Here is a 56183-nt window from a genome sequence, read left to right on the forward strand (position 1 = left end):
CTAACCCGAGGCTGACAAGACCACGGAGGTCGGTGTTGAGCGTTCCGCCCGGTGCCACCCCGTTGACCCGGATCTGCGGCGCCAGCTCGTACGCCAAAGCCGCGACGAGCCCGCGCACCGCGAACTTCGACGACACATACAGCACACCGCCACGCCCGGGATAGTAGGACGACGCGGACTCGGTCAGCACGATCGAGGATCCGGCTTGGGTTTGCAACGCTGGGAGGGCGGCCTGCACCGACTGCAGATGGCTGAGCACATTGGTCCGGAACATTTCCTCGAACGCGGGGGAAAGGTCGTCGGCGCCGATGTCGGCAACCCCCTTATAGAAGTCGAACACGCCGACGCAGTTGACCAGCGTGTCGAGTCCACCGAATGCAGCGACCGCAGCGGCGACTGCGCGATCGTTGGCATCGCGGGTGACGGCGTCACCTTCGAGCACCGGGACGCCGGGCAACTGCTGGCGCAACCGCTCGCACTTGTCGCTATCACGTTCCAGCACGGCGACTTTCGCGTCTTCGGCAGCAAACGCGTCGAGGACGGCCCGGCCGATCCCCGAACCCGCGCCCACGACCAGGGCTCGCTTGCCGTCAAGCCACCCGGTCATGGTTGCGGATCGGATTCGTCGGGCAGTAGCGGGGCATTGGAATTACCGACCATGGCCGCTAGCGTACGGGCGTTCTGCCAAGTCAGTGCCTCGACCTCGAGCGGATCCAAGCTGATCCACTGCCCGGTTTTGGGAGCGGTGATCATTAGCCGTGACCCGTTGCGGGTGTCGACTCGCTGGACTACTACTTCTGTGAATTCGTTTGCAACAGTGATGGGCTCACCAACAGGATTCATAAGAACACCGCCAGGTTCTGCATCCGCAACACCGACTCGTCGGCAAAGATCGTGCGGCGAGCCAACTTCCAAGCATCTTGGGGACCGTCGCACCGGCGCAGCAGATCCTCGCGGCCGCACGAAATCAACGCGCTCTCGTTGACGTCGCCACGGCTGCGGAACAGCAGTTCGGCGGATTCGACCGTGAGATGCCGGTCGTCGTCGCCGGCAAAGGTGCGCACGTTGGTGATGAAATGACGTAGCCGCGACGGTGGATCCTCGGTCCAGGCGTGTTCGGTGGCAAAACGCGCGACCCGCTGGCTCAGTGAGTACTTGTCCTCGTCGAAGTGCGCCATGCCCGGTGACGTGTCGAACCCGGCGCCGCGCGCTGTGGTAACACGGACCGGCATCACGTAGCGGATGTCTTCGGTCAGCGTGTCGAGCCATGTCTCGTACTTTTGCGCGTCCAGCAGGTAGGCCTCGTCGACCAGAAACTGATGCGCCTGAAGATGGCGAATATCGTTGAACGGTAGTGGTTTTCTCATTGCAGGTAATCTGCCCATAACTTGAGCAACTCGCGCTGGTTGTTTTCGTTGTAGCCGACCTGGGCACGTCCGGGTCCGTGGAACTTCTCGGCGGGCAGCGCCTTGATGACTGGGCGGTCGTCGGCGAGCAGGCCCATGCGGCTGTTGAGCAGCAGCCGCCGCGCCATCGAGCCGCCCGCGGTGGTGGTCAGCGACACCCAGTTCTCCACGTCGTCCTGCTCGAACATGCCGGTCGACCCGAAGCACATCAAATAGGCATGGTACGAGTCCTTTTTGAATCCGGCGGGTGCTGCGGAGTCCACCGCGAACCACGAGCACACCTCGGTTTCGTTCTCGCTGATCGGCTGCCACTGCCGGATCGAGATGAACGGCAGTACCTGATCGCTGCCGGGGAGTTTGGGCCAGTTATGCACGAAACTCAGGTTCGGAAAGCAGGTGGCGGCCGAGATCATAAAGCCGTCCTCACCGACCACCCGCTGCTGCCGGGGCGTCCAGACCTCTTTGATCCGACCGATCATGTCGTCGGGGTAGCCCACGTAACGCATGCGCTCGTCGAAGCTGCCCGGCGGCAGCTTGTATGTGGTGCCGCCCCCGCGGTGCGCCCAATAGGTGGCGCCGTCCTTTCGCTTGTGCGCCTTCGGCTCCCGGAACAGGCCGATATCGACGATGGATGCGTGGGTGTGCGGCGTGTGATACATGTCGCCGGCGAAGTTTTCCGCGCCGATCTTCCAGTTCGCCCTGATCCGCCAGCGTTGCGGCCCCCACAGCTGCAAACCGTGGGCACTCTGCTTGGTGTAGTAGTCCAGGTAAAACTTGAAGTCGCCCAGGTAATCCTGCAGTGGTTCCGCGGCGGCGTCCAAGTTGATGAAGATCAGGCCGTTATAGCTCGCCAAATTCGGTGCGGGCAACAGTGTTTGGTGCTTCACGAACCCCTCGTCGCCTCCGTAGGCTTCCCGATGAAACGGCAGGCCGGTGAGCCGGCCGTCATTGCGGTATGTCCAGCCGTGGTAGGGGCAGCGAAAGTTCGAGGCGTTGCCCATCTCCGCGCGGCACACCTGCATTCCGCGATGCAGGCACATATTGAACAATGCGCGTACCTGTCCGCTCGAATCCCGCGCGATGATGAACGAATCGTTGAGCACCCGGCGCACGACATAGTCGCCGTCCTGCGGGATTTCCGACTCGTGGGCCACGAACATCCACGCCCGGCTGAACAATCGTTCCGTCTCCAGCGCGAACAGCTCTTGGTCGTTGTAGATATGCGCCGGGATCAGGCCACGGCGCACGGACGCGAATAGGTCTCGATGCTCTGTCACGGCCGCAACTCTGTCTGGTATCCAGAAATATATTCTGTTGACAAGAATGACTCAGAGTCTGCGACGGGTCAATCGTGACGGCGCAGCGCATCGGCTATGCACAGCATGCTTAGGTCTTATTCACAGCTGTTTCCCACCGAATGCTCACCTTATGAACGCCGCGCGTGTGGCTAACGTTGGCAGTGCATCACCGTCTGTAGTGGGGAGGAGTGATGCCCATGGTGGATCGGTCACCGGATCGTCAGCCGCAGAATTTCGGATCGCGGGTGCTCAGAGCGATCGGCCGTCAACAGTGGCTGGACCGGCCCAGTTATCGGCTCGAACACGTGCTCAGCTTTGGCTTCAACGCGCTGGGCGGCGCGCGGGATCGCGTCACCAATGCGTTGAACGGCGTATGGCTCGGCCATCCGGTACATCCGCCGCTCGCGTCGTTTGCCAGCGGAGCACTCGGCACAACCGTGGCGCTGGACGCCCTGAGCATGCTGCCAGGCCAGAACTCCGGTGAAGCCCCCGGCGCGTCGCGGATTGCATCGCGCGCGCTGCGAGTTGGGATCATGGCCAGCGTAGGCGCGGCGATGACGGGTGTCACTGATTGGCAGCACACCCATCAAGAGGACCGCCGCGTGGGGCTGGTGCACGGTGCGGTCAACTCGGTCGCGACCGCGCTGTACGCGCTGTCTTGGTGGGACCGGCGCCGAGGCCACCGCCTGCGCGGGATGGCACTCAGTGCGCTCGGTTACGGCATCACCGTCGGCGGCAGCTACCTGGGTGGGGCCCTGGTGTTCGAGTCCGGCATCGGGATTGACCAGTCGGGTGAGCGGCTGCGCACAACGGAATGGACACCGGTGCTCCCCGCGACCTCATTGCAGGACGGAAAGCCCCAGCGGGTCGAGGTCGACGGGGTGGGGCTGGTCGTGTGCCAGACCAACCCGGGTGAGGTGGCGGCGTTCGGCGAGTTCTGTCCGCACCTGGCGGCGCCGATGGCCGACGGCTGGGTCGATCGCGGCCGAATCGTATGTCCTTGGCACGGATCGCGGTTTGCACTGGAGACCGGAGAGGTCTTGCGCGGCCCGTCGGCAACCCCGCTGCCGTGCTACCAGGCCCGGTTGGTCGACGGAACCATCGAAGTTGCGGGAAGTGGAGTAATCAAGTGAACGCCTACGAAGTGCTGAAGGAACACCATGTTGTGATCAAGGGCCTGGGCCGCAAGGTCAGTGAGGCTCCGGTGAATAGTGAAGAGCGCCATGCGCTTTTCGACGAGATGCTGATCGAACTGGACATCCACTTCCGCATCGAGGACGACCTGTACTACCCGGCGCTGGCGGCGGCCAGCGATCTGATCGCGGTCGCCCACGCCGAGCATCGCCAGGTCGTCGACCAGCTGTCGGTGTTGCTGCGGACCCCGCAGAGCGCGCCCGGGTATGCGGAAGAGTGGAACTCATTCAAGACCGTCCTGGAGGCGCACGCCGACGAAGAGGAACGCGACATGATTCCCGCTCCGCCTCCGGTGCAGCTCAGCGACGCCGAACTCGAGGAGCTAGGGAACAAGATGGCCGCCCGCATGGAGCAGTTGCGCGGGTCAAGCCTGTATAAGCTTCGCACCAAAGGGAAGGCGGCGCTGCTGCGCGGGATATAACCCTAGCGGCGGCCGCGTCGGCGTCGTCGCGCGAAATCAGCCCGGCATCAACCACCGCGCCCTGCAGGCTCTCGAAGGACAGCCTGAAGAAATCGAAACCCGCTGCGCTGGAATCGATTACCCGAGCACGGCTCTCACCGCGAACATCGCTCAGCCTGGCAGCGGCCAGGTCGGCGACGACGCGGCGACCATATTCTGCTCGAATCCGGACCGCTGCATGAAGGCCATGGTCGCCTCCGTCACCCGCGGCAGCTGATCGTCCGCACCCCTCGAAGCCGAAGGCCGCCCAGTCGTAGTCCGGCCGGGCGTGCACCAAGTCGAACTCGTTGCGGGGCAGCTCGTCACCGAGTCCGTTCTTCGGAGAAGCCGTGATCATCGACATAGCCACTTGGCTTGGTGCTGACGGTAGTAGCCTCACGCTGTGTGGAGGCCGCACCCCAGCGAGTCGCGTCGCAAGGTGACATCACCGCGGAGATCGCCGCTTTAGCTGTCGAAGCAGCCGAATACCAGCGCCTGGGCAGGCAAGAAACCCAGCCGCGGCTCAACTACCCGCCGTATCGCAGCAGCGTCTTGCGCCATCCGGAATTCCCGCCGCTGACCGTTGACCCCGACGAGATCGAACGCTGGGCACCGTGCTTCGGCCATCAGGACGTCGCCCCCGGCGACGCCGACCTGACGGCTGGGCATCCGGGCGAGCCGATCGGGGAGCGCATCATCGTGACCGGCCGGGTGCTCGACGAATTCGGCACGCCGGTGGCAGGTCAGCTGGTCGAGATCTGGCAAGCCAACGCCAGCGGTCGTTACCACCACGAGCTCGACCAGCATCCGGCTCCCCTCGACCCGAACTTCATCGGCGCGGGCCGGTGTCTGACCGGGCCCGACGGGTCCTACCGCTTTCTGACCATCAAGCCCGGCCCCTATCCGTGGCGCAACCATCTCAATGCCTGGCGGCCGGCCCACATCCACTTCTCGCTCTTTGGAACCGCTTTCACCCAGCGGCTGGTCACCCAGATGTACTTTCCCGGAGATCCGCTGTTCGGGTTGGATCCCATCGCCTCATCGATCGTCGATCCCGTTGCGCGCCAACGGCTTATCGCCGAGTACGACCACGATCTGACCCAGCCCGAATACGCGACCGGCTACCGTTGGGACATCGTGCTCTCCGGCAGTCGGCGGATCTGGACCGAGGGTACCGACGATGAGTGAATTGGCTTGTACCCCAGGGCAAACCGTGGGTCCCTTCTTCGGCCTCGGGCTGCCCTATCCGCACGGCAGCGAATTGGTGTGCGATGCGTTTCCCGGCGCCATCCGGTTCCACGGCACGGTTTACGACGGCGCCGGCGTCGGGGTATCTGATGCCCTGATAGAGCTCTGGCAGCCAGACAATGCCGGTCGGATTCCCCGGGCGACCGGCTCGGTGCGCCGCGACGGTTGGACGTTCACCGGATGGGGCCGAGCGGCGACCGACGCGGAGGGCCACTACGGCTTCACCACCGTGGTACCGGGTTCGGCGAGCAGACGCAAAAGCGCACGAGGAAGGGCCCAAGAGGGTGATTTTGCGTCTGCTCGCCGGGAAGCGGGGGGCGGCCTCGGGCGGGCACCATTCTTCGCCGTCACCATCTTTGCGCGGGGACTGTTGCACCGACTCTTCACTCGCGCCTACCTGCCCGACGGCGACTTGGACGCCGATCCGCTGTTGTCCACCGTCGACGGCCAGCGCCGGGATACCTTGGTATGTCGGGCCGAGAGTTGTTCGGGCCGTGCGGGATACCGCTTCGACATCCACTTGCAGGGCCCGAACGAGACCGTATTCCTTAGTTACCGAAACGATCGGCGATGACCAACCTGTTATGGCCGGGCGACGAGCGCGCCGGCGAGCACATGACCGATCAGACGCTGCTGCGGTCGATGGTTGCGGTGGAATCCGCGTGGTTGGGCGCGCTGGCCGCCGCCGGCCTGGCACCGGTCGACTGTGCCGGCGCCGACCTGTGGCACCTCATCGGTCAACATGACCGCGAGTTGCTCGCGGTCACCGCCGAGGACGGCGGCAACCCGGTCATCGGCCTGGTTGGCCTGCTGCGCCGGCGGGCCGTGCCGGCCGTCGCCCCATGGATCCACCGGGGACTCACCAGCCAGGATGTCCTCGACACCAGCCTGATGGTGGCCTTGCGCGCCGCCGTCGACCAGCTCTTGTCCCAACTCGTCGAACAGGTCTTGGCGCTATCTGCACTCGCGACGGCGCATCGGGCCACACCGATGGTGGCCCGTACCCTGACCCAGCACGCGGCGCCAACGACGTTCGGCGCCAAGGCCGCTGGCTGGCTCAACGGTGTCGTGGACGCCCACCAGCGGCTGGACGCGCTCGTGACCCCGGCGCAGTTTGGCGGTGCTGTCGGAAACTGGTCGGCTACAACGGAATTGGTGACACTGCTCGGCGATGAGACGGACCCTGCTCAGGTTTCGGAACGTGTAGTGCGAAGCGCCGCAAGCACTTTGGGTTTGAAATTCCGGCTACCGTGGCACACTAGCCGGTCACCGATCACGGCGGCCGCCGACGCCTTGGTCGGATGCACGGACTGCTGGGGTCGCATCGCCTCCGATGTCGTCACCCTGGTTCGCCCGGAGATCGCCGAACTCAGCGAGCCCGGCAGTGACCAGCGTGGCGGGTCGTCCTCGATGCCCCACAAGCGCAATCCGGTGCTGTCCTTGTTGATCCGTCGGGCCGCCATTGCGGCACCGCAATTGGCGGCGACACTGCATACCGCCGCCGCACTGGCCAACGACGAACGACCCGACGGTTCCTGGCACGCCGAATGGGACACCCTGCGCACCCTGGCCCGGCGGACGGTGGTCGCGGGTTCCCAATGCGGCGAACTGCTGGCTGGCCTGCAGGTGCATCCCGATCGAATGACGAGAAACCTCGACGCATTCCTGGAAAAGGGGAACGTCCTCAGCGAACAACGCGCGATCGCCGAACTGGCCGCGACGCGACCGTCGGCAACGTATTTCGGCGCGGCCGACCGGCTAATAGACGCGAGTTTAGAGCGGGCAAAGGCGGCGCTGGCCGGTCAGCCGTTGTAGATGCTGGCTTCCCAGATGTGCACCAGCGTGTCGATCGCCTGGTCTTCGGGGATCGCACCGTCTTCGTGGGTGAATGTTGATTCCATGACGCGCTCGTTCAACAAGGTCAGCGCGGTGGCCAGATTGTGGGACGAGACATTGTCCGGTGCGATGCCGCGGTCGCGCTCTGCCTGAATCGCCGCAGCGGTATAGACAACCCACTGCTGCATGAGCGTTGCCCACAGCTGCCGGACCTCGGAGTTGCTGGCTTTAGCTGCAGCACCGGCTACGGCAATCCCGATGTTGGCCTTGGCGATCTCGAAGAACGCTTCGATGCGCGGCCGCCAGTGCGTCGTGGGATCACCGGAGAGTTTGTCACCGAGCGCCTTGAGGGCCCCGCGCGCCCGGACGCTCACCTGATCCATCAGCGACAGCAGCACCGCGTTTTTCGACGGGAAATAGAAGTAGAAGGTGGGTCGGGAGATGCCGGCACCCTTTGCCAGCTCGTCTACCGAGAAGTCGCCGAGGGGCCGTTCCTGGAGAAGGCGGGCGGCGGTGGCCAGGATCGCCTGCTCGCGGTCGTCGCCCGACAGATGCGACGAGCGACGGCTTCGGGAGGCGTGCACGTAGTGAGTTTGCGTCACGCTACCCACCCTACGGCGGTGTCGATGGTTGTCAACATGACGTTGAGGCAGATCGACATCATGTCGACTAAGCTCGACATTAGTGTTGACTCACTCGACATCATGTTGATACATTCTCGTGACAACGACGTTCTCCCAGGTTGCCGAAGGGAAATCCGATGTCTTTCTTGACCGCGCATCCTGAGATGCTGTCCGCGGCAGCGGGCAACCTCGAGTCGATCGGCGCTGCCATGAGCGCTGCCAACGCGGCTGCCGTCGGCCCGATTTCCGGGGTCGTCCCGGCGGCGGCCGATGAGGTCTCGGCGCTGACAGCGGCGCAGTTTGTCGCCCATGCGCAGCGCTATCAGGCGCTGAGTGTCCACGCGGCCGCGATTCATGCGTTGTTTGTGGCCACATTGGCGGCCAGCGCGGGTTCCTACCTGGCCGCCGAGGCCGCGAACGCCGCGGCGGCGATCTGAGGGCCGACGATGGACTACGGACTCTTGGCGCCAGAGATCAACTCCGGGCGGATGTATGCCGGTCCGGGAGCGGGTTCGTTCTTGGAGGCCGCCGAGGCCTGGGGTGGGCTGGCCGCGGACTTGCATTCGACCGCGGTGTCTTACCAGTCGGTCATTTCCACGCTGACCAGCGGTCCGTGGCTGGGCCCCACGTCGGTGGCGCTGGTGGCGGCCGTCACTCCGTATGTGGCGTGGCTGCAAAGCAGCGCCGCGCACGCCGAGTTGGCGGCCAGCCAGGCCGCCGCGGCCGCGGCCGCACACGCGACAGCGTTTGCGATGACGGTGCCCCCGCCGCTGATCGCGGCCAACCGGGCACGGTTGACGGCCTTGGTGGCCACCAACTTTTTGGGACAAAACGCTTCGGCGATCGCAGCTACTGAGGCGCTCTACGCCGAGATGTGGGCGCAAGATGCGACCGCGATGTATGGCTACGCGGTTGCCTCGGCGACCGCGGCGGAACTGACCGACTTCGAGGAGCCGGCGGACATCGCCGACCACGCCGGGTTGGCGAGACAGGCCGCCGCGCTGGGCATCACCGCCGCACGATCCACCGAGACCGGTGTACGCGACGCGCTGTCGAACCTGACCACCGCGGTGCCCGGCGCCTTGCGGAAGCTCGCCGCGCCCGTCGCGAACTCAATCGTCGACGACCTCATTGAGCTCTATACGAAGTACCTCGCACCTTTTGCGCCGACGCTGACGTCACTAGCGAACAGCACCAGCGCGGTTACCGCCGTCACGTCGTTCATGAAGGGTCTGGCTCCAGTGGCCCAGGCGGTGCAGGGCGAGGTCGCGGCGCTGGCCAGCGGGGTGGGGTCGGCGCTGACCGGCGGGTTGGGTGCAGCCGGCTTTGGCGCCGCCGGGGCGGGTTCCGCGGCGTCAACCGTGTCCGCAAGCCTCGGGCGCTCCGTACCGCTGGGGGCATTGTCGGTGCCGGCAAGCTGGACTGCGGTGGCCCCGGTGACCAGCCCGGTCGCAGCCGCCATGGGCACCAGCGCCATCGCCGCGGCGCCGACCGAACCCGTCTTGCATGGGTTGCCCATGGCCCCGTTGGGCGGCATGGTCGGACAGTTTGGCGGGCGCACAGTTCCCCAATACGGATTCCGCCCGTTGGTGATGTCCCGGCCGCCGGCCGCGGGCTGATCAGGGCTCACTCGAACCGGGTCGCACGCCCACAGACAAGGAGACTCAATTGACTGACTACCAATTCGCTGACGTCGAGGCCCACGGCGGCACTATCCGGGCCCAAGCCGTATCGCTGGAGGCCAAGCACCAAGCCATGGTGCGTGATGCGGTTGCTGCGGCGGACTTTTGGGGCGTTGCCGGTTCTGCCGGGTACACGGCGTTCGTCACACGCCGTCAAGCCGGTTTGTAAGCGATGATGGCAACTGCGGTTAGTCGCTCACGGTATCGGCGAAATGTGCGGCGCATCAACAGGACTCGCTTGCGGGCGTCAGGATTGGTGAGCACGTTCTTGGCGAATCGCAGCGCACCGACGAGGCCTTCGTCGGCAATGAGGCGCCGCGGCTGCAGCAGTGCCATCGGCGCGGTCGCAACGTGCTCGACGACCAATCCATGGCCGGCTAAGAGTTGCGACCACTCGGCAATGGTCAGCGGACGGGCGTTGACCTTGATCGCACGGGCCAGTGACTGGCGGACATCAGCGCTGATGTCCGCTCCGACATCGTCGGGCGTCAAGGCGAGTTCGTGGATCGCATAACGGCCACGTGGCCTCAGGACCCGGGTGGCCTCGGCGACAATGGCGTGCTTGGTGGTGTCGCCCTGCATGGTCAGCATGGCCTCACCGATGACGACATCGGAGCTGGCGTCGGGCAATCCGGTCTCGGCCGCATCGGTGACGCGGACTTCGATGTGTCCATCACGGTCGCCACCGAGAACGCCGCGGACCACGTTGGCCGCGTCGGGATCGCTTTCCGCGCCGACATAAGACCGTGGGCGACGGGCGACGATCTCGGCGGCGGTCTGGCCCAAGCCGGGGGCCAGTTCGAGCACATCAGCGCCGGTCACGTCGGCGCGAGCCAGCAGGGTGCGGGTGAGCTCGACTCCGCCGGGGCGAAGCACCCGCTTGCCCAGGCGCGCCAGCAGCCAGTGCCCCGCGACATCGTCGTCGGCTCGATTCCGCCGGGGCAGGGACCGGTCACGTTCGTTTTCGGTCATGGGCTTTGCCCTTCTTAGCCCTTGCTCAATTTTTACAAACAATCTTGTATAAACTCTAGCGCATGACGCACCTGATCGCCGATGCCGGGTGCCGACGCGCTGGACCGGCCCGCCGTATGCGGGCGAATTTCGGAGGTGAGTGACACGGTGCGTACTACGGCCGGATCGCACGAAGAATCCAGGGGTCGCCGTCGTGCCGTGCTGCGCGTGCTGCGGGGCTCGCGCGCGCCGATGAGTATCGTCGCGATCGCCGACCAGCTGGGCGTGCATCCCAACACGGTCCGTTTTCACCTCGAGCACCTGGTCGCAGACGGGCACATAGAGCGGGTTGAGCCCAGGCATCGGGGGCCGGGGCGTCCGGCGCTGATGTTCCGGGCGGTTCGGCGGATGGACGACGGCGGGCCGCGACATTATCGGATGCTCGCCGAGATCCTTACGATCGACCTTGCCGCTCAACATGATTCAAGCGCCAAGGCGCTCGCCGCAGGCCGGGCGTGGGGTCAAACGCTGGAACCTCCGGCGGGTGCCGGCAGCGTTGAGGAGTCGATCGACCACCTGGTCGAGGTGCTCGACGAGCTGGGGTTCGCCCCGGAGCGACGAACGTCCCGCGGCAGGGACACGGTGGGTCTGAGACACTGCCCTTTCCTCGAACTCGCCGAAGCCCGAGCCAACGTCGTATGCCCGATCCACCTCGGACTCATGAAAGGTGCCCTGGAGACCTGGGCGGCGCCAGTGGCAGTCGAGCGGCTTGAGGCATTTGTCGAGCCGGACCTTTGTCTGGCGCATCTGCGGCCCGGGCGAGCCGCCAAGTGAGCACTGGGCCGGCGATCGAGGTCGCCGTCACCTTCGTCTGGCTGGGCATGGTGTTGGCCATCTCGTTTCTGGAAGCCCCACTGAAGTTCCGGGCGCCCAACGTGACCCTGCAGATCGGACTCGGTATCGGTCGCTTGGTCTTCCGCGCGCTCAACACCGTTGAAGTCTGCTTCGCGCTGGTCATCCTGGCGATCGCGGCGGCCGGACCAACGCCGGTACGGATCGTCGTTGCGTTTTCCGTCGCGTTGGCGGCGCTGGCCGTCCAGTTGATCGTGGTGCGTCCCAGCCTGACCCGCCGTTCCGACCAGGTGCTGGCCGGGATGGATGCGCCCCGTTCTCGCGCCCACTACGCCTACGTCGGTCTCGAGGCGGTCAAGGCAATCGCGTTGATCATCGCGGGAATACTGTTGCTAACTGGTTGATCCCAACGAAGTGGCCGATCCGACCCCGAGATTCACGCTGGAGCTGGTGCGCGCTCGCCGGGCTGGCCGAACCGCGTGCTTCCGCGAACAGACCGAGCGATCCAGCTGGGAGTTACACCTTGCCGGAATCGGGAAACAATCGTGTGCCAGTGTGGCGTGGGGACATGTTGCAAGAGTCTGACCCGCCGCACACGATGGAGTAAGGAGACGGTTTTCGTCGCGCATCCGTCGACCGTTCAGGAAGGGTCACGACATGGATGCATGGTTGATCTGGTTGATCATCGCCGTGGTGTTGCTGGTGGTCGAGATGGTCACCCTCACCGCCGCGGTCGGAATACTCGGGGTCGCCGCATTGATCACCGCGGGATTCGCCGCACTCGGATTGAACGGCCCCGTCCAACTGCTTGCGTTCACGGTTACCGCCGCCCTCGGGATAGTGCTGATCCGCCCCGTCGTTCGTCGGCACATGTTCGCGGCCCAGGGCCAGCGTTTTGGCGTTGACGCGTTGATCGGAAGGCACGCCTATGTCCTATCCGAGGTGTCAGGGCTGAGCGGCAGGGTGCGTATCAACGGTGAGGAATGGACTGCGCGCTCCTACGACGAAAACCTCGTGATACCCGCCGGAGCGACCGTCGACGTGCTGGAGATCAGCGGCACCACCGCACTCGTCTATCCCCGGGAGTAACCCATGGCAATGTCAGTATCTGTAATCGCCGGACTGGTCGTCGCACTGTTCGCCGCGTTCACCGTTTTGCGGGCCGTGCGCATCGTGCCCCAGGCCCGTGCCCGCAATGTCGAACGGCTCGGCCGCTACCAACGCACCTTGAAGCCGGGCCTCAACTTCGTCATTCCCTATATCGACCGCGTCTATCCGAAGATTGACCTACGGGAACAAGTGGTTTCGTTTCGGCCGCAACCGGTGATCACCGAGGATAATCTTGTCGTCGAGATCGATACCGTGATCTATTTCCAAGTCACCGAAGCGCGAGCAGCCGCCTACGAGATTGCCGACTACTTGCAGGCCGTCGAACAGCTCACGGTCACCACATTGCGCAACGTCGTCGGATCGATGGACCTGGAGCGCACGCTCACCTCCCGCGACACCATTAACAGCCAGCTCAGGGGTGTGCTCGATGAGGCAACCGGCAAGTGGGGACTGCGGGTCAACCGCGTCGAGATCAAGGCCATTGACCCGCCGCAGACCATCAAGGATGCAATGGAGAAACAGATGCGTGCCGAGCGCGACAAGCGCGCCGCAATCCTCGGCGCGGAAGGGCAACGCCAGTCTCGGATCCTCACCGCCGAAGGCGACAAGCAGGCCGCCGTTCTGCGCGCCGAGGGCAACCGGACCGCGCGGATCGTCCAGGCCGAGGGCGAGGCCCGCGCGATCGACGAGGTATTTCAGTCGGTGCACCGCAACGACCCGGACCCGAAACTCCTTGCCTACCAATATCTCCAAATGCTGCCGCAACTGGCTCAGGGGGCCGGAAGCACATTCTGGGTGATCCCGAGCGAGGTCACATCGGCGCTGCATGAAGTGTCTCGCGCATTCACGCAGGCGTTGCCCAAGTCATCGGCTACCCGCGAAGACACCTCCGAAGACTTGGCGGCGCGTGCCGCCGCCGACACGGCTCAGGCGGCACAGGCCGCCACCGAAGCACGCGAAGACGCCGCCGATGCCCACCGTTACCGGACAGCGTCACCATCGCGTCCGTAAAGAGCAGGCTGCGAAAGATGGGCAAACCTTCACCCGGGCGACCCGCGACGATACCGAGACGTGCCCGTGTCCTGCTGATCGCCGGAGTCGCACTCGTCGTGGTGGTGCTCATCGGGCCGAGGCTGCTGGATGCCTACATCAACTGGTTGTGGTTCGGCGAGGTCGGGTTCCGCAGAGTCTGGGTGACGGTGCTGTCCACCCGAGTGGCGATCTTCGTTGCGGTGGCGCTCATCGTGGGCGGTCCTCTTTTTGTGGCCATGCTGCTTGCCTATCGCTTCCGGCCGGTTTTCCTGCCCGGAGATCAGCAGAAAGACCCGATCGTGCCGTTTCGGAACGAGGTGATGCGCCGGCCGCGGCCGTTCGGGTTTGGCATTGCCCTCGCTGTCGGCGTGCCGTGCGGTCTTATTGCTCAGTTGGACTGGGCAAAACTTCTGCTGTTCCTTCACGGCGGGCGCTTCGGGATCGAAGATCCCGAATTCGGCCATGACATTGCGTTCTTCGTCTTTGATGTGCCCTTCTACCGGAGCATTCTGAATTGGCTATTTGTGGCCGTGGGTCTGGCCGTCGTGGCGAACTTGGTCACGCATTACGTGTTCGGCGGTGTACGCCTGCGGACGCGCAAGGGCATGCTGACATGGCCTGCGCGTGTTCAGCTTTCGGTGCTGGCCGGCAGCTTCATCCTGCTCAAGGCGGTTGCATACTGGTTCGACCGCTATCAGCTGCTGTCAGGTAACCGTAAGGAACCCACGTTCCGCGGCGCCGGTTATACCGACATTCACGCCGAGCTGCCGGCCAAGCTCGTCCTGCTGGCGATCGCGGTGCTGTGTGCGTTGACCTTCTTCGCAGTGATCTTCTTGCGAGACTTGCGTGTTCCCGCGATTGCCACCGCACTGCTGCTGCTGTCCTCAATATTCGTCGGCGGCGCATGGCCACTGCTGATGGAGCAGTTCTCGGTGCGGCCGAATGCCGCCGATGTCGAGCGCCCGTATATCCAGCGCAATATCGATGCGACCCGTCAGGCGTTCCGGATCGGCGGCGACTGGGTCGAATATCGGGACTATCCGGGCATCGGCACGAAAGCTCCTTCCGACGTTCCGGTGGACCGCACAACTATCGCCAATGTGCGGCTGCTGGATCCAACTGTCCTCTCGCGAACCTTCACCCAACAGCAGCAGCTCAAGAACTTCTACAGCTTCCCTGCGCAACTGGACATCGATCGGTATCGCATCAACGGCGAGCTGCAGGACTATATAGTCGGCGTGCGGGAGCTGTCCCCGGACAGCCTCACCGGGAATCAACGGGACTGGATCAACCGGCACACCGTTTACACCCACGGCAACGGTTTCGTTGCCGCTCCGGCCAACCGGGTGAATGCCGCGGTGCGCGAGGCCGCCCAAGCCTCGGAAAGCAACAGTGGTTACCCCCTTTACACAGTCAGCGATATCGCGTCACGGAGCGCCGGTAGACAAATCATCCCGGTCGATCAGCCGCGCATATATTTCGGCGAAGTGATCGCACAATCCGATCCCGACTACGCCATCGTCGGCGGTGCACCAGGGTCCGAGCCCCGCGAGTACGACACCGACATCTCGAAGTACAGCTACACCGGCGCCGGCGGGATACCGATCGGAAACTGGTTCAACCGCATGGTCTTTGCTACCAAGTTCACCGAGCGCAACATCCTCTTCTCGCGCGCGATCGGCTCGCAGTCGAAGGTGATCATCCACCGCGACCCCAAGGAACGCGTGCAGCGGGTGGCCCCGTGGCTCACCACCGACACCAATGCCTATCCGGCCGTGGTCAACGGACGCATCCTCTGGATCGTCGACGCCTACACCGCCCTAGACACCTATCCGTACGCGCAGCGCGCCTCACTCGAGGGCCCGGTAACCACCGCCACTGGCGCGCTCACGCCCGGCAAGCAGGTGTCGTACGCGCGCAACTCCGTCAAGGCCACCGTCGATGCCTACGACGGCACCGTGACGCTGTACGAGTTCGATCGAAACGACCCCGTCCTGCAGGCATGGATGCGCGCCTTTCCGGGCAGCGTGAAACCGGAACAAGCGATACCTGCCGAACTGCGGGTCCATTTCCGGTATCCAGAGAATCTGTTCCGCGTTCAGCGCGAGCTGCTCGCCAAGTATCACGTGAACGAGCCGCGAGAGTTCTTCACTACCAATGCATTCTGGTCGGTGCCGAGCGACCCGACCAGTGACACCAACCCAAACCAGCCGCCGTTCTACGTCCTCGTCGGCGACCAGCAGACGGCGAAGCCGTCCTTCCGGCTGGCCACTGCAATGGTGGGCTACAACCGAGAATTCCTGTCCGCCTACGTCTCGGCGCATTCGGATCCGGAAGCCTACGGCAAACTCACTGTGCTGCAACTGCCCACAGACACGTTGACCCAGGGGCCGCAACAGATACAGAACTCGATGATTTCCGACACCAGGGTGGCGTCCGAACGGACGCTGCTGGAGCGATCCAACCGGATCCATTACGGCAACCTGCTGACGCTGCCAATCGCCGACGGGGGTGTGCTTTATGTGGAACCGCTGTACACAGAACGGATTTCGACTAACCCGAACAGCGCGACATTCCCGCAACTTTCGCGGGTACTGGTAGGTGTGCGCGAGCCTCGGGCCGAGGGCGGGCTCCGGATCGGCTACGCCCCAACCCTGGCCGAAGCGCTCGACCAGGTTTTCGGCCCCGGCACGGGCCGCGTCGCCACCGCGCCCGGCGGCGACGCCGCTAGGGAACCGCCTCCCCAAGCCGCGCTACCCGCTCCGACGCCGGTGCCCCCGGCCGCTCCACTACCGGTGCCTGGCCCCGCTCCAACGGACGATGAATTGAGGCAAGCCATAGAGGATGTGCGCGCGGCGCTCGAGCGCTTGCAGCGCGCGCTGGACGCAAATCAAACTGGTGGCCGATAGGCCGCAGCACTTAATGGCTGCGCATGCTGCGGAGGGTACATAGGCCGGGCGGTGGCCTCGATCATGTCAGCATGACCAGCAGGGCGCTGGTGGAGCGTGTCACGTTGTTGTCGACGACCTCGGTGTCAGCCGAAGCGACCTCCCGACCTATCATTGCGCCGACGGCCGGCCCGCCCTTAATGCTGTATCCGATTGGCGACGGTGTGGTTGCGGAGCGGAGATACTTCTGCTAACAGGCTGAATTCCTGGCCTGACAATTGTACGATCAGGGTCCAATCCCCAGCGTAAGTTTGGCATGATGCGGATCACCATATTCACCCTAGGCTCGCGGGGTGATGTGCAGCCATATATCGGACTCGGGCTGGGACTGAAAGCTGCCGGTCACACCGTGAGGGTCGCGACCAATGGCGACTATGCCGAATTCGTCAGTGGATATGGCCTAGATTTTGCGCCCATTAAGGGCGATGCTTATGGGCTGATGCAGACTGATGTGGGCCGTGAGGCAATGGAGCGCGGCAACTTCCTGGGCTTCATGCACAAGGCAATGCAAGCCATGAAGCCGGTCGCGGATCAGATGGCAATTGACGCACTCGCGGCATGCCAGGACGCGCACGCGATCATAGCCACCACCACCACGACTTACCCCGCGGCGACATTGGCCGAGCTACTGGGCATTCCATATATCCTGTCGTATCCGCAGCCGATGCTTCCGACGCGCGATTACCAGAGCATGGTCGTGTCGTCGGCGCCCTCCTGGGTGGGACCGCTCAAAGGTACCTATAACCTTTTTTCGCACCGGATTATGCTGCAAATTCTGTGGCAGATCATGCGCAATCCAATAAATCAATTCCGTCGTGCGGCGGGATTGTCAAGGTTGCCACTTTTCGCATCGTTTCGAGATGTCTGGAATGGTGAAGTTGCGGTGCTGTACTGTTTTAGCCCACGCGTGGTGTCCCCAGCGTCTGATCATGGCGAGAACATCAAAGTGTGCGGCTATTGGTTCGCGGATCACGCCGCTGATTGGCAACCTTCGCCGGAACTGATGGCCTTTCTGGAAGCTGGCCCGGCTCCCATCTATATCGGCTTCGGCAGCATGACGGACCGCGATCCCGACGCGCTGACCAATATCGTGGTGGACGCGCTAGCGAAAAGCGGACAACGGGGGGTCTTGGTGAGCGGCTGGTGCGGCATCGGCCAGCAGAAATTGCCCGGGACGGTGTTCGTGACCGACGTGGCGCCGCACGATTGGCTGTTTCCGAAGATGGCGGCGGTTGTGCATCACGGTGGCGCTGGGACAACGGCAGCCAGTCTGCGCGCAGGCGTTCCTACGATCATCGTTCCGTTCCTTGCCGATCAGCCGTTCTGGGGAGATCGCGTGTCCAGGCTCGGAGTCGGCCCGGCGCCGATGCCGCGCAAGACGCTGACCGCCGATGCGCTTGCCAACGCGATCCGCACCACTGTTGCCGACAATGAGATGAGGTCACGAGCGGCAGCGCTTGGCGATTGCATCCGCGCCGAGGATGGTGTTGCGGTTGCCGTCGACATGATCGAGCGGTTCGTCGGAAGATAAGCATTACGGTTGCTGCTACTCAAGGACTCGCCAATGGAATCTATCTCGCTGACCAGCCTCGCCTCTGACAAGTTGGCGGAGGCGAAACAGTCGCACAGCGGTCGGGCCGCGCATACCATCCACGGTGGCCACACCCACGAACTCCGGCAGACGGTGCTGGCTTTGCTTGGCGGACACGACCTGTCCGAACACGACAGCCCGGGTGAGGCGACGCTGCAGGTATTGGAAGGTCACGTGCGGCTCACCGCTGGCGATGACACCTGGGACGGCAAGACCGGCGACTACGTCGCGATTCCGCCACAACGGCACTCCCTGCTTGCGATCGAGGATTCGGTGATCATGCTGACCGTGCTGAAATCGCTGCCGGACGCTCGTTAAAGGGTGCTGTCCACGAAGTGGTCGCGAGCCTTCGGCCTGCGGCTACCCATCGTCAACGCACCGATGGGTGGGGTCGCCGGCGGGCGGTTGGCCGCTGCGGTCACCGCCGCCGGTGGTCTGGGCATGGTCGGCATGGGCAGCAGCGCCACCCGGGCGTCGCTCGCGGAGCAGCTGCAGTACGTCAGCGGCAAGTTCGGAATCGGCCTTATCGACTGGGTGATGCGCACGGAGCCAGGGCTCTTCGAGGACGCGCTGGCGGCCCGGCCCGTGCTGGTTTCGGTTAGTTTCGGCACCGACTGGGAATGGGTCGCCAAGGCGCACGAATCCGGAATCGCCACCGTCACACAGGTTTACGACAGTCAGTTAGCCCGTCAGGCAGCTGACGCAGGTGTCGACATTCTGGTCGCGCGCGGGGCCGAAGGTGGCGGTCATGGGGAAGTGAGGCTGGGGACGCTGCCGTTGCTCGACGCCGTGTTGGATACCGTCTCCGTGCCGGTGCTGGCCGCCGGCGGCGTTGCTTCGCCGCGAAGTCTGGCCGCCGTGCTTGCCGCCGGCGCCAGTGGGGCCTGGGTGGGCACTCGCCTGGCGGCGTGTCCGGAGGCGCTGACCGGCGAGGCCAGCCGTCGGGCGTTGATCGCCGCGGCCGAAACCGACACCCGGATCACTCGGGTGTTCGACGTCGCAAACGCCTTGCCATGGCCGGCCCGGTTCCCGTCGCGGGTGTTGGGCAATGAGTTCGTCGCGCGCTGGACGGGCAACGAAGACGCGCTGGCCGCCGATCCGTCGGCCCGTGAGGAGCTGACCGCCTCGGTCGCTGCCGACGACCCGCGGGTCGCGCCAGTCGACGCGGGTCAGGGCGTCGGCATGATCCGTGACGACGCGTCGGTGGGCGAGGTCATCGAGCGTTTGTGCGCGGGCGCGGAGAGTTTGCTGTCCCGCTGGGCGGGCGGCTGAGCACGACGCAACATCGACCCGGTTCGGGCCGTAGCCGGACATCGGGGCCATGCGGTGCCAGCGTGTCGGCGATGCCGGTGATTAGCGCATGGTTCATGTTGCAGGCCAGTTCGGTCTGCGCCTGGGCCAGTGCGTGGAACGGGCAGTTAGCTAGCTCAATTTCGCCGTCGGCTGCGCGGGGTTCGTAGCCGTATTTGCGCAGCACGCTCAGCGCCGCCCGCAGCGCCGCCGCCGCGTCTAAGGGAGGTCGGTCGCCGGCGGTGGCTCCGATCGCGCGCCCGAATTCGCGGGCGACCCGACTGAGCACCTCGAGGATGGGTTCACCGGTGGCGGCCGATCGCGCAATGGCCGCGGCCATCAGCCGCCCGGCCAGCTCGTACTCCCGCTGCGGCAGGCTTACCGCGATGTCGCGAGTCGCCCTCCGATACAGCTTGGCCGTTCGCCCCGCGCCGGGTCCGGTTCGGCTGGTCAGGCGTGCGTACTCAATGTCCAGCAGGCCCTGCGCCGTGAGCCGGTCCAAGTGAAATTTGGCCTGGTGGTGGGGGATGCCGACGGCGGCGGCCGCCTGGTCACGGCTCACCGGCGCCGGCTGCGAGCACACGAATTGGTAGAGCTGGTGACGCACCGGGTCCGCAAGCGCTCCGATCCCCGCGGCGTCGCGCTGCGGCGGGTTCGTGCCATCCAATTCCGGTGCCTCATTTCCACCGAATTTCTAACAGACAAAAGGCTTGACGCTACAGTCTACTGGATCTAACGTGCAAATTACTCTCTGTTAGAAACTGGAGGACGTCATGACCACCAGACAGGCCACCACCCCAGCCCTCGCAGGCCAGTTGAAGGATCCGGCCTACTCGGCGTTCTGGCTGCTTCGCGCCGTATTCACGATCGCGCCGATCGCGTTCGGGCTGGACAAATTCTTCAACCTGCTGACCCACCCCCAGCACTGGAGTGGGTATTTGGCCAGCTGGATCGACCAGCTGCTTCCCGGCACCGCCGATCAGGCCATGTACCTGGTCGGGGCGATCGAGATCGTTGCCGGCATCCTGGTCGCGGTCGTGCCCCGCTTCGGCGCGTGGGTGGTCGCGGCCTGGCTGGCCGGGATCATCCTCAACCTGGTCACCGGACCCGGCTTCTACGACGTCGCGTTGCGTGATTTCGGTTTGCTGGCCGGTGCTGTTGCGCTGGCACGACTGGCGCAGAGTGTACACAACGGAGCCATCGGGCCGCGTCAAACCCCGCGCAGGTAGCGCTTGGCGATCATGCGCTGGGTCGCCGCGACAAACGGCCCACCGGCCTTGCTCCACCAGGTCGCTGGCCGGGAGAACGCCGACACCTCCGCGTAGACCGCGGAGGTGGTCGGGTCGCGGCGCACGGCGAACCGTTCCTCGCCGGACTCCGGATGGCCCGGCAGCGTGCCATAGGCGAACCCGCGCACATCGGGTTCGTCGATGACGTACACGACGCGGCACGGCGCGCGCAGGAAACCCATCAGCCTGACCACCACCACCGCGGAGACCACGGCGACATCGGAGCTCGCGTGCACTCCCAGGCCAGCTCCGCGCTGCATGCCCCAGTGCATGACGGCGTCGGCGGCGTCTTCGAAACGCTGCGCGCCGGTACCGATCTCGGCCGAGACGCTCAGGTGGTCGTATCCCGGAGGTAGCTGGCTGGCCGCAGTCGCGCCCACCTCCGAATACGTCAGCGGCAGGTCGGCGAGCGCGTCTAGGTCCACCCGATCAGCTTGCCACGGACCCGACGAGTCGGAGTTCCTACCGGCTGCTGGACCGCGGGCCGCACCGGACGGTCCGGTGCAGAACATCGCCGCTGCGGAAATCACGCTTTCCGACAAGGAGTTCGAGGTACTGGCGGCTGCTGCCGGCGCTGCGTAAGCCACCGCAAAATACGGTGTTCTGGTGGCAGGCAACCAGACGCGACACCCCGGCGGTGGATTCAATCCGCCGGAACCGACGACCAAGGGCGGCCCCGACTACGCCAGGTTCATCGACGGGGTGCGCAAGCTGCAAGACCACGCGCGTGCTGTCGACGCCCCCGACGCGGTGATCACCGAGGCGGCCGACTTACTCGACAAGGTCTCCGCGCTGCTGGCCCCGTTCGATGCCGACGAATGGCAGTCGCCGTCGGGACGCCGGATGGACCTGCCCGTTCGCGGCAACATCCTGACTGTGCCCATGTCGACACGAAAAACCGACGACGGACGGATCCAGGGCTGGGCGCGCTTCGCCCGATTTCATCTCGGACGCAATGGCGCGGTGCATGGCGGCGCGTTGGGATTGCTGTTTGACACCGTGCTTGGATTGACGTCCGCGGTGCTCACCGGCGGCTCCTACCAGCGCACCGCCTATCTCAAGATCAATTACCGCCATATCGTGCCGATCGAAAGGAAGCTGCAGATTGATGCGGGAGTGGACCGTGTCGACGGGCGCAAGATCTTCGTTTCGGGCCGGCTGACCGACGGCGATACGTTGCTGACCGAGGCCGACGCGTTGTTTGTGCGGCTCAAACCCGGGCAGCCCTGACAGATAATTGCGTTGACATATTATTGCATAGGTGTAGATTAAACGCCGGAGTGATCTCGCCGGCGAAGTGACGGTCACCGTGCACGGCAACAGCCGCCAAAAAAGGGCCGCCGCCCTTCCGGCGGGTCGTCAAAACCTCCCGCCGACATAACACCATCGCCCCTGGGCTTGTTGCAGCCGCGGTTGGATAAAAGATTGCGAGTGCTCACTATCTATGTTAGGTCCTCGCAACGAATGACCTGGAGGGGCGTGACCAACGACGCTCGCGGTCAGCAAGTGAAGTGGAGCGAGACAATGATCGAGAGTCCGTCTGTGGCAATCGTTATCCCTGCATTCAATGAGGAACGCGTCATTGCGAAATGTCTGGATTCCTGCATCGACCAAACATCGTTGGCGGATGAGATCATTGTCGTCAATAACAGGTCGACTGACGGCACCGCATCGATCGTGCGTCGGTATCAAACGGAGAATCCGCATATCAATATCCGTCTGCTCAACCAAGACGAGCACCAGGGCATCGCTCCAACGCGCAACTGCGGTTTCGATAATGTCCGTAGCGACGTGATCGGAAGGATCGACGCCGACTCCATCGTCGCCCATGACTGGGTGGCGACGATTCGTCGTTGCTTTGCCGACCCCGCCATCGACGCGGCGACGGGCCCAGTCCTGTACTACGACATGCCGATGCGCGGGCTGTTCTTCCGGATCGACCACATGACTCGCACCAGACTGCATCGCAACGCGACCGACCAGCGCTTCCTGCTTGGGTCAAACATGGCAATCCGCACCTCCGCGTGGCAGGCGGTTCGTCATCTCACGCGGCTGGACTTGGAAGATCTCTTGCATGAAGACATCGACCTTGCCGTGACCCTGTTCAAGAACAATTTCGAGGTTGCTTACGAGCCCGCACTGGTTGCCGGTATGTCCGGCCGGCGGGTGGAATCCGCACCGCGTGATTTCTATCGGTACTCCACGCGTTATCTCAGGACCACAAAAGCGCACGGCGTCAACAGTGGTACGGCGCTGATAACGATATTCATCCTGTTGCTGGGATACTTCCCGGTCCGCACCCTGCGGTTCTTTTATGACGTTGAAAACAATCGATTCACATTGTCAAAGCTGCGCGGCAAACTCGCCGAGATGGGCCGCAGGGTGGGCGGTGCAGTGCGACGCGATGTGCAGCGGGCGACGGGCCGTGTCCCGGTTGGGGAGCCGCGATTGCTCATACCGCATGAGGCGCCGCACGCAGTGCGCTACGCGGAGGTCCCAGACGAGGTTCGTGGCCACGCGGCGTGACGGACGGCAGTAGTCCGGCGGTTTGGGTTCGTCGAGGTGCGCCCGGATAGCATGGCAGCGATTAGTGAGTGACTAATTAGTCCCCCAGAATCCGGCAGACCGCCCAAGCCCTGGAGACCAACGCGATGAGCGCCCCCGCAGACCCCGCCCGAGGAACCCACGGCGGCGACCCGCGGCACCCGGCTGCGCCGGGTTTGCGATCGCCGGAGGCCCATGGCGGCGACCCGCGGCACCCGGCTGCGCCGGGTTTGCGATCGCCGGAGGCCCATGGCGGCGACCCGCGGCACCCGGCTGCGCCGGGTTTGCGATCGCCGGAGGCCCATGGCGGCGACCCGCGGCACCCGGCTGCGCCGGGTTTGCGATCGCCGGAGGCCCATGGCGGCGACCCGCGGCACCCGGCTGCGCCGGGTTTGCGATCGCCGCAGGCCCAGATCCGGGTGTCTGCCGGCACTACCGCGGCGGCCGCCGTCGGCGCGGCGGGGTTGCCGCGGCGCGGCTCACCGGACGCGATCGTGGTGGTTCGCGACGCCGACGGCAAGCTGCGTGACTTGAGTTGGGTGCCCGACGTCGACGCGGAGGTCACCCCGGTGGCGGCCAATACCGACGACGGTCGCAGCGTCATCCGCCATTCGACAGCGCACGTGTTGGCCCAAGCCGTCCAAGACCTGTTCCCGGAGGCCAAGCTGGGGATCGGGCCACCCATCACCGACGGCTTCTACTACGACTTCGACGTTGCGGAACCGTTTACCCCTGAGGACCTCGGAGCCCTGGAAAAGCGGATGCGTCAGATCGTCAAGGACGGACAGCTGTTCGACCGGCGGGTCTACGAGTCCAAGGAGCAGGCGCGAGAGGAGCTGGCCAACGAGCCCTACAAGCTGCAACTCGTCGATGACAAGTCCGGCGATCCCGACGTCATGGAGGTCGGTGGCGACGAGCTGACCGCGTATGACAACCTCAATCCCCGCACCCGAGAACGGGTCTGGGGCGACTTGTGCCGCGGCCCGCACATCCCCACGACCAAGCACATTCCGGCGTTCAAGCTGATCCGCAGCTCGGCGGCCTATTGGCGTGGCGACCAGAAAAACGCCAGCCTGCAACGCATCTACGGCACCGCGTGGGAGTCGCAGCAGGCGCTCGACGAGCACCTGGAGCTTATCGAAGAAGCGCAGCGCCGCGATCACCGCAAGCTCGGGGTGGAGCTGGACCTGTTCAGCTTTCCCGACGAAATCGGTTCCGGCCTAGCGGTTTTCCACCCCAAGGGTGGGGTGGTGCGTCGGGAACTGGAGGACTATTCGCGGCGCAAGCACACCGAGGCCGGCTATCAGTTCGTCAATAGCCCGCACATCACCAAGGCCCAGTTGTTCCACACCTCGGGCCACCTGGACTGGTATGCCGACGCCATGTTCCCGCCGATGCACATTGACGCAGAGTTCAACGCCGACGGATCGGTGCGCAAACCCGGCCAGGATTATTACCTCAAGCCGATGAACTGCCCGATGCACTGTTTGATCTTCCGGGCGCGCGGCCGGTCCTACCGTGAACTTCCACTGCGGCTCTTCGAGTTTGGCACCGTGTACCGGTACGAGAGGTCCGGCGTTGTGCATGGGTTGACCCGCGTGCGCGGACTGACCATGGATGACGCGCACATCTTTTGCACGCGCGAGCAGATGCGCGACGAGCTGCGGTCGCTGCTGCGGTTCGTGCTCGATCTGCTCGGCGACTACGGCCTCACCGATTTCTATCTCGAGTTGTCCACGAAGGACCCGGAGAAGTTCGTCGGCTCGGACGAGGTGTGGGCGGAGGCCACCAACGTGCTGGCCGAGGTGGGTGCCGAGTCCGGCCTGGATCTGGTGCCCGACCCCGGTGGCGCCGCGTTCTACGGGCCGAAGATCTCGGTGCAGGTCAAAGATGCGCTGGGCCGGACCTGGCAGATGTCGACCATCCAGCTCGACTTCAACTTCCCGGAACGTTTCGACCTGGAGTACACCGCCGCCGATGGGACCCGGCGGCGCCCGGTGATGATCCACCGCGCTCTGTTCGGATCGATCGAGCGGTTTTTCGGCATCCTCACCGAGCACTACGCGGGGGCGTTCCCGGCGTGGCTGGCGCCGGTCCAGGTGGTCGGCATCCCGGTCGCCGATGAGCACGTCGCCTACCTGGAAGAGGTTGCGGCACAACTGAAGTTGCATGGCGTGCGGGTCGAGGTGGACGTCAGTGACGATCGGATGGCCAAGAAGATCGTCCACCACACCAACCAAAAGGTGCCGTTCATGTTGCTTGCCGGTGACCGCGATGTGCAGGCCGGCGCGGTGAGCTTCCGGTTCGGTGACCGCACGCAACTTAACGGTGTGGCCCGCGACAGTGCGGTGGCGGCCATCGTGGGTTGGATCAACGACCGTGAAAACGCTGCTCCCACAGCCGCACTTGTGAAAGTGGCCGGACGTGAGTGACGAAAATAGCGCCAAGCGCACTGACGACACGATCCACGATCGAGGCGTCGGCCAGCGGGATGAGTTGCAGCGGTTATGGACGCCCTACCGCATGACCTATCTCGCCGAAGCGCCGCTGAAGCGTGACAACGCCAACTCCGAACAGCCGTTCACCGATATTCCGCGGCTCTCCGACGAAGAAGGGCTGGTGGTCGCCCGCGGCGAACTCGTCTACGCCGTGCTGAACCTCTATCCGTACAACCCCGGGCACCTGATGGTGGTGCCCTATCGGCGGGTATCGGAGCTGGAGGACCTGACCGAGGCCGAGAGCACCGAGCTAATGGCGTTCACCCAGAAGGCGATTCGCGTCATCAAGAACGTGTCGCGCCCGCACGGCTTCAATGTCGGTCTGAACCTGGGGACGTCGGCGGGCGGGTCATTGGCCGAGCACCTGCACGTGCACGTGGTGCCGCGATGGGGCGGCGACGCGAATTTCATCACCATCATCGGCGGCGCCAAGGTGATTCCGCAGCTGCTGCGTGACACCCGCCGCCTGCTTGCCACGGAGTGGGCTCGGCAACCATGACGCAACCATGTGGCACTCATGAGTAAACTGCCCTTCCTTTCCCGGGCGGCGTTCGCGCGAGTCACCAATCCGCTCGCCCGGGCGTTGCTGCGCGTCGGCCTCACACCCGATGGGGTCACCATTTTGGGCACCACCGCGTCGGTGGCTGGGGCGCTGGTGCTTTTCCCGATGGGCAAGCTGTTCGCCGGTGCGTGTGTGGTCTGGTTCTTTGTCCTGTTCGACATGCTGGACGGGGCGATGGCCAGGCAGCGCGGTGGCGGCACCCGCTTCGGCGCGGTGCTGGACGCCGCGTGTGACCGCATCAGCGACGGCGCGGTGTTCTGCGGCCTGCTGTGGTGGATCGTGTTTCACATGCGCGACCACCTGCTGGCGGTGGCAACATTGATTTGCTTGGTCACCTCGCAGGTCATCTCATACATCAAGGCCCGGGCGGAAGCCAGCGGGCTGCGCGGCGATGGCGGCTTCATCGAACGGCCGGAACGGCTGATCATCGTGCTCACCGGGGCCGGCGTGTCGGACTTTCCGTTTGTTGCCTGGCCGCCGGCGCTGCCGGTAGGTATGTGGGTGCTGGCCGTGGCCAGCGTGATCACCTGCGGTCAGCGGTTATACACGGTGCGCACCTCGCCCGGGGCCACCGATCGCTTGACGTTGCCCCGAAAGAGCGAGCCGTGATGCCTACCACGGCGAGCCTGAAATTTCCCGGGGGTCCTCGCCGCCTTTTGACTAGCACCGCGACGGACTGGGCCTATGCCGCCGGCTGGATGGCTGTGCGGGCGATGCCAGAGTTCGCCGCCCGCAACGCGTTCGACACTGGTGCGCGCTTCGCGGCCCGCCGCGGCGGTCCGGAGCAGCTGCGCAAGAATCTGGCCCGCGTCGTCGGTGTGCGGCCTGCCGATGTGCCGGCGTCATTGATGCGCGCCTCGTTGGAGTCCTATGGACGATACTGGCGCGAGGCATTCCGGCTGCCGACAATGGACCACCGCGCGATCGCCGGCCAGCTTGACCATGTGATCCAGGGGCTGCATCACCTGGATGCCGGGCTGGCCGCGGCCCGCGGCGTGGTGCTCGCGTTGCCGCACAGCGGCAACTGGGACATGGCCGGGGTATGGCTGGTGCAACGGCATGGCACTCTTAGCACCGTCGCGGAGCGACTCAAGCCCGAATCGCTCTACCGGCGCTTTATCGCCTACCGCGAGAGCCTCGGCTTCGAAATACTGCCGTTGACCGGTGGCGCGCAACCCCCATTCGAGGTGCTATGTCAGCGATTGCGGGCAAATCGGGTGGTGTGTCTGATGGCCGAGCGAGACCTCACCCGCACCGGTGTTGAGGTCGATTTCTTCGGTGAACCCACCCGAATGCCGGCCGGGCCCGCGAAGCTCGCGGTCGAGACCGGCGCGGCCCTGCTGCCGGTGCACTGCTGGTTTGAGGACCCGGGCTGGGGGTTCTCGGTGCACCCGGCGCTGGATTGCGGCAGCGGTGACGTCAACGCCATCGTTCAGGCGCTGGCCAACCAGTTTGCGGTCAACATCGCCGCCCACCCCGCGGACTGGCACATGCTGCAGCCGCAGTGGCTGGCCGATCTGTCCGACGCCAAGCGGGCACGGCTGACGTCCCAATGAGGAAAGTTTGATGCGGATAGGGATGATCTGCCCTTACTCGTTCGACGTGCCGGGCGGGGTGCAGTCGCACGTGTTGCAGCTGGCCGAGGTGCTGCGTGCCCGCGGACACCAGGTCAGCGTGCTGGCACCGGTGTCGCCGCATACGTCGCTGCCGGACTACGTCGTTTCCGGCGGCAAGGCGGTCCCCATTCCCTACAACGGGTCGGTAGCCCGGCTGCGGTTCGGCCCCGCCACCCACCGCAAGGTCAAAAAGTGGCTTGCCGAAGGCGATTTCGACGTGCTGCACCTGCACGAGCCCAACGCGCCGAGCCTGTCCATGCTGGCCTTGAACATCGCCGAGGGCCCGATCGTGGCGACGTTTCACACCTCGACCACCAAGTCGCTGACGCTGACGGTTTTCCAGGGCATCCTGCGGCCGATGCACGAGAAGATCGTCGGGCGGATCGCGGTGTCGGATCTGGCCCGGCGCTGGCAGATGGAGGCACTGGGGTCCGATGCGGTGGAGATCCCCAATGGGGTGGACGTCGATTCGTTTGCTTCGGCGCCACCGCTGGACGGGTATCCGCGGCCGGGCAAGACGGTGCTGTTCCTGGGTCGTTACGACGAGCCGCGCAAGGGGATGGCGGTACTGCTCGACGCGCTGCCCAGGGTGGTGCAGCGGTTTCCGGATGTGCAGTTGCTGATCGTCGGCCGCGGCGATGAGGACCAATTGCGCGGCCAGGCAAGCGGATTGGACGAGCACCTGCGCTTTCTCGGGCAGGTGGATGACGCCGGGAAGGCATCCGCGATGCGCAGCGCCGACGTCTATTGCGCACCCAATACCGGCGGTGAGAGCTTTGGCATCGTGTTGGTCGAAGCGATGGCCGCCGGCACCCCGGTGGTGGCCAGTGACCTGGACGCCTTCCGGCGGGTGCTGCGCGACGGTGAGGTCGGTTGCCTGGTGCCGGTTGCGGACGGTGCCGCGCTGGGCGACGCGCTCGTCTCGGTGTTGGCTGACGCCATGCTGCGGCAGCGCTATGTGGCTGCTGGCGCCGAGGCGGTCACCCGGTACGACTGGTCGGTGGTCGCCACCCAGATCATGCGGGTGTACGAGACGGTCGCCGGGTCCGGCACCAAGGTTCAGGTGGCCAGCTAGTGACCTGGCTGCTTGTCGTTATTGCGGTGCTGGTCGTGCTGCTGGTGGCGGTGGGTGCCTGGGGGTATCAAACGGCCAACCGGCTGAACCGGTTGAACGTGCGCTATGACCTGTCCTGGCAGGCGCTGGACGGCGCGCTGGCGCGGCGCGCTGTGGTGACCCGCGCGGTCGCGGTCGACGCCTACGGCGGCACCTCGAAAGCCTGCCCCGAGGGCCGCCGGTTGGCGGCACTGGCCGACGCCGCCGAACGTGCGCCCCGGCATTCGCGTGAGGCATGCGAAAACGAGCTCTCCGCCGCGCTGGCGATGGTTGATCCGGCGTCGCTGCCGGCGGCCCTGATCGCCGAACTGGCCGACGCCGAAGCCCGGGTGCTGCTGGCCCGTCGATTCCACAACGACGCCGTCCGCGACACCCTCGCGCTCGCCGAACGACCCCTGGTGCGGAAGCTTCGGCTCGGTGGAACCGCAGCACTGCCAACATATTTCGAGATCGCCGAGCGACCGCACGCGTTGGCGCACAGCGGTCACGGTGTGGTGAACCACCGCACTTCGGCCCGGGTGGTGCTCCTCGACGACACCGGCGCGGTGCTGTTGCTGTGTGGTTCGGATCCCGCGGTTACCGACGGCACCGCCCCGAAATGGTGGTTCACCGTCGGGGGCGAGGTGCGCCAAGGCGAGCGGTTGGCCGAGGCCGCCGCGCGTGAGCTGGCCGAGGAAACCGGTCTGCGGGTCGCGCCGACGGCCATGGTCGGACCCGTCTGGCGACGTGACGAGGCCTTCGAGTTCAACGGCTCGGTGATCGATAGCGAGGAGTTCTACCTGGTGTACCGGACGCGTCGGTTCGAGCCGTCCGTCGCGGGGCGCACCGAATTGGAGCGGCGCTACATCCACGGCGCCCGCTGGTGCGACGCGAACGACATCGCGGAGCTGGTCGCGGCCGGGGAACTGGTCTATCCACTACAACTTGGCGAGTTGCTGCCCGTCGCCAACGAAATGGCGGACAACTGGGTGGCCGCTGCGGACGCCGGTGTCCCTCAGTCGATCCGGTAACCCAGCTCGGCCAGTGCGTTGTGGATACCTTCCACTGCGCCCTGCTGCAGATCGGCCATGACCGTGGCCGGATCGACGTTCGGGAACAGCCCGAACGGCGTCGGCACATCCTGGTAGGCGGTGCGGTCGTAGCCCAGCTCGACGAGCACCCGCAAATCCGGTTCGATCAGCTCGGCGAGTGGGCTTCCCAGAATGGGCACCGCGCGCAGCGGAATCAGCAGCGGCAGTTCGTCGCTGGGAATGAGGATGTAGGTAGTCAGACTGTCCGGAGACACCGGCTGGACGACGCCCGACGCGATCTGGGCGGGCGTCAAAGTGTTGTAGTAGGGGTGCAGGAACAAGAAGCCCGCGATGGCGTTGGCGTCGGCAATAAGATTGATCGGGAACTGCGGGAAGTCGGCGGCGCCGTCGTATTGGATCGCGTAATCCGTTGTGGGGTAGAGGTTGGCGGGAGTCGCGCCGTAGAACGTGAAACCCAAAGACGGGATGGAGAAACCAGGGAGGCGCGCCAGCAGGCCGCCGTTGGGTCGATCGGGATTAGCTGCCAGCACCAAGGACAGTTCATCCGGGCCCGGTCGTAGGCCGGCCGGCAGGGTCTGCAGAAAACGCATTTCGAGGGTGGCTATCGTGGCGCTTTGCGATACGCCGAAGACGACGGTGTGGTTTCCCGCAGCGTCTTGCGCCATGATCGCGGCGTGCAGGTTCTGGACGCCCTGGGCCACGGATGCGTCGAGGGTCAGGCTGGCCGGCCCGGTGAATGGAAAAAACTTCAAGGGCGTTACCACGAACTGCGCGATGTACGAGGGATGAGTGGGTGTGAGGAGCGGCTCAACGGTCGCCGCGAAGTTGGGCCCAGGGAGCGGGCTGAGTCCGGTGCCGCCCATGAGTAACGCGGTTTTCGCCGGAACGCCGGCACCCACCTGGCCTAGGTTGATGAGCGCGACGCCGACGTTGCCGTCACCGGGGCGCGCAAAGCCGATCAAGTTGTTGCCGGTGTTCGCGATGCCGATATTCCAATTGCCGCGGTTCCCGAGGCCGATGTTGCCGTCGCCGACGTTGCCGACGCCGATGTTGCCGTTGCCGACATTGCCTACGCCAATGTTTCCGCTGCCGATGTTTGCGGTACCAAGATTGGTTGCCCCCAGCCCCGTCGCGGCGTAGGCGCTATCCGTCTGCGACTGGAGGTTCTGCAGCAGCTGCTGCCATGGGGCCAGCCGCCCGACCACCGCCGACGCATCGGCAAAATAGGCCGACATCGCGGCCACGTCCTGGGCCCATATCTGCTCGTATTCGGCCTCGGCGGCCGCGATTGCCGGGGCATTCTGGCCCAGCAGGTTGGCTGCCACCAGCGACACCAGCTGCGTCCGGTTGGCCCCGATGATCGCAGGATGCACGGTGGCCGCCAGTGCCGCCTCGAACGCGCTCGCAATTAGCCGGGCCTGTCCGGCCACTTGCTCTGCCTGATCCGCCGCCGTGCTCAACCACCCCACGTACGGGCCGGCCGCGCCCGTCATCGCTACTGATGCGGGACCTCGCCACGCCTCGCCAGCCAGCCCCGCGGTCGCCGACGTAAACGTGCCCGCCGCGGCATGCAACTCCTCGGCCACAGCATCCCAGGCCGCCGCGGCCGCCAGCATCGGGCCCGGACCCACACCGGCGAACATGCGCGCCGAATTCAGCTCCGGTGGCAAAACGGCGAAACTCATCGCTACGTTCTTCCCGATTGGCCGTTGTTATCGACCGCAACGGATTCCGGGGAAAACTCTAGGACAGGTCGCGCAGGATCTCCGCGGTTCTACCAAACTTGGCATCCATCAGGGCTGTAACCTCTCGAGCCGGCCATTCGCGACGCGGATCCGGTTGTGCAGGCGGTTCTCGCGACCCTGCCAGAATTCGACGATCTCAGGGGCGATGCGGTAGCCGCCCCACCGCGGCGGCACCGGAATCTGGTCCTGGCCGGCGAAGCGACGCGTCACCTCGGCGAGCTGATCCTCGAGCTCGGCGCGGGATCCGACGGGACGCGACTGTTGTGATGCCCACGCAGCCAGCTGAGCCCCGCGCGGTCGCTTGGACCAATAGTCCAGCGTCTCATCGGCGCTGACCCTGGTGACCGCGCCGCGCACGTGGGCTTGCCGGCCCAACTCGTACCAGGGAAAGGTTGCCGACGCGTATGGCGTCGCTTCGAGCTGCGCACCTTTTTCCGAGTCGTGGCTCGTGAAAAATGCCACGCCCGACTCGTCGATCAATGCGCAGAGCACCGAACGGCTCACCGGTTTTCCGTCCGAAACCGTCGCCAGCACCATTGCATTGGGTTCGATCACACCCGCGCGTTGCGCATCGCTCATCCACCGGCGCAGCAACGCCAGCCAGCCTCCGTCGAGCCAATGAAAGTCCAGATCGTCGCAACCGTCTTTTTCCGGACCATATTCGCCGCGCATCCGAGCCAGCTGGTCATCGTTGCGATCGATGACCTTGGCGTCATCGTCCATTCCGGCCTCCGATACTCCGCGAGGTAGTCGCTACATTAGCCGCGCGGTGTTGGCCGTATCGTGGTGGAGATCGAAGGAGGCAACCATGGATGCTGCAGGTAGCCCAGCAACCGGTACGGCGCGGGTCAAGCGTGGCATGGCCGAGATGCTCAAGGGCGGCGTCATCATGGACGTCGTCACACCGGAGCAGGCCCGCATCGCCGAGGGAGCCGGCGCGGTCGCGGTCATGGCACTGGAGCGGGTGCCCGCCGACATCCGCGCCCAGGGCGGGGTTTCGCGGATGAGCGACCCCGACATGATCGAAGGCATCATCTCCGCGGTCACCATCCCGGTGATGGCCAAAGCACGCATCGGGCATTTCGTCGAGGCACAGATCCTGCAGAGCCTGGGCGTGGACTACATCGACGAGTCCGAGGTGCTGACGCCCGCCGACTACACCCACCACATCGACAAGTGGAAGTTCACCGTGCCATTCGTGTGCGGGGCGACCAATCTCGGGGAGGCGCTGCGGCGCATCAGCGAGGGCGCGGCGATGATCCGATCCAAGGGCGAGGCAGGCACCGGTGACGTCTCCAACGCGACCACGCACATGCGAGCCATCGGCGGCGAGATCCGCCGGCTAACGTCGCTGTCAGAGGACGAATTATTTGTTGCCGCAAAGGAATTGCAGGCCCCCTACGAACTCGTCGTGGAGGTTGCCCGGGCGGGCAAGCTGCCGGTCACGCTGTTCACCGCCGGCGGAATTGCCACGCCCGCCGACGCCGCGATGATGATGCAGCTCGGCGCCGAGGGGGTCTTCGTCGGGTCGGGCATCTTCAAGTCCGGCGATCCCGCGCAGCGCGCCGCGGCGATCGTCAAGGCCACCACGTTCTATGACGACGCCGACGTCCTGGCGAAGGTGTCGCGTGGGCTGGGCGAGGCGATGGTGGGCATCAACGTGGAGGAGATCGCGCAGTCGCATCGCTTGGCCGAACGCGGCTGGTAAGAATCATTCGTGGCGATCGAAGAGATCCTTGATCTCGAGCAACTCGAGGTCAACATCTACCGCGGGAGCGTCTTCAGCCCGGAATCGGGTTTCCTGCAGCGGACTTTCGGCGGTCATGTGGCCGGTCAGTCGCTGGTGTCGGCGGTGCGCACCGTCGATCCGCAATACCATGTTCATTCGCTGCACGGCTACTTTCTTCGACCCGGGGATGCGTTGGCGCGCACGGTTTTTCTCGTTGAGCGGACCCGCGATGGCGGATCGTTTGCCACCAGGCGGGTCAACGCCATCCAGCACGGGGAGATCATCTTCAGCATGGGGGCGTCTTTTCAGACCGAGCAGGACGGCATCAGCCACCAGGACCCGATGCCGGCAGCTCCGCCCCCGGACGGGTTGCCGGGGTTGAACTCGATCAAGGTCTTCGACGACGCGGGATTCAAGCAGTTCGAGGAGTGGGACGTCTGCATTGTGCCGCGGGAGCGCCTGCAGCTGTTGCCCGGCAAGGCCTCCCAGCAGCAGGTGTGGTTTCGTCACCGCGATCCGTTGCCGGACGACCCGGTGCTGCACATCTGTGCGCTGGCCTACATGAGCGACCTCACGCTGCTGGGCTCGGCGCAGGTGACTCACCTCAATGTGCGTGAGCATCTGCAGGTGGCCTCGTTGGACCACGCGATGTGGTTCATGCGGCCGTTCCGGGCCGATGAATGGCTGCTCTACGACCAGTCCTCGCCGTCGGCCGGCGGTGGTCGCGCGTTGACCCAGGGCAAGATCTTCACACCGTCCGGTGAGATGGTCGCGGCGGTCATGCAGGAGGGGCTGACCCGCTATAGGCGCGGATTCCGGCCGTGACCCGGCCGAAGATCGGGGTGCTGGCGCTGCAGGGCGACACCCGTGAGCACCTGGCGGCGCTTCGCGAATGCGGCGCCGACTCGATGACGGTGCGGCGCCGCGACGAGCTCGACGCGGTCGACGGGCTGGTGCTTCCGGGTGGGGAATCGACCACCATGAGCCACCTGCTGCTCGACTTGGAATTGTTGGAGCCGCTACGGGCGCGACTGGCCGCGGGGCTGCCCGCGTACGGCTCGTGCGCGGGCATGATCCTGCTGGCCAGCGAGATCCTGGACGCCGGCGCTGGCGGGCGCGAGGCGCTGCCACTGAACGCGATCGATATGACGGTGCGGCGCAACGCTTTTGGGCGTCAGGTCGACTCGTTCGAGGGCGATCTCGCGTTCGCGGGGTTTAACCACCCGGTGCGTGGAGTGTTCATCCGGGCCCCGTGGGTCGAGCGAGCCGGTGACGGTGTGCAGGTGTTGGCACGAGCGGCGGACCACATCGTCGCGGTGCGGCAGGGTCGCGTGCTGGCGACGGCGTTTCATCCCGAGATGACCGGCGATCGCCGCATCCACCAGTTGTTCGTGGACATCGTCAACGGCCTGGCGTGACGCTCGGCGCAGATCAGCGTCCACGTAGACTCGCTAGGCGAACTTGTCGAATGAAAGAGGTAAAGCACACCGATGAGCGGCCATTCCAAGTGGGCCACCACCAAGCACAAGAAGGCCGTCATCGACGCCCGCCGCGGCAAGATGTTCGCCCGGCTGATCAAGAACATCGAGGTCGCGGCGCGCGTCGGTGGCGGTGACCCGGCAGGCAACCCGACGCTGTATGACGCGATCCAGAAGGCCAAAAAGAGCTCGGTGCCCAACGAGAACATCGAACGCGCACGCAAGCGCGGTGCCGGCGAGGAGGCCGGCGGCGCGGACTGGCAAACCATCACCTACGAGGGTTATGCGCCCAACGGTGTGGCGGTACTGATCGAATGCCTCACCGACAACCGCAACCGGGCCGCCAGCGAGGTCCGCGTGGCGATGACGCGCAACGGCGGCGCCATGGCCGATCCGGGTTCGGTGGCCTACCTGTTCTCCCGCAAGGGCGTGGTCACCCTGGAAAAGAACGGCCTGACCGAGGACGACGTGTTGACGGCGGTGCTCGACGCCGGCGCCGAGGACGTCAACGATCTCGGTGACAGTTTCGAAATCATCTCGGAGCCGGGCGATCTGGTCGCGGTGCGGACCGCATTGCAAGACGCTGGCATTGACTACGAGTCGGCCGAGGCCAGCTTCCAGCCGTCGGTCAGCGTGCCCGTCGACCTCGACGGCGCCCGCAAGGTGTTCAAGCTCGTCGAAGCGCTGGAGGACAGCGACGACGTACAAAACGTCTGGACCAACGTCGACGTGTCCGACGAGGTGCTGGCGGCTCTCGACGAGGAGTAGCGACGCCTCATCTGGGGTTGTCGTACTCAACAGTTATTTCATATCCCACCCCCACCGGGGGCTCGGGCGGTGAGGGCGGAGCTGCAGGACCCGGCGCATGAGGTCCGTAGCGATTCAACAAGATTCAACAGTTATTCAATGTCGCGCCGTTAGCTTTGTGCCGTACTTCGTTGAAGGGCGTTTCTGTGGTGGCTGAGCGCTTCGAGCGGGTTCCATTACCGAATGCCGCCCAGCGGATATGGCTGGCGGCGTTGATTGCGGGTGTGCATCCCCCACGCCGAATTGTGCTGTGCCAACCGTTGGATTCGCAAGCGCAGCAATCAATTTGGTTGAAATTCGTGGCTGGTTGAGGTGTGCGATGTCGTTTGTCAGTGTGGCACCGGAGTTGCTCTCGGCCGCAGCCGGAGATGTCGCGAACCTCGGTTGGTCGGTGGGTGCGGCCAACGCGGCCGCCGTGGTGTCGACGACGCAGCTGGTGGCCGCGGCGCAGGACGAGGTTTCCGCGGCGGTGATGCCGGATTGTTCGGCACCGGCGGCGCCGGCGGTGCCGGCGGCGCGGGTGCGGCGGGCGGCACCGGGGGCTCCGGCGGGTGGTTGTTCGGCAATGGCGGTGCCGGTGGTGTCGGCGCCGCCGGCCTGGCAGGTGCGGCCGGTACGACGCCGGGTGCCACCGGCGACGCGGGCGTTCTTGGGGGCAACGGCAAGATCGGTGGTTCCGGGTCAGCCGGCGCGACGGGAGGGGATGGCGGTATGGGCGGCGCCGGCGGTCGCGGCGGGTTCCTGGTCGGCAACGGCGGAACCGGCGGAGCCGGCGGCGTCGGTGGTACGGGTGGAAGTGGCGCTGCGGGTGGTGACGGCGGCGTGGGCGGTGCGGGCGTCGAGAATGCCGGCGGCACCGGCGGGACCGGCGGCATTGGCGGGATAGGTGGCAAGGGCGGCAGCGGGGCTCGGGCGGCGTCGGCGGGAACGGCGGACTCCGCGGCGAGGGTGGTCTATTCGGGCAGGTGGGCGCGGCGGGCGATGGCGGCGCCGGTGGCGTCGGGGATGTCCCCGGATCTGGTGGCACCGGGGGTACCGGTGGCTTCGGCGGAACTGGGGGCAACAAGGCCGGCACGGCCGGCACACCAGGGGACGGCCCGGCGGCGATGGCGGCGAAGGTGGCACCGGCGGCGACGGCGGCGTGGGCACCTAGCCACCCATGTCGGTCATACTGCCCACCCTCAGCTAGCGATTCCGGGCAGTCTGCCCGAAGTTTGCTGAGAGGACGATCGCCGCACCGGGACGGCGTTACGACCCGCTGGTCGCACCTAGTGGATTCGCCGTGCGGTTTGTGGTTGGGGAATTAGTCCGCGGTGGCGGTCACAGATTTGGGCGCGATCGGTTCGGCGGTTGGTGTGGCGAACTTTGCTGCCGCGGCTTGTGCGCACCCTTAATTGCTAGGGTGCCGGTGCCGACGGGTCGGGCTCGAGTTCACCGCGTTGAATCCGTGCGGCGAGTTCGTCGCGCAACGCGGCGACGGCAGTAAAGCCGCGAGCGTACACCGTCCGGAAATGCTGCTTCTCCCGGTCAATCTGAACCGGCCAACGCATCACGCCGACTGCCCGGGCCAGCAGCGTGAATGGCATGACGACTAGCTGCACGACGAGATCTACCACGGACAGCACGACGACGATGATGGCCGCCAATACGATCAGCACGACCTTGCCCGCCTGTGCGATAAGCCAGACCGTTGCGCTCAGGACCACGAAAATCGCATGCACCGCGGCATTTCCGGATGACTCCGAATCGCCGGACTCCGCCGTCGCCGGCTTCGCGTCACCACCGGACGTGTCGTCCTCCTCGCCTGACGTGCTGTACCAGATCGCGGTCAGTGACAGCGCCCGTCGCCACGGAAACTAGCGCCGCCGTACAGTAAAAGCTTTGCCGTCGGGATCAATTACTCGGGTCGAACCCGCCATCAGCACCGCCTTCGATCGCTTTGGCAAACCATGCGAAATGTACTACGGGCATCGTTCGGCTGGTCGAGTCGCGAAATCGGGATAGCTCATGCGAGTGTCGCGCGGCGGGTACTGGCCTGGGCGACGATTTCACACACGTCGGGCGATTTGCTTCCTCGTCTGAGCAATACCCGGGCGGCATCCTCGCGCGGGTCCGGGAGGGCGGAACGCCCCTGCTCCGGGTCGGGCCGCCGGCGTGCGCGAGCTGGTATGGGGGCGCCCACCGGTCAGAGCAGGCGGACCCGTATCTCGGGCTTGGTGCGGGTGGCTGCGTGGGCGAGCCGCGCATCGAAGGTGACGAGCGGGGCGTCGTGCATGGCCGCGACGGCGACGTATGCGGCGTCATACACAGAGATGTTGTGGCGCATCGCCCAAACCGTCTGAAGCAGCACCACGTCCGTTCCGACGTATTCGATCTGCATCGCGATGAGCGCCTGGAACGCTGACTCGGCGTCGTCGACGGTCAAGCGATTACCGCGGGCGGCTTTGCGCAACGTGCGCAGCACCTCCAGGGGCATGTGCGCGGGAGCGATCCAATCGTCGTCGGCGATCATCGCGGCACGCGCGGAGTCGCCCTGTCCTGCCCGGCTGGCCAACGCCATGACCATGACGTTCGCGTCGAGGACGATCAATCGTCGTCCTCGCGCCCGCGTCGAATCTCGCGAACCACCTCCTCGGCGCTGAGGTCGAGGCTGCGACGCCCGGCAAGGCTCTCGAGTAGCTGCTTGTTGCGTTCGGCGCGGAACTCTCGCTGCAGAAGTGCGCGTAGATAGACCTGGGTGGTCTGGCCGCGTGCCGCGGCACGCGCGGCGACGGCGTCGCGCACTTCTTCGGGGACGTCCTTGATCTGAATCGCAACTGCCATGCCTCGACCCTACATGCGCATGGCATGCGCATGTAGGGCTAGTCGTACCCGTGGCGCATGTCGTCGACGATGCGCGGATTGTCTAGCGTCGAGGGCTCTACCGGGCGCGGCCGGACGTCGTCGGAAAACACCGTGGCGGCGTCGAGCACCCGCTGGTCCAGGAACCGCAACGGCGGCGCATCGCGCGGCACCGTGGGTACCGGCGCGGCGTCACCGCGGCGCGCCAAGACGAAACCCCAGTCGCCAAAAGTGGGTACGTGCACGTGATACGGCGTGACCGAGTAACCTGCGGCCCTGATCGTCGAGACGGTCCGCCAATACGCTGCTCGCGTCGAAAACGGGCTGCCCGCTTGCACCACCATCAGCCCATCGGGCGCCAGCGCACGACCGACCAGCGCGTAGAACTCGGTGGAATACAACCGGCCCAACACCGGCGTGTCGGGGTCGGGCAGGTCGACGATCACCGCGTCGAAGCGGCTACCGCCGGCACCTCGCAGCCAGCTCATCGCATCGTCGTTCACCAGGTGCACGCGCGGGTTATCCAGCGAACCGCGGTTGGCATCGCGCATCGTGGTGCGCGCCACTTCGACGACGGCCGGGTCCAGTTCCACCTGCACGATCTGCTGAATTCCATTTAGGCGCAACAGCTCTCGGGCTGCTAAGCCGTCACCGCCACCTAGTATCAGCACCGAACGCGCGCCCTTGCCCACAGCGGGGTAGACCAAGCTTTCGGTGTAGCGGTATTCGTCGCGGGTGGAAAACTGCAAACCCCCGTCCAAGTAGAGCCGCATGTCGTCGCCCCGGCGGGTGACCACGATTTCCTGATAGGCCGAGTGCCGGTACGCGACGATCGGGTCCGCGTAAAGCCGCTGTCGGCTGGTGGTCTCGATGTCGTGCGCACGCACCAGCAGCGTGACCAGCAGCGCCAGCGCCGCACCCAGCGCACACAGCGCCGCCACCAGCTGGCGCGGGGAAACGATGCGTCGCAACAAGAAGATCGACACGATCGCCGCGGCCACCAGGTTGACGATGCCGGTGGTGGCCGCGCCGCGAATCATCCCGAGCTGCGGCAACAACAGGAAAGGCCAAACCAGCCCGCCCACCAGCGCCCCCAGGTAGTCAGCGGCATTGAGGTTGGCCAGCGTGCGGCCGGTATCGGCGGCCCCGGAGACCCGGCCGCGTTGCAACAGCGTCATCAGCAGCGGCACCTCGGCTCCAACCAGGCAGCCGATCAGCGCGGTGCTCCCCGCCAGCACCAACGTCGACCCGTCGATAAACGCAAACGCCACGTACAGTGCCGCCGCCGACAAGCCGCCGACGATTCCCAAAACCGCCTCGACGGCAATGAACGTGACGGCCGCCCGCGCCAGCAGCGGCTTGACCAGCAGCGCACCCAAACCCAGCGCCGCGATATAGCCCGCGACGATCAACGAGGTGGCGACGATGCCGCCGCCGTTCAGGCTCGTCGACAGCGTCAGCAGCGCAAGCTCGTAGACAATTCCGCAGGCCGCACAGGCGGCGACGGCGGCCAGCAGCAGCGCGCGCCATCGCCCCGAAGAGGTCTGAGCCAGCGCTACCTCAACGGCAGTCATGACAGCGCGGCCGCCGTCACCCCTCCCACGGCCAACAGCATGGCGGCCGTCGCGAACGCGGCCGGATGCAGCTCCGGTTGTTCGACATGTTCGTGGAAGTTGCCCGGCACCACGATCCGCAGAATGAACAGCGCCAGCCCCTGCAGGACGATGCCGATCGTCCCGTAGATCGCCACCCCGAGCAGACCTTCACCGAGCTGGCTGGAGCTGGCATAGATCGCGGCGATGATCACGGTGGCCAGCGCCGCATACATGGCCGCGGCCAGGACAACGGCGTTGGGACGGCGTTCCAGGAACACCAACTGGCGCAGATTTCCCGGCGTAAGCAGGTCGACCATCACGAAGCCGGCGATCAGCACCGCGATTCCCACCAGGAAGTACAGAACCGTGGCGACGGCCCCATGCAGGAGCGGGGTGAAGTTCACGGTGCCGAAATCAATGGCGGCCTGGTACATGGCTGTCTCCTTATGCATGGTCATCTACTTGCTCCCGCCCGGCCCACCGGGGCTGCCGCCCGAGCCGCCGGACGGAGAACCCGGGGTGAACCCGGGGCCGAGGAAAATGAATCCGCCGTGGCTGTATCGGGCGCCCAGATCTTCGACGCGGATGCTGCACGGATGGTTGCCATCAGGTCCGACGATCACGATGTTTCGGCTGTAGCGCAGGTATTGGTTGCCGCCGCTGGACGCGCGCGCCTCGGGCGCCTGATAGCTGGTGAGCGTGGCGGCCACCTGTCCGGGAGATCCGGTGCACGCGTAGCGGGTGCCGTTCGCATCACGGGAGTACTCGTGATAGTGGGAGGCGATATACGAGCCGATGTCCTTGTGCAGCAACACCAATCCGGAAATCAACGACACCATCGCGGCGATGGCCAACCCACCGGCAACCCAGAACAGGCGATTGCGGCTCATGGACGCCACCGGCTCGCGGTGTGGACCACCGTCCCGCCCGACCCGCACGGGTGCAGCGGGTACAGGTGCCAGGTCTGCCAGCGCCAGCCGCTGCCGTCGGGCTCGGCAACCAGTGCGGTCAACGCCGCGTCATCGCCGGGAAACACACCACCGAGCCATCCGATTTCGCGTGTGCAGCGCTCCCGAAGGTGGTGCGCCAGCCGTCGGAACCCCTCCTCATCGCGGGTGTAGGTACGGGATTGGAGGCAATAGCCGGGTGCTTCGGTGTGGTCGGGCAGGCCGCTCTGATGGTTGCGAGCCGCGCACGAGACCTGCTCGGAGAATTGACCGGTCCGGTGCTCGGCCGTGACCAGGTGCGATGCGCCCAAGACCCCCAGCTGCAGACTGCCTCCGCCGGGATGGTCCAGCCGATAGGTCGCCAGTGCCGGCGGCGCGGGCTCGTTGAGCGCCAGTGCTAGTCGTGCCCCCGATACGTCAGCCGGAGCCACGGCGAGCTGATGGAGCGGCACCGGCGGTCCTACGCGGGGGGCGCGGGGTAGACGGTGAGCTCGCCGGTCAGCACGGTCTTGCCCGTTGATATCTCCCAGGGCATCTCCGGCGCCCAACGCTCGAAGGACAGCAGGGCCGTGTTGTCCGCATTCGTGTAGTCGACATAGTCCATCTCGCCGCCCGCCGGCAGACCGGTCGTGCCCTCGGTGGTGTATCCGGCACGGCCACGCTCCGACTCACGAAACGTCACACCGTCGACCACGTGCTCGCCGCCCGGCTGTAACGCCAGGTCCGTGCGTTTCACCCACATCGCAAGTTCAAGGCGCCCGTCGTCCTCTTCGACGCTGAACCAGACCGGCTGCTCGCCGCCTTCCAGCAGGTGCTCCCACCACACGAACGGCCCCTGGCGGAACGTGACCGATCCGCGGACCACATAGTCGGTGCCGCCGTAGCTGACGATCGCGCCGGGACCGAGCGAACGCGGCCCGAACTGCGGCATCGCGTTGAACGACAACGGGTCTTGACGCCCCGTACTGGGCTGCGGTCGCTTGGGCCGGCGCAGCGCCATGACGAGAACGACGATGGACGCCACGAACAACACGAATGCGACGACGACCAGCAGTGTCCCCACACATACCTCCGGATCGCGGCGAACGTGCGGTCTAACGTAACAGCTTTCGACGCGCCCGCATCGTGTTACTGCGCGGGGCGCACCAGACCGGGACGGCAGCCTCGATTCCTCAGGTCACCAGCTCAAACTCCAGTCGCAACCGCTCATAGGTGGTGACCGCTCGCACGTCGCGGGTTAACAGCGTTGCCCCGGCAGCCTTGGCCGTCAATCCGACCAGCGCGTCGTAGGTTGCGCCACCGGTAACACCGTGCTCGGCGAGGAGGTCGATGAGATCACGATGTGAGCGCGCGTCGAGCGTCAAGTACTCGCTGGAAGTGACATCCGCGAGGTAGCCATGAACAGCGACAGGTTCAACGCGATGCGGCGGTGGGAGACGCGTCAAAACTGAATAGGTCTCCAGCGCCGTGTGAGCAATCAGATGAACGCCACGGTTGAGCGCGCGCACCGCGGACTCGTGCCCGTCGTGCCATGTTGCGAATCCGGCAATGAGGACGCTGGTGTCCGGCGCGATCACCGCCGTACGCGATCGAGCGTTTCGCGAACGATTTCGTCGGTCAACGGGGGCAGAGGACGTTCCGGCCGTGCGACGAGGACCGACCCCTCCCGAACGAGTTCGACACCGGTCGGGGCTGGTTCAATCTCGATGCGCCCATCGCGCTCGGTGATTTCCACCTGCTCGTTCCCGCGCAAACCAACGCGGTCGCGAATCCGCTTGGGAATCACGAGGCGCCCGGCCGCATCGATGGTTGTGCGCATGGCACGAATTTTACCATTTCTATCTACGCTGGTAGCGGGGCGGGAGGTGCCGTGATCGCGTGTCCGTTTGTCTAACCGGGCGTGTCCTCCCGGCCGCTGTCGGACCCACCCGCTAGGCTATCGAACAACTGTTCGGGTAAGGAGCTGCCGTGCGGGTGATGGGTGTCGATCCCGGGTTGACGCGGTGTGGGCTGTCGCTGGTCGAGAGCGGGCGCGGTCGGCAGATCACCGCGCTGGACGTCGACGTGGTGCGCACGCCGTCGGATGCGCCGGTGTCGAAGCGACTGCTGGCGATCAGCGATGCCGTCGACCACTGGCTGGACACCCATCACCCGGACGCGCTGGCCATCGAGCGGGTGTTCTCGCAGCTGAACGTGACGACGGTGATGGGCACCGCGCAAGCCGGCGGCGTGGTCGCGCTGGCAGCGGCAAAGCGCGGCATCGACGTGCACTTCCACACCCCCAGCGAGGTCAAGGCGGCGGTCACCGGCAACGGTGCCGCCGACAAGGCCCAGGTCACCACGATGGTTACCAAAATTCTTGCGCTGCAAGCCAAACCGACACCGCCCGACGCGGCCGACGCGCTGGCACTGGCGATCTGTCACTGTTGGCGCGCGCCGATGATCGCCCGAATGGCTGAGGCCGAAGCGCAGGCCGCACAGCAGCGTCAGGCATACCTTGCCAAGCTGAAGGCCGCGCGATGATCGCCTCGGTCCGCGGGGAGGTGCTCGAGGTGGCGCTCGATCATGTGGTGATCGAGGCCGCCGGTGTCGGCTACCGGGTGAATGCGACGCCCTCGACGCTGGCGACACTGCGGCAGGGGACCGAGGCCCGGCTGATCACCGCGATGATCGTGCGTGAAGATTCGATGACGCTGTATGGGTTCTGTGACAGCGAAACTCGCGATCTGTTCCTGACGCTGTTGTCGGTCTCGGGTGTGGGACCTCGGCTGGCGATGGCGACGTTGGCCGTGCATGATGCCGCTGCGCTGCGGCAGGCGCTGGCCGACGGCGACGTCACCGCGTTGACCCGGGTGCCCGGCATCGGCAAACGCGGCGCCGAACGCATGGTGCTGGAACTGCGGGACAAGGTGGGGGCGGCGGCCGCGACCGCCGGGGCACCCGCGGTGAACGGCAGCGCGGTGCGCAGCCCGGTGGTCGAGGCTCTCGTCGGCCTCGGCTTTGCGGCCAAACAGGCCGAGGAGGCCACCGACAAGGTGCTGGCCACTGACCACGAGGCGACGACATCCAGTGCGCTGCGTGCTGCCCTGTCGCTGCTAGGGAAGTCGAAATGAGCGAATTCGACGATCCGGATGAGCGCGACGTCTCGCCCGCACTGACCGTCGGCGAGGGCGATATCGACGTCAGCCTGCGGCCCCGCTCGTTGCGGGAGTTCATCGGCCAGCCTCGGGTCCGTGAACAGCTGCAACTGGTCATCGAGGGGGCCAAAAACCGCGGCAGCACACCGGATCACATCCTGCTGTCCGGCCCGCCGGGCCTGGGCAAAACGTCGCTGGCGATGATCATCGCCGCCGAGCTGGGGTCGTCGCTGCGGGTGACGTCCGGGCCCGCGTTGGAACGCGCCGGTGACCTGGCCGCGATGCTGTCCAACCTGGTCGAACACGATGTGCTGTTCATCGACGAGATTCACCGCATCGCCCGACCTGCCGAGGAGATGCTCTACCTGGCGATGGAGGACTTCCGGGTCGACGTGGTCGTCGGCAAGGGTCCGGGGGCGACATCGATTCCGCTCGAGGTCGCACCCTTCACCCTGGTTGGCGCGACCACCCGATCCGGCGCGCTGACCGGTCCGCTGCGCGACCGGTTCGGCTTCACCGCGCACATGGATTTCTATGAACCCGCAGAGCTGGAGCGGGTGCTGGCGCGTTCGGCCGGAATTCTGGGCATCGAGTTGGGCGCCGAGGCCGGCGCGGAGATCGCGCGCCGCTCGCGGGGAACGCCGCGGATCGCCAACCGGTTGTTGCGCCGGGTCCGTGACTTCGCCGAGGTGCGCGCCGACGGTGTCATCACCCGCGACGTCGCCAAGTCCGCGCTGGAGGTCTACGACGTCGATGAGCTGGGCCTGGACCGGCTGGACCGGGCGGTGTTGTCGGCGCTGACCCGCAGCTTCGGCGGCGGTCCCGTCGGGGTCTCGACGCTGGCGGTGGCGGTCGGGGAGGAGGCCGCCACGGTAGAGGAAGTGTGCGAACCGTTTCTGGTGCGCGCCGGCATGGTCGCGCGTACCCCGCGCGGCCGGGTGGCCACCGCGCTGGCCTGGACTCACCTGGGTATGACTCCGCCGGTAGGGGCGAGTCAACTGGGGTTGTTCGAGTAACGCGTTGGCGGACCCGCTACGACGATCCATTCGTGCCGTTAGCGCCAGCTAATATGCCGCCGCTGCCACCGGTGCCGCCAGTCCCACCGTTGACGCCGTTACCGCCGTTGCCGCCGAAGCCGACGAACGACGGGGCGAAGGCGCCGTTGGCAATGGCCCCGGCATTGCCGCCGTTGCCGCCGTTGGCAGCCCCGCCGCCGTTGCCGGCGTTGCCGCCGTTCCCGCCGACGCCGATGCTGAGCAGGCCGCCACCATCACCGCCGGCACCGCCGTTGCCGCCAAGTCCAACGACTGTGGCGCCGCCGTCACCGCCGTCGCCGCCGGCGCCCATGCCGATCAGCGCGGCGCCCTGGCCGCCCTGGCCGCCCAGACCGCCGATGCCGCCCACGCTGGCGGCGAACCCGCCGAGGCCGCCGACGCCGCCGGCGCCCAGGCCGACGAGCGCGGCGCCCTGACCGCCCTGGCCGCCCGCGCCCCCGGTGCCGTTGGAAGCGCCACCCATGCCGCCGAAACCGCCGACGCCCGCGCCGATGAGCACAGCGCCGATGCCGCCCTGGCCGCCCTTGCCGGCGACGGCCTCGGCGAAGCCGCCCAGGCCGCCGGAACCGCCCTGGGCGTAGCCGATCACGGCGCTGCTGTCACCGCCGGCGCCGCCGGCGCCGGCGGTGGCGCCGATTGCGGTACCGGCGCCACCGTTGCCACCGTTACCGCCCAGGCTGAACAGTCGACCTCCTGCGGTGCCGCCGGCGCCCCCATCACCGCCGTTGTTGTTGCTAGTTCCGCCGACGCCGCCGTCCCCGCCCAGGCCAAGGAACAGACCGCGCCCGGCGCCGCCGGCGCCGCCGACGCCGCCGATGTCTTCGCTCGATCCACCGGCGCCGCCGGCGCCACCCAGGCCGAAGAGCGAACCGCTGGCGCCGCCGCTGCCGCCGGCCCCACCGTTTCCAAAAGGAGCGAAACCGCCGGGCCCGCCGTTGCCGCCCCAGCCGATCAATGGGGCGTCGCCGCCGACCCCACCCGCACCGCCCGTTCCGGCAGGAACGTCCGTTGGACCCCCGGCACCGCCGGTGCCGCCGTTGCCGACCAGCCAACCGCCGGTGCCACCGGCCCCGCCAGCGGCACCGGCCCCACCGGCGCCGCCGTTGCCGCCATTGCCGATCAGGCCCGCGGAACCACCCGCACCACCGGCCACCCCGGCGGTCGTTTGGGAGAAGCCGTTGCCGCCGTTGCCGAACAGCAGCCCACCGGCACCGCCGTTGGGACTGGCCGCCGTGCCATTCGCGCCGTTGCCGATCAGCGGACGCCCGAACAATGCCTGGGTGGGAGCATTGATCACGCCCAACAGGTTCTGCTCCACCGCTTGTGCCGCTGCGGCGTTGGCCGCCTCGGCGCTCGAGTAGGCCCCACCGGCCGCGTTCAACGTGTGCACGAAGCTCTGATGAAATGCCGCGGCCTGAGCGTTCAGCGACTGATAGTGCTTGGCGTAATCACCGAACACCCTCGCGATAGCCTGCGACACCTCGTCCGCGCCGGCCGCCAGCACCCCGGTGGTGGAGGCCGTTGCCGCCGCGTTTGCCGCACTCAGCGATGTACCGATATTCGCGACATTCTGCGCCGCGCTCGCCAGCATCTCCGGAGCCGCGGTAACAAACGACATCGAACCCTCCCAGTGCCCTATGTGTCACACGCCATACGCCCTGTCGAGCAAGATCCTTCCAAGCGGGGTTGGTCGGCATCTCCCGTCCGATGCGCTTCATATGGCACTCATAGGTGAGCTTGGCGCCGTGGGGTTCTGGCCCCGCAACATGCCTTTCGTCGTCGGCGCGAAGGGGCTGCAGTCGCTTCGTCCGAGGTGGCGTACCTGTGCTGGCCACATCTTCAGCCGACCCCGACCCCACCAGTAGGGGCGAGTCAACCGGGGCTGTTCGAGTAACGCGTTGGCGGACCCGCTACGGCGATCCGTTCGTTCCGTCGGTGCCCCAAATTGCCCCGCCTTTGCCACCGATGCCACCGGCCCCACCGTTGACGCCGTTGCCACCGTTACCGCCGAAGCCGACAAGCGATGGGACCAACAGCCCTGCGGAGTTGCCGCCGTCGCCGCCGTCGGCAGCCATGATGCCGCTGCCGGCGTTGCCGCCGTTACCGCCGAAGCCGATGCTGAGGATGCCGCCGCCTTCGCCGCCCGCACCGCCGTTGCCACCAAATCCGGTAATAGCGGCGCCGCCGTCACCGCCGGCACCACCTGTGCCTATGCCCACGCCCGCGAAGCCTGCGCCACCCGGTGCGCCCGCGGCGGCGGTGCCGCTACCGCCGGCGACACCGCCAGCGCCGGCTGCACCGCCGGCGGCCAGGCCTATGGCCGCGATGCCAATGCCACCCGCCCCGCCAATGCCCCCGCCGAAGGCGCCGCCGCCGTGGCCGCCGGAACCGCCGACGGCCGCACCAATGACCGCAGTGCTAAAACCGGCTCCGCCGCCGATGCCGCCGAAACCGCCGGTTGCCGAGGCGTCGCCGCCGTTGCCGCCGGAACCGCTTTGGGCATAGCCGATCGTGGGGGCCTTGCTGTCACCGCCGGCGCCGCCGTCACCGCCGAAGGATCCGAGTCCGGTAGCGGCACCACCGTCGCCGCCGTTACCTCCCAGGCTAAGCAGCAGACCCAGTCCGGTGCCGCCGGCGCCCCCGTCGCCGCCGCTGCTGCCCGATCCGCCGCCGCCGCCGTGACCGCCCGCGCCGGAGAGTACGCCGCCGCCGCCACCGTTGCCGCCGGCCCCGCCAGTTCCATTCGGCGTATTACCGCCCTGACCGCCGTTGCCGCCCGAGCCGAAGAATTGGGCGTTGCCGCCGGTCCCGCCGGCACCACCCGTTTCGCCAACAGCGTTTGTCGCACCTCCGGGGCCACCGGCGCCGCCGTTGCCGGCTAGGAACCCCCCAAAGCCGCCGGCACCGCCGGCAGCACCAGCCCCACCGGCCCCGCCGTTGCCTCCGTTGCCGATCAGGCCTGCAGAACCACCGGCACCACCAGGGACTCCAGCAGTCGTTTGCGAAAAGCCGTTACCGCCGTTACCGTACAAAATCCCACCGGCTCCGCCATTGGGATTGTTCGCTGTCCCATTCGCGCCATTACCAATCAGCGGACGCCCCAACAACGCTTGGGTGGGCGCATTAATCGCACCCAAGACGTCGCGTTCCAACGCCTGCAACGGTGAAACATTGGCCGCCTCCGCGGCGGCATACGCCCCGCCGGCAGCATTCAACGTTTGCACAAGACTCTGATGAAACTCTGCGGCCTTAGCGCTTAGCGACTGATACTGGTTGCCGTAAGCACTGAACAGCGACGTAATAGCCTGCGAGACCTCATCAGCACCGGCCGCCAGCACCCCGGTTGTGGACGCTGCTGCCGCCCCGTTTGCCGCACCCAGCGATGTACCGATGGTCGCCATATTCTGCGCAGCCGTCGCCAGCATGTCTGGAGCTGCGATCACGAATGACATCAAACCCCTCCAAACACGTCATGTGACCCACGTCACGTGCCCTACACCAAATCACGAAGGTGCGATTGTCGCTGTCAGAAGCCGATCATGGCCTATGACCACCCATCATCCAAGGGCGTGGCAGCACCTCGAAAGTGTGCTGCCCCTCGGGGTTTTCGGACGATCTCGAGCGGGATTGGGCAAGTACGGCTACCTGGGCCACATCAATCACGCAGGCATGCCGTCCGCCTTCCAAACACGTTCTAAGCGGCCGCCTACGAGACGCTCATGCAGCTATGGCGATCCGTTCGTCCCGTTAGCGCCAGCAACTGTGCCGCCGCTGCCGCCTGTGCCGCCGGTCCCACCGTTGATGCCGTTACCGCCGTTGCCGCCGTAGCCGACAAGCGCCGGGGTGAAAGAAGTGGGGCCGGGTATCCCGGCGCTGCCGCCGTTGCCTCCGTTGGCGGGCCCGACGCCGCTGCCGGCATTGCCGCCGTTCCCGCCGAATCCGATGGTGAGGAAGCCGCCACCGTCGCCGCCGGCGCCGCCATTGCCGCCAGTTCCAGCGGCGCCGCTCCCACCGCCGGCACCGCCGTCACCACCGACGCCGACGCCGACGAACGCAATGCCCGGGCCGCCTTGGTCGCCCGCGCCGCCGGTGACGGTGCCGAAGCCGCCGCTGCCGCCGAGACCGCCGACGCCCTTGCCTATGATCGCACTACCGCCGCCGCCGAAGCCGCCCAGGCCGCCGGCGCCGGCGGAGGAGCCACCCGCGAGCCCGGCGCCGCCAACACCCACGCCTACGAGCACACTGCCCGTCCCGCCAACGCTGGCCGGGCCACCGGTGGCGGTGCCGTGGCCACCCATGCCGCTGGTACCGCCCTGGGCGTAGCCGATCGAGGCGCTCGCGTTACCGCCGCTGCCCGCGAAGCCGCCGATGCTGGCGGCGCCGGAGGCGGCACCACCGTCGCCGCCGTTACCGCCCAGGCCAAAGAATTGAGCGCCGCCGGTGCCGCCGTCACCCCCCGGGCCGCCGAAGCCTGAGGCGTCGGTGCTGGAACCGCCGGCGCCGCCGTTACCGCCCAGGCCAAAGAGGAGACCGCTTGCGGTGCCGCCGTTACCCCCGACACCGCCTTCCGTACCCGTGCCGCCGGCCCCACCGTCGCCGCCGACGGCCCCGAGTCCGCTGCCGTTGCCGCCGGCGCCGCCGAAACCGCCGGTCCCGTTAGCTCCAACGGCATCACCGCCGGCACCGCCATTGCCGCCCCGGCCGAACAATGGGGCGTTGCCGCCGGCTCCGCCGGCACCACCCATCCCGAAGGCAGTGTTCGTCGAACCCCCAGGGCCGCCGGCGCCACCGTTGCCCATCAGCCAGCCGCCGGTGCCGCCGGTCCCGCCGGCAGCACCGGCCCCACCGGCACCACCATTGCCGCCGTTGCCGATCAGGCCGGCAGAGCCACCCGCACCACCGGCCACCCCGGCGGTCGTTTGGGAGAAGCCGTTTCCGCCGTTGCCGTACAAAATCCCGCCCGCGCCGCCGTTGGGATTTGTTGCCGTCCCGTTCGCGCCATTACCAATCCACGGTCGCCCGAACAGTGTCTGGGCGGGCGCATTGATCGCGCCCAACAGGTCCTGTTGCAACGCTTGCAACGGCGAGACATTCGCCGCCTCCGCGGCGGCATACGCCCCGCCGGCAGCATTCAACGTTTGCACAAGACTCTGATGAAACTCTGCGGCCTTAGCGCTTAGCGACTGATACTGGTTGCCGTAAGCGCTGAACAGCGACGTAATAGCCTGCGAGACCTCATCAGCACCGGCCGCCAGCACCCCGGTTGTGGACGCTGCTGCCGCCCCGTTTGCCGCACTCAGCGATGTACCGATGCTCGCCATATTCTGCGCAGCCGTCGCCAGCATCTTTGGAGCTGCGATCACAAACGACATCAAACCCCTCCAATCACGTCACGGATACACGTCAGACACCCCAGCTCAATCACCAATGAGCAGTTGTTGAGTACCTGGGACCGAGATAATTTCAGGCGGTCTCCTTCCTGATCCCGTCAGCGACGCGCTCCTCAGCCGCTTGAGACGCTCTCGTTTTCGAACTTGGCGCCGGCACACGCGCGGGCGACCAGGTGTGGTGCTATAACCGCGGGCGCCAGGGTGATTGGGTGGCTCCGATCAGCGTGCAGGCCCGGTGTGCAGGAGCCCGGCCCTTGGTGATCTTGCGGCGAATGCACACGGTAAGAGGCTCGATTCGATCGGGTTGGTCGTTCTCGGGTGGACTCATGTTAGGCCGGTAAGCCGGACGCGGTTAGCAATTCGTCGAGGTCGGTTGAGGTTGTTTGCCGTGCACATGCGTTGGGCTGTGACATCGTGGCCCGGCAGCCGGGTGGTTTGGTCGACGGCGCACCCAGCACGAGTGTCCATGCGGCATCTAGCCTCGGGCGGGGCTGCCGCTGTGGCAGGGCGCGCAGAGTGGTGTCGGAGTGCCGCGGCGGGACCAGCCAACCTCGGCTGGTCGACTCGTTACGCCCGGTTACGGTGATCCGGTCGACCCGTTGGTCCCAAGAATCAAGCCGCCGAGGCCGCCGGTGCCACCATCGCCGCCGTTGATGCCGTTACCGCCATTACCGCCGAAGCCGAATAACGCCGCCTGCGAGGAGCCGTTGGCAGTTACCGCGACGTTGCCGCCATTGCCGCCGTTGGCGGGCCCGGCGCCGTTGCCGGCATTGCTGCCATTGCCGCCCACGCCGATGCCGAGCAGGCTGCCGCCGTCGCCGCCGTCACCGCCGTTGCCGCCAGTTCCAGCGAATGTGTCGCCGCCAGCACCGCCAACGCCGCCGGCGCCCACGCCGAAGATTGCAGCGCCCTGGCCGCCGTGGCCGCCGGCGCCACCGGTGCCGGTGGCGAAGCCGCCGATTCCGCCGGCACCGCCAGCGCCGGCGCCAACAATGGCAGCGGCCTGGCCACCCTGGCCGCCCGCGCCACCGGCGGCGTCGCCTGCACCGCCGATTCCGCCGAAACCGCCGACGGCCATGCCTACCACCGCGGCGCCCACACCGCCCTGGCCACCCACGCCACCGCTGGCGCTGGCGAAGCCACCCATGCCGCCGGCGCCGCCCTGGGAGTAGCCGAATATGACGCCGCTGTCACCGCCGGCGCCACCAGCGCCGCCGATACCGGTGACATCGGTAGCAGCGCCACCGGCGCCACCGGCACCACCCAATGCAAACAGACCCCGTCCGGCCACGCCGCCTGCGCCGCCGTCACCACCGGCCATTGCGCCCGTGCCGCCGACGCCGCCGGCACCGCCCAAGCCAGCGACGAGACCGGCTCCGGTGCCGCCGGTGCCCCCGTCACCGCCGGTCAAGCCAGCCCCGCCGGCCCCGCCGGTGGCGCCGAAGCCCCCGAGTACGCCGCCGGCGCCCCCGGCGCCCCCGATACCGCCGGTTCCAAGGGCAGCACTGCCGCCAGCCCCGCCGTTGCCGCCCCAGCCGAACAAGAGAGCGTTGCCGCCATCCTGCGCTGCGGTCGCCAGCATCTCCGGAACTGCGATAGCGAACGACATCAAACCCCCTCAAACGACCGTGATAAGCCCCACATTTTCGTTGCCACTGCTAATGATCGGTTGTCAATATCCGGATCAGGTTGGCGCGCAGCTTCTCGTGACAGGTCGTCGGATCGCAAACCGGGACATCCGTACCGGTTACATGTGACCCCGTCCGGGTACCCAGGACGGGTGTCTATCGAGGAGATGTCATGAAACATGCGGAAAATGACCGCACCATAGGACTTCACATGCCGCGGTCCCGCGGCATGGTGTCTGGATTAATACTGGTCATCCTGGGTGCCTGGGGTGCGTTGATCCCGTTTGTCGGGCCCCACTTTGATTTCGCCTATACGCCCAACCAGGTATGGACGTGGACCACCCCCCGGGGTTGGCTCGAGGTGCTCCCAGGCGCCGCCACCGCGGCGGGCGGTCTGTTACTGATCGCTTCCCGGAATCGCGTCACCGCCATATTCGGCGGATGGTTGGCGGTCCTCGCCGGTGCTTGGTTCGTCATCGGCGAGGAGGTCGCTCCGCTGTTACGGATCGGATCCGTCGGCGATCCGATCGCAGCAACCGAGCGCAAGCGGGCGTTGCTGGAGGTTTCGTATTTCTCCGGTCTCGGTGCGTTGATCATCTTCGTGGGTGGAATCGCCTTGGCGCGCGTGGCGGTTCGGTTGGCGCGCGATGTCGGACCCTTCACATCTGCAGGAAGCGTGGAGCAGGCGCCGGCATCCGCGCCTTACCTGGACGAGCCATACCCGGACATGGCATCGCCTGAAGCCTCCGATGTTTCTTCGGGGGCGGTCACCCAACCGCGGGTGGAACAGGTCGCATCGCCAGAGCCTGAGCCGCGATTCCGCAGGAGGTTCCGCCGTGAGCGCGAAGGCGCTGCGGCGGGCACACCGAATGCGGCCTATCTACGCTGGCCACACCCGCAGCAGTAGCCACGCGCGATCGCAGCAGCCCGAGCAGTCGCAGGTCGCTGACGTACTTGGCGATGATCGACGCCGAGATGTGTGGAATGTCTTTGTCCGGGCCAATTTTCGCGTCCTGGACCGCCGCGCGGAACCGATCTGTCGGCGCCATCGAACCGCGCACCGGCTTTTCCGGCTTCTGGTAGTTGTGCAGCAGCGTGCGCGTCGAGTGTCAAGTCAAAACGGAATAGGTCTCAAGCGCCAGGCGGCGTCGATCAGCCAGTCGACAAATTCGTCCAACTCGACGCCGTACGGTCCGGGTGGCTACCGCGCTGGCCTGGACTCGTCTGGGCATGACTCCGTCGGCAGGGGTCAGCGGGCTGGGCCAACCGGGGCTGTTCGCGAATAGGGTAGAGGGCGGTGGCGCCCCCTACCCTACGAGGCGCCCACCCAGCTATGAGGATCCGTTCGTCCCATTAGTCCCAAAAAGTATGCCGCCGGTGCCGCCGGTGCCGCCAGCTCCGCCGTTGACGCCGTTGCCGCCGTTACCGCCGAAGCCAATGAACGCTGGGGCGAAGGAGCCATTGGCAATTACCCCGGCATTGCCGCCGTTGCCGCCGTCGGCAGCCTCGGTGCCGCTGCCTGCGTTGCCGCCGTTACCGCCGAATCCGATGCTGAATAGGCCGCCGCCGTCGCCGCCGTCGCCGCCATTACCGCCAGTTCGGCTGGCAGCGCCGCCACCGTCGCCGCCGGCGCCGCCGTCGCCTCGGCCGATGAGCGCGGCGCCCTGGCCGCCGTGGCCGCCATCGCCGCCGATGGCGTTGGAGGTGCTGCCGGTGGTGAAGCCGCCGGCGCCGCCGGCGCCGCCGGTGCCCAGCCCGATGATCGCGGCGCCCTCGCCGCCATTGCCGCCCACGCCACCGACGAAACTGGTGAGGCCGCCAGCGCCGCCGGCGCCGCCGCCGCCCACACCTATGATCGCGGCGCCCGCGCCGCCGTTGCCGCCTGCGCCGCTGATGCCGGCGGAGCTGCCGCCGACGCCACCGGCGCCACCGGCACCGCCCTGGCCGTAGCCCATCGTGACGCCGGCGGAACCGCCGGCACCGCCCGCGCCGCCCGCGCCGCCCGGCCCCACGTTGTTGTCGTTGCCGCCGGTGCCGCCGGCACCGCCCTGGGCGTAGCCGATCGTGGCACCGCCGGCACCGCCGGCGCCACCGACACCGCCGGTGAACCCGGCTGACGAAGTGGCACCGCCGTCGCCGCCGTTGCCGCCGAGGCCAAAGAGTTGACCGCTGCCGACGCCGCCGGCGCCGCCGTGGCCGCCGTTGGCGCTGCTCGTTCCGCCGTCGCCACCGGCACCGCCCAGGCCAACGAGCAGACCGCGCCCGGTGCCGCCAGCGCCCCCGTCGCCGCTGGCACTGGAGCCCGCTCCACCGGCGCCGCCGGCGCCGCCGATGCCCACGAGTCCGGCGCCGTCGCCGCCGATACCGCCGGCGCCGCCAATTCCAAGGGGAGCGTGACCGCCTGCCCCGCCGTGGCCACCCCAGCCGAACAATGGGGCGTTGCCGCCGGCCCCACCAGCACCAGCTGTCTCGCCAAGGGCGATGGTCGCACCTCCGGCGCCACCGGCGCCGCCGTTGCCTAACAGCCAGCCGCCGGTGCCGCCGGCACCAGCGGCGGCGCGAGCCCCGCCGGCACCACCATTGCCGCCGTTGCCGATCAGGCCCGCAGAGCCACCCGAGCCACCAGCCACCCCGGTCGTCGTTTGGGAGAAGCCGTTTCCGCCGTTGCCGTACAAAATCCCGCCCGCGCCGCCGTTGAGATTTTCCGCCGTCCCATTCGCGCCGTTACCAATCAACGGTCGCCCGAACAACGCCTGAGCGGGCGCATTGATTGCGCCCAACAGGTTCTGTTCCAACGCCTGCAACGGCGAGGCATTCGCCGCTTCCGCAGCCGCATACACGCGACCGGCAGAATTCAACGTCTGCACAAACCGGTCTTGAAACGCCGCCGCCTGAGCGCTGAGCGCCTGATACTGCTGCGCGTGCGTGCCGAAGAACGCCGCAATCGCCGCCGACACCTCGTCACCCGCCGCGGGCACCAAGCCCGTCGTGGCCACCGCCGCCGCCGCATTGGCTGCCTGCAGCATCGACCCTAGCCCGGCCACATTCTGCGCGGCCGTCGCCACCATTTCCGGAGCCGCGATCACAAAAGACATCAAACCCCTCCAATCACGTCATGAGGCACGCGTCATGTGCCCTAGATCGACCACAAATGAGCAGTTGTTCGGTACCTGGGGATCGAGATCTTTCTGGCGACCTCCTCGTGGATGATCGGGCGGCCCTTGGTGATCTTGATGCGATTGCGCACGGTGTGAAGGTCGGCTCGATCGGGATCAGTTGGTCTCGGGTGGTCTCGTGTTAGTGCGAGGAAGCCATAGCGGACTGGCAATTCGTCGAGATCGTTTGCCGTGGCGCACGAGTACAAGCCCGCGCCGCGCAGGGGCTTGCGCGACAAGGGCGGTCAGGGCCGATCAGAGCAGCTCGAGCAGTCGCAGGTCGCTGACGTACTTGGCGATGATCGACGCCGAGATGTGTGGAATGTCTTTGTCCGGGCCAATTTTCGCGTCCTGGACCGCCGCGCGGAACCGGTCTGTCGGCGCCATCGAACCGCGCACCGGCTTTTCCGGCTTCTGGTAGTTGTGCAGCAGCGGCAGCAGCGACGCATGGCGCTGCCGTTCGGGGAGGGCGCGCAGTGTCGTCTCGAACCGCTGCAGCCATTCGCCGTAGTCGGCGATCCG

Annotated in this window: 58 protein-coding genes and 5 pseudogenes (2 of these 63 only partly in view); 36 read left to right on the forward strand and 27 right to left on the reverse strand. The window is 66.4% G+C overall.

Going from position 1 to position 56183, the window contains the following annotated elements; all coding sequences use genetic code 11:
- The 4 genes in view from hcaB to AADZ78_RS09985 are tightly spaced (each overlapping or abutting the next) and all read right to left on the reverse strand, a layout consistent with a single transcriptional unit that may run on beyond the window.
- Positions 1-607 carry the 5' portion of a 3-(cis-5,6-dihydroxycyclohexa-1,3-dien-1-yl)propanoate dehydrogenase gene (hcaB, locus tag AADZ78_RS09970; RefSeq protein ID WP_085248813.1) on the reverse strand. It extends 194 nt beyond the left edge of the window, so the window shows 607 of its 801 coding nt (coding positions 1-607); it begins with the start codon at positions 605-607; its stop codon lies beyond the left edge, outside the window.
- Positions 604-843, reverse strand: a complete 240-nt coding sequence (locus AADZ78_RS09975; protein WP_085248814.1) for a dihydrodiol dehydrogenase — start codon at positions 841-843, stop codon at positions 604-606. The genes hcaB and AADZ78_RS09975 overlap by 4 nt, the downstream gene beginning before the upstream one ends.
- Positions 840-1367: a 3-phenylpropionate/cinnamic acid dioxygenase subunit beta gene (locus AADZ78_RS09980; protein ID WP_085248815.1), complete on the reverse strand. Its 528-nt coding sequence runs from the start codon at positions 1365-1367 to the stop codon at positions 840-842. Before AADZ78_RS09980 ends, AADZ78_RS09975 begins: the two co-directional genes overlap by 4 nt.
- On the reverse strand, positions 1364-2683 hold the full coding sequence (locus tag AADZ78_RS09985) for a Rieske 2Fe-2S domain-containing protein (RefSeq protein WP_085248816.1): 1320 nt from the start codon (positions 2681-2683) through the stop codon (positions 1364-1366). Before AADZ78_RS09985 ends, AADZ78_RS09980 begins: the two co-directional genes overlap by 4 nt.
- A 218-nt stretch (positions 2684-2901) precedes the next feature.
- On the opposite strand from AADZ78_RS09985, the gene AADZ78_RS09990 reads away from it, so the two are divergent.
- The 5 genes from AADZ78_RS09990 (at position 2902) to AADZ78_RS10010 (ending at position 7400) form a co-directional block, all read left to right on the forward strand.
- The gene (locus AADZ78_RS09990; RefSeq protein ID WP_085248900.1) at positions 2902-3837 is read left to right on the forward strand and encodes a Rieske 2Fe-2S domain-containing protein; all 936 of its coding nucleotides are present in this window, start codon (positions 2902-2904) and stop codon (positions 3835-3837) included.
- Positions 3834-4319 carry a hemerythrin domain-containing protein gene (locus AADZ78_RS09995; protein WP_085248817.1) on the forward strand — a complete coding sequence of 162 codons (486 nt, stop codon included), beginning with the start codon at positions 3834-3836 and terminating at the stop codon, positions 4317-4319. The genes AADZ78_RS09990 and AADZ78_RS09995 overlap by 4 nt, the downstream gene beginning before the upstream one ends.
- A 423-nt stretch (positions 4320-4742) precedes the next feature.
- Positions 4743-5525, forward strand: coding sequence for a protocatechuate 3,4-dioxygenase subunit beta (gene pcaH, locus AADZ78_RS10000; protein WP_085248818.1), 783 nt, complete (start codon positions 4743-4745; stop codon positions 5523-5525).
- Positions 5518-6159: a protocatechuate 3,4-dioxygenase subunit alpha gene (locus tag AADZ78_RS10005; protein WP_085248819.1), complete on the forward strand. Its 642-nt coding sequence runs from the start codon at positions 5518-5520 to the stop codon at positions 6157-6159. Before pcaH ends, AADZ78_RS10005 begins: the two co-directional genes overlap by 8 nt.
- Entirely contained in the window at positions 6156-7400 is a 1245-nt protein-coding gene (locus tag AADZ78_RS10010; protein ID WP_085248820.1) for a lyase family protein, read from the forward strand. Before AADZ78_RS10005 ends, AADZ78_RS10010 begins: the two co-directional genes overlap by 4 nt.
- Here the strand turns inward: AADZ78_RS10010 and AADZ78_RS10015 are convergent.
- Complete coding sequence (locus AADZ78_RS10015) at positions 7388-8032, reverse strand: TetR/AcrR family transcriptional regulator (RefSeq protein WP_085248821.1); 645 nt, start codon at positions 8030-8032, stop codon at positions 7388-7390. The two genes, AADZ78_RS10010 and AADZ78_RS10015, sit on opposite strands and share 13 nt — an antisense overlap.
- A 149-nt stretch (positions 8033-8181) precedes the next feature.
- Between AADZ78_RS10015 and AADZ78_RS10020 the strand changes: the two genes are divergently transcribed.
- Genes AADZ78_RS10020 through AADZ78_RS10030 form a run of 3 tightly spaced genes read left to right on the forward strand, consistent with a single transcriptional unit; the run spans position 8182 to position 9895 of the window.
- Positions 8182-8481, forward strand: a complete 300-nt coding sequence (locus AADZ78_RS10020) for a PE family protein (RefSeq protein WP_085248822.1) — start codon at positions 8182-8184, stop codon at positions 8479-8481.
- A 9-nt stretch (positions 8482-8490) separates the two neighbouring features.
- Entirely contained in the window at positions 8491-9663 is a 1173-nt protein-coding gene (locus AADZ78_RS10025; protein WP_085248823.1) for a PPE family protein, read from the forward strand.
- Between the two features lie 49 nt (positions 9664-9712).
- On the forward strand, positions 9713-9895 hold the full coding sequence (locus AADZ78_RS10030) for a type VII secretion protein EsxN (protein ID WP_085248824.1): 183 nt from the start codon (positions 9713-9715) through the stop codon (positions 9893-9895).
- Here the strand turns inward: AADZ78_RS10030 and AADZ78_RS10035 are convergent.
- Entirely contained in the window at positions 9880-10698 is an 819-nt protein-coding gene (locus AADZ78_RS10035) for a class I SAM-dependent methyltransferase (RefSeq protein ID WP_085248825.1), read from the reverse strand. The two genes, AADZ78_RS10030 and AADZ78_RS10035, sit on opposite strands and share 16 nt — an antisense overlap.
- Positions 10699-10833: 135 nt before the next feature.
- Here AADZ78_RS10035 and AADZ78_RS10040 point away from each other — a divergent pair, with 135 nt between their 5' ends.
- The 8 genes from AADZ78_RS10040 (at position 10834) to AADZ78_RS10075 (ending at position 19482) form a co-directional block, all read left to right on the forward strand.
- Positions 10834-11511: a helix-turn-helix transcriptional regulator gene (locus AADZ78_RS10040; RefSeq protein ID WP_372510508.1), complete on the forward strand. Its 678-nt coding sequence runs from the start codon at positions 10834-10836 to the stop codon at positions 11509-11511.
- The gene (locus AADZ78_RS10045; RefSeq protein WP_085248827.1) at positions 11508-11933 is read left to right on the forward strand and encodes a hypothetical protein; all 426 of its coding nucleotides are present in this window, start codon (positions 11508-11510) and stop codon (positions 11931-11933) included. Before AADZ78_RS10040 ends, AADZ78_RS10045 begins: the two co-directional genes overlap by 4 nt.
- Before the next feature lie 253 nt (positions 11934-12186).
- Entirely contained in the window at positions 12187-12618 is a 432-nt protein-coding gene (locus tag AADZ78_RS10050) for an NfeD family protein (protein WP_085248828.1), read from the forward strand.
- Between the two features lie 9 nt (positions 12619-12627).
- A complete protein-coding gene (locus AADZ78_RS10055; protein ID WP_211286214.1) occupies positions 12628-13650 on the forward strand; it encodes an SPFH domain-containing protein in 1023 nt (340 codons plus the stop codon).
- A gap of 17 nt (positions 13651-13667) precedes the next feature.
- Complete coding sequence (locus tag AADZ78_RS10060) at positions 13668-16580, forward strand: UPF0182 family protein (protein WP_085248830.1); 2913 nt, start codon at positions 13668-13670, stop codon at positions 16578-16580.
- Between the two features lie 298 nt (positions 16581-16878).
- Entirely contained in the window at positions 16879-18150 is a 1272-nt protein-coding gene (locus AADZ78_RS10065) for a glycosyltransferase (RefSeq protein WP_169726207.1), read from the forward strand.
- A gap of 33 nt (positions 18151-18183) precedes the next feature.
- The gene (locus AADZ78_RS10070; RefSeq protein ID WP_085248832.1) at positions 18184-18528 is read left to right on the forward strand and encodes a cupin domain-containing protein; all 345 of its coding nucleotides are present in this window, start codon (positions 18184-18186) and stop codon (positions 18526-18528) included.
- A 3-nt stretch (positions 18529-18531) separates the two neighbouring features.
- The gene (locus tag AADZ78_RS10075; protein WP_085248833.1) at positions 18532-19482 is read left to right on the forward strand and encodes an NAD(P)H-dependent flavin oxidoreductase; all 951 of its coding nucleotides are present in this window, start codon (positions 18532-18534) and stop codon (positions 19480-19482) included.
- On the opposite strand, the gene AADZ78_RS10080 is transcribed toward AADZ78_RS10075, so the two are convergent.
- Positions 19424-20167: a helix-turn-helix transcriptional regulator gene (locus AADZ78_RS10080; RefSeq protein WP_085248834.1), complete on the reverse strand. Its 744-nt coding sequence runs from the start codon at positions 20165-20167 to the stop codon at positions 19424-19426. The genes AADZ78_RS10075 and AADZ78_RS10080 overlap by 59 nt on opposite strands.
- Before the next feature lie 106 nt (positions 20168-20273).
- On the opposite strand from AADZ78_RS10080, the gene AADZ78_RS10085 reads away from it, so the two are divergent.
- Positions 20274-20729, forward strand: coding sequence for a DoxX family membrane protein (locus AADZ78_RS10085; protein WP_085248835.1), 456 nt, complete (start codon positions 20274-20276; stop codon positions 20727-20729).
- On the opposite strand, the gene AADZ78_RS10090 is transcribed toward AADZ78_RS10085, so the two are convergent.
- Positions 20711-21214, reverse strand: a complete 504-nt coding sequence (locus AADZ78_RS10090; RefSeq protein WP_085248836.1) for a DUF1990 family protein — start codon at positions 21212-21214, stop codon at positions 20711-20713. The two genes, AADZ78_RS10085 and AADZ78_RS10090, sit on opposite strands and share 19 nt — an antisense overlap.
- A gap of 178 nt (positions 21215-21392) precedes the next feature.
- Between AADZ78_RS10090 and AADZ78_RS10095 the strand changes: the two genes are divergently transcribed.
- The 8 genes from AADZ78_RS10095 (at position 21393) to AADZ78_RS10130 (ending at position 30133) form a co-directional block, all read left to right on the forward strand.
- A complete protein-coding gene (locus AADZ78_RS10095; RefSeq protein ID WP_085248837.1) occupies positions 21393-22019 on the forward strand; it encodes a PaaI family thioesterase in 627 nt (208 codons plus the stop codon).
- Positions 22020-22331: 312 nt separating this feature from the next.
- A complete protein-coding gene (locus tag AADZ78_RS10100) occupies positions 22332-23315 on the forward strand; it encodes a glycosyltransferase (protein WP_204803363.1) in 984 nt (327 codons plus the stop codon).
- 125 nt (positions 23316-23440) lie between these two features.
- Complete coding sequence (gene thrS / locus AADZ78_RS10105; protein ID WP_239655205.1) at positions 23441-25765, forward strand: threonine--tRNA ligase; 2325 nt, start codon at positions 23441-23443, stop codon at positions 25763-25765.
- Positions 25758-26330 carry an HIT family protein gene (locus AADZ78_RS10110; RefSeq protein WP_085248839.1) on the forward strand — a complete coding sequence of 191 codons (573 nt, stop codon included), beginning with the start codon at positions 25758-25760 and terminating at the stop codon, positions 26328-26330. Before thrS ends, AADZ78_RS10110 begins: the two co-directional genes overlap by 8 nt.
- An 18-nt stretch (positions 26331-26348) precedes the next feature.
- The gene (gene pgsA / locus AADZ78_RS10115; RefSeq protein ID WP_085248840.1) at positions 26349-27002 is read left to right on the forward strand and encodes a phosphatidylinositol phosphate synthase; all 654 of its coding nucleotides are present in this window, start codon (positions 26349-26351) and stop codon (positions 27000-27002) included.
- Complete coding sequence (locus AADZ78_RS10120; RefSeq protein WP_085248841.1) at positions 27002-27949, forward strand: phosphatidylinositol mannoside acyltransferase; 948 nt, start codon at positions 27002-27004, stop codon at positions 27947-27949. Before pgsA ends, AADZ78_RS10120 begins: the two co-directional genes overlap by 1 nt.
- Before the next feature lie 10 nt (positions 27950-27959).
- On the forward strand, positions 27960-29084 hold the full coding sequence (locus AADZ78_RS10125; protein WP_085248842.1) for a glycosyltransferase family 4 protein: 1125 nt from the start codon (positions 27960-27962) through the stop codon (positions 29082-29084).
- A complete protein-coding gene (locus AADZ78_RS10130) occupies positions 29084-30133 on the forward strand; it encodes an NUDIX hydrolase (protein WP_085248843.1) in 1050 nt (349 codons plus the stop codon). Before AADZ78_RS10125 ends, AADZ78_RS10130 begins: the two co-directional genes overlap by 1 nt.
- Here the strand turns inward: AADZ78_RS10130 and AADZ78_RS10135 are convergent.
- Both AADZ78_RS10135 and pdxH read right to left on the reverse strand, forming a co-directional pair.
- Entirely contained in the window at positions 30118-31839 is a 1722-nt protein-coding gene (locus AADZ78_RS10135) for a PE-PPE domain-containing protein (protein ID WP_085248844.1), read from the reverse strand. The two genes, AADZ78_RS10130 and AADZ78_RS10135, sit on opposite strands and share 16 nt — an antisense overlap.
- Before the next feature lie 108 nt (positions 31840-31947).
- On the reverse strand, positions 31948-32622 hold the full coding sequence (pdxH, locus tag AADZ78_RS10140; RefSeq protein ID WP_085248845.1) for a pyridoxamine 5'-phosphate oxidase: 675 nt from the start codon (positions 32620-32622) through the stop codon (positions 31948-31950).
- Positions 32623-32707: 85 nt separating this feature from the next.
- On the opposite strand from pdxH, the gene pdxS reads away from it, so the two are divergent.
- From pdxS to AADZ78_RS28995, 6 genes and pseudogenes are all read left to right on the forward strand, one after another.
- Positions 32708-33607, forward strand: coding sequence for a pyridoxal 5'-phosphate synthase lyase subunit PdxS (gene pdxS, locus AADZ78_RS10145; RefSeq protein WP_085248846.1), 900 nt, complete (start codon positions 32708-32710; stop codon positions 33605-33607).
- 9 nt (positions 33608-33616) lie between these two features.
- Positions 33617-34453 (forward strand): acyl-CoA thioesterase II, encoded by an 837-nt coding sequence (tesB, locus tag AADZ78_RS10150; protein WP_085248847.1) that lies wholly within the window; start codon positions 33617-33619, stop codon positions 34451-34453.
- Positions 34450-35046 (forward strand): pyridoxal 5'-phosphate synthase glutaminase subunit PdxT, encoded by a 597-nt coding sequence (pdxT, locus tag AADZ78_RS10155; protein WP_085248848.1) that lies wholly within the window; start codon positions 34450-34452, stop codon positions 35044-35046. The genes tesB and pdxT overlap by 4 nt, the downstream gene beginning before the upstream one ends.
- 72 nt (positions 35047-35118) lie before the next feature.
- Positions 35119-35874 (forward strand): YebC/PmpR family DNA-binding transcriptional regulator, encoded by a 756-nt coding sequence (locus tag AADZ78_RS10160; protein WP_085248849.1) that lies wholly within the window; start codon positions 35119-35121, stop codon positions 35872-35874.
- 358 nt (positions 35875-36232) lie between these two features.
- Positions 36233-36331: pseudogene (locus AADZ78_RS28990) on the forward strand (PE domain-containing protein); the annotation flags it as partial.
- A gap of 38 nt (positions 36332-36369) precedes the next feature.
- Positions 36370-37066 (forward strand): annotated as a pseudogene (locus AADZ78_RS28995) (PE family protein); the annotation flags it as partial.
- 244 nt (positions 37067-37310) lie between these two features.
- Here AADZ78_RS28995 and AADZ78_RS10175 read toward each other — a convergent pair.
- The 10 genes from AADZ78_RS10175 to AADZ78_RS10220 form a co-directional block, all read right to left on the reverse strand.
- On the reverse strand, positions 37311-37634 hold the full coding sequence (locus tag AADZ78_RS10175; RefSeq protein ID WP_085248850.1) for a hypothetical protein: 324 nt from the start codon (positions 37632-37634) through the stop codon (positions 37311-37313).
- Positions 37635-38098: 464 nt separating this feature from the next.
- Positions 38099-38503, reverse strand: a complete 405-nt coding sequence (locus AADZ78_RS10180; RefSeq protein WP_085248851.1) for a type II toxin-antitoxin system VapC family toxin — start codon at positions 38501-38503, stop codon at positions 38099-38101.
- Entirely contained in the window at positions 38500-38736 is a 237-nt protein-coding gene (locus tag AADZ78_RS10185) for a FitA-like ribbon-helix-helix domain-containing protein (RefSeq protein ID WP_085248852.1), read from the reverse strand. Before AADZ78_RS10185 ends, AADZ78_RS10180 begins: the two co-directional genes overlap by 4 nt.
- A 38-nt stretch (positions 38737-38774) precedes the next feature.
- On the reverse strand, positions 38775-40328 hold the full coding sequence (locus AADZ78_RS10190; protein ID WP_085248853.1) for a polyamine aminopropyltransferase: 1554 nt from the start codon (positions 40326-40328) through the stop codon (positions 38775-38777).
- Positions 40325-40783: a DUF350 domain-containing protein gene (locus tag AADZ78_RS10195; protein ID WP_085248902.1), complete on the reverse strand. Its 459-nt coding sequence runs from the start codon at positions 40781-40783 to the stop codon at positions 40325-40327. The genes AADZ78_RS10190 and AADZ78_RS10195 overlap by 4 nt, the downstream gene beginning before the upstream one ends.
- Before the next feature lie 24 nt (positions 40784-40807).
- On the reverse strand, positions 40808-41239 hold the full coding sequence (locus AADZ78_RS10200; protein WP_085248854.1) for a DUF4247 domain-containing protein: 432 nt from the start codon (positions 41237-41239) through the stop codon (positions 40808-40810).
- Positions 41236-41748 carry a DUF2617 family protein gene (locus tag AADZ78_RS10205; protein ID WP_085248855.1) on the reverse strand — a complete coding sequence of 171 codons (513 nt, stop codon included), beginning with the start codon at positions 41746-41748 and terminating at the stop codon, positions 41236-41238. Before AADZ78_RS10205 ends, AADZ78_RS10200 begins: the two co-directional genes overlap by 4 nt.
- Before the next feature lie 8 nt (positions 41749-41756).
- On the reverse strand, positions 41757-42359 hold the full coding sequence (locus AADZ78_RS10210; RefSeq protein ID WP_085248856.1) for a DUF4178 domain-containing protein: 603 nt from the start codon (positions 42357-42359) through the stop codon (positions 41757-41759).
- A 109-nt stretch (positions 42360-42468) separates the two neighbouring features.
- A complete protein-coding gene (locus AADZ78_RS10215; protein ID WP_085248857.1) occupies positions 42469-42873 on the reverse strand; it encodes a type II toxin-antitoxin system VapC family toxin in 405 nt (134 codons plus the stop codon).
- Positions 42870-43115, reverse strand: coding sequence for an AbrB/MazE/SpoVT family DNA-binding domain-containing protein (locus tag AADZ78_RS10220; protein WP_085248858.1), 246 nt, complete (start codon positions 43113-43115; stop codon positions 42870-42872). Before AADZ78_RS10220 ends, AADZ78_RS10215 begins: the two co-directional genes overlap by 4 nt.
- Before the next feature lie 149 nt (positions 43116-43264).
- Here AADZ78_RS10220 and ruvC point away from each other — a divergent pair, with 149 nt between their 5' ends.
- From ruvC to ruvB, 3 genes are read left to right on the forward strand one after another with little or no spacing between them, the layout of a single operon-like run.
- On the forward strand, positions 43265-43819 hold the full coding sequence (gene ruvC / locus AADZ78_RS10225; protein ID WP_085248859.1) for a crossover junction endodeoxyribonuclease RuvC: 555 nt from the start codon (positions 43265-43267) through the stop codon (positions 43817-43819).
- On the forward strand, positions 43816-44409 hold the full coding sequence (gene ruvA, locus AADZ78_RS10230; RefSeq protein ID WP_085248860.1) for a Holliday junction branch migration protein RuvA: 594 nt from the start codon (positions 43816-43818) through the stop codon (positions 44407-44409). The genes ruvC and ruvA overlap by 4 nt, the downstream gene beginning before the upstream one ends.
- The gene (gene ruvB / locus AADZ78_RS10235) at positions 44406-45449 is read left to right on the forward strand and encodes a Holliday junction branch migration DNA helicase RuvB (RefSeq protein WP_085248861.1); all 1044 of its coding nucleotides are present in this window, start codon (positions 44406-44408) and stop codon (positions 45447-45449) included. Before ruvA ends, ruvB begins: the two co-directional genes overlap by 4 nt.
- A gap of 16 nt (positions 45450-45465) precedes the next feature.
- Here ruvB and AADZ78_RS10240 read toward each other — a convergent pair whose 3' ends face one another.
- The 4 genes and pseudogenes from AADZ78_RS10240 to AADZ78_RS10255 form a co-directional block, all read right to left on the reverse strand.
- The gene (locus tag AADZ78_RS10240) at positions 45466-47106 is read right to left on the reverse strand and encodes a PE family protein (protein WP_085248862.1); all 1641 of its coding nucleotides are present in this window, start codon (positions 47104-47106) and stop codon (positions 45466-45468) included.
- A 292-nt stretch (positions 47107-47398) separates the two neighbouring features.
- Positions 47399-48940, reverse strand: coding sequence for a PE family protein (locus AADZ78_RS10245; protein ID WP_085248863.1), 1542 nt, complete (start codon positions 48938-48940; stop codon positions 47399-47401).
- A 273-nt stretch (positions 48941-49213) separates the two neighbouring features.
- The gene (locus AADZ78_RS10250; RefSeq protein WP_085248864.1) at positions 49214-50860 is read right to left on the reverse strand and encodes a PE family protein; all 1647 of its coding nucleotides are present in this window, start codon (positions 50858-50860) and stop codon (positions 49214-49216) included.
- A gap of 595 nt (positions 50861-51455) precedes the next feature.
- A pseudogene (locus AADZ78_RS10255) lies at positions 51456-52454 on the reverse strand (PE family protein); the annotation flags it as partial.
- Between the two features lie 224 nt (positions 52455-52678).
- Here AADZ78_RS10255 and AADZ78_RS10260 point away from each other — a divergent pair.
- A complete protein-coding gene (locus AADZ78_RS10260) occupies positions 52679-53413 on the forward strand; it encodes a hypothetical protein (RefSeq protein ID WP_085248865.1) in 735 nt (244 codons plus the stop codon).
- A 13-nt stretch (positions 53414-53426) separates the two neighbouring features.
- On the opposite strand, the pseudogene AADZ78_RS29000 reads toward AADZ78_RS10260, so the two are convergent.
- Positions 53427-53600, reverse strand: a pseudogene (locus AADZ78_RS29000) (hypothetical protein); the annotation flags it as partial.
- A gap of 100 nt (positions 53601-53700) precedes the next feature.
- Between AADZ78_RS29000 and AADZ78_RS29005 the strand changes: the two are divergent.
- A pseudogene (locus AADZ78_RS29005) lies at positions 53701-53784 on the forward strand (hypothetical protein); the annotation flags it as partial.
- A 53-nt stretch (positions 53785-53837) separates the two neighbouring features.
- Here the strand turns inward: AADZ78_RS29005 and AADZ78_RS10265 are convergent.
- Both AADZ78_RS10265 and car read right to left on the reverse strand, forming a co-directional pair.
- Positions 53838-55601, reverse strand: a complete 1764-nt coding sequence (locus AADZ78_RS10265) for a PE family protein (protein ID WP_085248866.1) — start codon at positions 55599-55601, stop codon at positions 53838-53840.
- Positions 55602-55916: 315 nt separating this feature from the next.
- On the reverse strand, positions 55917-56183 hold the final stretch of the coding sequence (gene car, locus AADZ78_RS10270; RefSeq protein WP_085248868.1) for a carboxylic acid reductase. Its footprint extends 3234 nt past the window's final position; the window shows 267 of its 3501 coding nt (coding positions 3235-3501); the start codon falls outside the window, past its right edge; it ends in the stop codon at positions 55917-55919.

Source organism: Mycobacterium riyadhense (assembly GCF_963853645.1).
In the GTDB taxonomy this organism is placed as follows: domain Bacteria; phylum Actinomycetota; class Actinomycetes; order Mycobacteriales; family Mycobacteriaceae; genus Mycobacterium; species Mycobacterium riyadhense.

Coding starts and splice junctions, on each gene's coding strand:
- AADZ78_RS10055 (WP_211286214.1), top strand. CDS start 12,628: ATGTCAGTATCTGTAATCGCCGGACTGGTCGTCGCACTGTTCGCCGCG.
- AADZ78_RS10190 (WP_085248853.1), bottom strand. CDS start 40,328: ATGACTGCCGTTGAGGTAGCGCTGGCTCAGACCTCTTCGGGGCGATGG.
- AADZ78_RS10160 (WP_085248849.1), top strand. CDS start 35,119: ATGAGCGGCCATTCCAAGTGGGCCACCACCAAGCACAAGAAGGCCGTC.
- AADZ78_RS10125 (WP_085248842.1), top strand. CDS start 27,960: ATGCGGATAGGGATGATCTGCCCTTACTCGTTCGACGTGCCGGGCGGG.
- AADZ78_RS10135 (WP_085248844.1), bottom strand. CDS start 31,839: ATGAGTTTCGCCGTTTTGCCACCGGAGCTGAATTCGGCGCGCATGTTC.
- AADZ78_RS10240 (WP_085248862.1), bottom strand. CDS start 47,106: ATGTCGTTTGTTACCGCGGCTCCGGAGATGCTGGCGAGCGCGGCGCAG.
- thrS (WP_239655205.1), top strand. CDS start 23,441: ATGAGCGCCCCCGCAGACCCCGCCCGAGGAACCCACGGCGGCGACCCG.
- pdxS (WP_085248846.1), top strand. CDS start 32,708: ATGGATGCTGCAGGTAGCCCAGCAACCGGTACGGCGCGGGTCAAGCGT.
- AADZ78_RS10025 (WP_085248823.1), top strand. CDS start 8,491: ATGGACTACGGACTCTTGGCGCCAGAGATCAACTCCGGGCGGATGTAT.
- pgsA (WP_085248840.1), top strand. CDS start 26,349: ATGAGTAAACTGCCCTTCCTTTCCCGGGCGGCGTTCGCGCGAGTCACC.
- AADZ78_RS09975 (WP_085248814.1), bottom strand. CDS start 843: ATGAATCCTGTTGGTGAGCCCATCACTGTTGCAAACGAATTCACAGAA.
- AADZ78_RS09980 (WP_085248815.1), bottom strand. CDS start 1,367: ATGAGAAAACCACTACCGTTCAACGATATTCGCCATCTTCAGGCGCAT.
- AADZ78_RS10005 (WP_085248819.1), top strand. CDS start 5,518: ATGAGTGAATTGGCTTGTACCCCAGGGCAAACCGTGGGTCCCTTCTTC.
- AADZ78_RS10020 (WP_085248822.1), top strand. CDS start 8,182: ATGTCTTTCTTGACCGCGCATCCTGAGATGCTGTCCGCGGCAGCGGGC.
- AADZ78_RS10220 (WP_085248858.1), bottom strand. CDS start 43,115: ATGCGCACAACCATCGATGCGGCCGGGCGCCTCGTGATTCCCAAGCGG.
- AADZ78_RS10085 (WP_085248835.1), top strand. CDS start 20,274: ATGACCACCAGACAGGCCACCACCCCAGCCCTCGCAGGCCAGTTGAAG.
- AADZ78_RS10185 (WP_085248852.1), bottom strand. CDS start 38,736: ATGGCAGTTGCGATTCAGATCAAGGACGTCCCCGAAGAAGTGCGCGAC.
- AADZ78_RS10050 (WP_085248828.1), top strand. CDS start 12,187: ATGGATGCATGGTTGATCTGGTTGATCATCGCCGTGGTGTTGCTGGTG.
- AADZ78_RS10060 (WP_085248830.1), top strand. CDS start 13,668: ATGGGCAAACCTTCACCCGGGCGACCCGCGACGATACCGAGACGTGCC.
- pdxH (WP_085248845.1), bottom strand. CDS start 32,622: ATGGACGATGACGCCAAGGTCATCGATCGCAACGATGACCAGCTGGCT.
- AADZ78_RS10010 (WP_085248820.1), top strand. CDS start 6,156: ATGACCAACCTGTTATGGCCGGGCGACGAGCGCGCCGGCGAGCACATG.
- AADZ78_RS10065 (WP_169726207.1), top strand. CDS start 16,879: ATGCGGATCACCATATTCACCCTAGGCTCGCGGGGTGATGTGCAGCCA.
- ruvA (WP_085248860.1), top strand. CDS start 43,816: ATGATCGCCTCGGTCCGCGGGGAGGTGCTCGAGGTGGCGCTCGATCAT.
- ruvB (WP_085248861.1), top strand. CDS start 44,406: ATGAGCGAATTCGACGATCCGGATGAGCGCGACGTCTCGCCCGCACTG.
- AADZ78_RS10035 (WP_085248825.1), bottom strand. CDS start 10,698: ATGACCGAAAACGAACGTGACCGGTCCCTGCCCCGGCGGAATCGAGCC.
- AADZ78_RS10250 (WP_085248864.1), bottom strand. CDS start 50,860: ATGTCGTTTGTGATCGCAGCTCCAAAGATGCTGGCGACGGCTGCGCAG.
- AADZ78_RS10195 (WP_085248902.1), bottom strand. CDS start 40,783: ATGTACCAGGCCGCCATTGATTTCGGCACCGTGAACTTCACCCCGCTC.
- AADZ78_RS10265 (WP_085248866.1), bottom strand. CDS start 55,601: ATGTCTTTTGTGATCGCGGCTCCGGAAATGGTGGCGACGGCCGCGCAG.
- AADZ78_RS10070 (WP_085248832.1), top strand. CDS start 18,184: ATGGAATCTATCTCGCTGACCAGCCTCGCCTCTGACAAGTTGGCGGAG.
- AADZ78_RS10260 (WP_085248865.1), top strand. CDS start 52,679: ATGAAACATGCGGAAAATGACCGCACCATAGGACTTCACATGCCGCGG.
- AADZ78_RS10245 (WP_085248863.1), bottom strand. CDS start 48,940: ATGTCATTCGTGATCGCAGCTCCAGACATGCTGGCGACGGCTGCGCAG.
- AADZ78_RS09990 (WP_085248900.1), top strand. CDS start 2,902: ATGGTGGATCGGTCACCGGATCGTCAGCCGCAGAATTTCGGATCGCGG.
- AADZ78_RS10200 (WP_085248854.1), bottom strand. CDS start 41,239: ATGAGCCGCAATCGCCTGTTCTGGGTTGCCGGTGGGTTGGCCATCGCC.
- AADZ78_RS10120 (WP_085248841.1), top strand. CDS start 27,002: ATGCCTACCACGGCGAGCCTGAAATTTCCCGGGGGTCCTCGCCGCCTT.